The organism is Corynebacterium sp. TUM25020 (assembly GCF_056388495.1).
This window is the reverse complement of record NZ_JBWJFG010000003.1, coordinates 1-57053: the sequence shown is the minus strand read 5'-3', so window position 1 is coordinate 57053 and position 57053 is coordinate 1. Positions and strand designations below refer to the sequence as shown.

The following is a 57053-nucleotide window of genomic DNA, read 5'->3' as shown; positions in this document are numbered from 1 at the left end:
TGGGCGTGGGCCTACTACCGGCCTACCTGATGATCCTGTCGCTCTCCGCGGTGAGGGTCAGCGGCACCCGAGGGCACAATCTGCACGCGCAATCCTTCCTGGTGATCCCCGCGCGTTGGCAGCAGCTCTTTGCGCAGATGTTCGTCAATGCCGCCCTGGCGGTGGTGACCATGGTTGTGGCGGTGGGCGTATCGCTGGCGATGGTGGCCACCCTCCCGCAGAAGATGAACACCGAGCAGCTGCCTCTACTCGGGTGGACGGTTCTATTCGCCGGGCTTGTCAGTTTGATGGCCTCGGCGATCGGCGTGCTGATTCCCTCCCCAGCCGGTGCGGTGGCGCTGCCACTTGTGTGGGCGACGGCAGTGGAGCTGATCTCCCAGCAGCTCAGCGAATGGATTGCCGAGCACATCGCGCCATACTTGCCGTTTAACAACATCTGGATGGTGCTGGGCGGCAACGTTTCCGTGGGCGGGCACGATACCCCAGTCAGTATTGCTATCGTGGCTGCCTGGACAGTGGTGCTGGTGGCCTGGGCTTTCCTCGTCCACCAGCGCAGAGACGTTAAATAATCGCGTTCTCAGCCGCTGCGATCTCGGCTGTCGGCTCGGTGGCCATCACTACCGACCCGCCGTCTCGCAGCGGCTTTAGTGTATTCAGCATCGACTGGGTATCGGTCCATGCCGGAACTAGCACGCGTGGACCCGCCGGGGCGGGGGCGGCCACCGGGCCGGAGTAAGCATCGGGCTGCACGCGCAACTCGGGGGAGAAATCATTTACACCGAAGGGCAATTCGCCACCGGACTCTTCTACGCCACGGCCGAAAGGATCGTCGGAGAGCACGAAAACCTCGCCCGAGTGGGCCTCCGCTAGGCTGAGGTCGTCGGTGAAAAGCACGTCGCAAGAGTCGGCGTCAACAATAGGAACGTCGGTCCGCCAACATCCCAGAACAACCATGAGTGGCTGCCAGCCCGGGGCGCAGGCAATACCGACGGAGGTTGGGGCGAGAGAATCCAGCAGGTTGGCGGCCTTTGACTGCCAATTGTGCAGGGTCTGCGCGGATAGCTCCATGCGGCCTGACGGGGTGTAAGTGGTCAGGCGCGGGGAGGCGGGATCCTGGGCTACGAGGGGAGCAATAATATCCATTAGTTCACGCACATCGGACCGTCGCCGCTGGCGTCGATCGGATCCTTTCGGTCGATACCCTCGCCGGAGCCCGGGGTGCCGACGGTGGAGGACTTCTTATCGGAGGAGCCTGTACTGTCAGTGCCGGTCGAGGACGTGCTCTCGTCATCGGGAATGCCGTCGCCATCGAGGTCCTTGATGCCTTCGGTCAAGGTGCCGACTGTGGGATCATCCGGCTTGGTCAGGGGAGCGGATTGCTCCAGGATGCCCGGGCCGGAGTAGGTGCCGGATAGGGTGACGGAGAGCTCGTGCTCATCCAGCGAGGAATCCTTCACCACATGCAGCCCACCGAGCTGCTTGGCCAGCGCGCGGGCTGCAGGATCATCGGGATTCTTGGCGTTTACCTGCGACTCGGATACGCCAGTCTCCGGGTGATTTCCCACCTTGCCGGACTTGTAGCCGTACTGCTTAGTCAGATCCGCCACGCGGCCGGCCAGTCCCGTCTGCTCGGAGGCGTTGAAAACGTTGACCTTGTAATCCTTGGCCTTGTAGTCGGTGATATCAGCTGGCTTATCGGAGGTGGTCTTGTCCTCGCCAGGCTTGTCGCCCAACAGCTCTTCAAAGAAGCCGTGAACCTGCTCGGTATCGACCGTAACGACTGATTCGCCATAGTCTCCCGTGCCGTCGATACTGGTCACGGGGATGGTTTGGAAGCTAACGTCGCCGCCAGCCATGTTTTGCATCTGGGTGGCCAGACCCATGACATCCCAGCCACTATCCAGCACGACGGAACGCTGCACCGCATCGTTGAGCTTGGACATGCTGCCCGGATCCGTCAGCGTCTTAGAGGAAAGTACCTTGCTGGCCAGGCTGGCCATATAGGCCTGCTGGCGGGTGATGCGGTCCAAGTCGCCGCGTGGCAGCTCGTGGCGTTGGCGGACAAAGCTGAGCGCATTCTGTCCGTTGAGGGTCTGGCGCCCGGCCTTGAACTTCGCGCCAGAAAGTGGCTCGTCGACCTTATTTTTAAGGCAAACATCCACCCCGCCGACTGCGTCTGTCAGGAGCACGAAGCCCAACAGGCCAACCTCGGCGTAGCGATCCACAGTAATGCCGGTGAGATCCGCAACCGAACTGATCAAAGCCTGACGTCCGGCTTCGGTTGATTTCTTCTCGATTTCGGGCTTCTTGCTATCGGCATCCTTGTCGGAGCTGTCCTTGGTGAGCTCTTGAGTCTTTTCGAACTTCGCCGTGCCGTAGACACCATTGAGTTTCATGTTGCCGTAATCGCGGGTGCTCACGTACGTATCTCGCGGCAACGAGACCGCGGTGGCTGAGGAACCGTCATTCGGGATGCGAATCAGGATCATGGTGTCGGTATTCGTGACATCTTCCTCACCCGCGCGCAGCATGTCGATCTCCTTCTGGGAGAGCGGGTTACCCTTAGCGTCCGTGCGGGAGTCCACGCCGACCAGCAAAATATCGGTCGCACCGTCCGCCTGGTTGCCGAGGTTAAGGTTATCTGCCTGAGCCAGCCCATCGTTCAGGTTGCCGACGGTCATGTAACCAATGCCCATTACGGCCAGCGCGAGCGCCGAGACCGCAGCCAGCACGCCACGGGAGATTCCGGAGCCAATCTGCTTGGCTTCCGCCTCGCCGGGAGCTGCCTGGATGCGCCGGGAGTGCCGGCTTCTCTCATGCTCTGTCATTGTTCACACTTTAGCGGCTAATTAGCCACTGGTGTAGTACTGATTTTATGAGTGTTTTGGTTTTCGGAGCTTCCGGACAAGTAGGCCGCGCCCTGCTGCGCCTCCGCCCCGACTTCGTGCCGGTCGGTCGCACACAGGCGGATCTAGCGGTGGCAGGGTCTGTGGATTCTTTCCTTTTGACGCCACCATCTCCGGTGCAAGCCATCGTCAATCTCGCTGCATTCACAGCGGTTGATGCGGCTGAAAAGCCCGAAAATGCGGAACAGGTGCGCCGAATCAATGCAGTGGCTCCGGGGCGAATCGCCTCGTGGGCGCAGGTACACGGGGTGCCGATGTGGCATGTCTCCACCGATTATGTGTTTGCGGGAGACCTTCCGGTGGGCTGGGAGAATCCCGTCGATGGTCAACCCGGTCCGCTGAACGCCTATGGTCGCAGCAAATTGGAAGGGGAGCGGCGTGTGCTAAACCTTGGCGGGCATGTAGTGCGCACGGGCTGGGTGTATGACGCGCAGAGCCCAAACTTCTTCACTACGATGGTTCGCCTCGCGCGCTCCGGAGTGAATCCGTCGGTTGTTGATGATCAATATGGCAGGCCCACCCATGCCGATGTGTTAGCGGCCGAGCTCATTGCGATGGTGGAAGGGCGACAAACCCCGGCCATTAGCCATGTAACTGGCTCAGGTCCAGTGACCACCTGGTGTGGTTTCGCGCGCGAGATCTTCGCCACACTTGGCCACGACTCGCGCCGGGTCAAGGCCATTCCGAGCAGCGATTACCCGACTCCGGCCAGGCGCCCGCAGAATAGTACGCTGCAGATTCCAGCGAACGGACTGCCCGCGTGGCGGGACAGTTTGCGAGCCACCCTGGGGTAACCTCAACGGCCATGACAGAGGCACCCATCGCGATCATCACCGTGACTTATTCACCGGGGGAGTACCTGACCAAATTCCTCGATTCGGTACCAGCCAACTCTCGGGTAGTCATGGTCGACAATGGATCTACAGACGGGGCGCCCGAGGCTGCAGCGGAGGCTGGGAAAGCCGAGCTGCTCTACAGTGGCGGAAATATTGGATATGGGGCGGGTATGAATCTCGGCGCTCGACACCTCCGCGCCGCCCGCGAGGCTGGAAAGATCAACCCAGACTACCTTGTGATTTCCAACCCGGATGTGGTGTTTAGCGACGGTGCCATCGATGAGCTTTTGGAGGCGGCGCGGCGTCATCCTCGAGCAGGCTCTTTGGGGCCCCGCATTGTAGAGGCAGACGGCAGTGCCTACCCATCAGCGCGTGCGGTGCCACAACTCGGTTCCGGTATCGGCCATGCACTCCTGGGCAAGGTGTGGCCGACAAACCCGTGGACGAAGCGCTACCTGGACGACGAAGACATGGAAAGTGAGAGAACCGCAGGTTGGCTGAGTGGTTCGTGCCTGCTGTTGCGTTGGGATGCATTTGAGGCGCTGGGAGGGTTCGACGAGCGCTACTTCATGTATATGGAAGACGTCGACTTGGGGGATCGACTCGGACGTGCTGGCTGGTTGAATGTCTTTGTCCCCAGCGCGGAGATTCGTCACGCCAAAGGACACGCAGCGGGCAAGCACCCAGATGTAGTGCTCAAGGCGCACCATGACAGTGCCTATCGATTTCAAGCCGACCGTCTGCCGGGGTGGCGCAATATGCCCGTGCGGTTAGTCCTTAAAGCGGGGCTGAAAATCCGCGAGAAGATTGCAATTGCGGCGGCGCACGGCGTGGGCTGACTTGCAGAGCGCAAACAGTGACTAGTGTGTGAAAACCAGTAGCAAAAAGCAGCAAGGAATAGAAAGGCCATAGAAGTGGTAGATCTCGCAGCCACCACCGACGCAGTGATCCTGGTCGGCGGCAAGGGGACCCGACTACGCCCCCTGACTAACTCCATCCCGAAGCCGATGCTGCCGGTGGCGGGCGCGCCGTTCCTGGAGCACCTGCTGGCCCGCATCAAGGAGGCCGGTATGACTCACGTCGTGCTGGGAACCTCCTTTAAAGCCGAGGTTTTTGAGGAGCACTTCGGCGACGGAAGCCACTTGGGACTCGAGATCGAATACGTAGTGGAGGAAGAACCGCTGGGAACCGGTGGCGGCATCCGCAACGTGCTGGATCACCTGCGCTACGACCGGGCAATGGTCTTTAATGGCGACGTTCTTGGAGGAACCGACCTGCAGGCCGTTTTGAAGACCCACGTGGAGCAGGAAGCTGATGTAACTCTGCATCTGTTGCGAGTGTCTGATCCCCGAGCCTTCGGATGTGTGCCAACCGACGCTGACGGCCGTGTCAGTGCTTTCCTGGAGAAGACAGAGGATCCGCCGACGGATCAGATCAACGCTGGTAGCTACGTCTTCAACCGCTCCGTGATCGAGAAGATCCCCGCTGGCCGCCCGGTGAGTGTGGAGCGTGAAGTATTCCCGGGCCTGTTGGAAGCTGGTGCCCGCGTATTTGGTCACGTTGACCAGGCCTACTGGCGCGACATGGGTACGCCCGCCGACTTCGTGCGCGGTTCCTCTGATCTCGTGCGCGGTATTGCCCCCTCGCCGCTGCTAGATGGACGCCACGGCGAAAGTCTAGTGGACGAGTCCAGCGCCATCGCTGGTGGTGCCCTGCTGCTGGGTGGAACCGTGATTGGCCGTGGGGTCGAAGTCGGAGGCGGCGCGCGCGTGGAAGAGTCCGTGATCTTCGATGGAGTACAGATCGAAGCGGGCGCGACGGTGGAGCGCTGTGTGATCGGGGCGGGCGTGCGCATTGGCGCGCGAGCTCACCTGGTGGACTGCGTGATCGGCGAAGGAGCCGTGATCGGTGCTCGTTGTGAGCTGCGTGATGGACTGCGCGTGTGGCCGGGAGTGACCCTGCCGGATGGCGGTGTGCGCTTTAGTTCTGACATCTAAAACGCGATTTACGGGCGTTTTTGCGCCCAAAGAAAAAATTTAGAGAAAATTCACTACATCTAGTGCGTCCTGAACTAAAGGTTCAAGAAAATGTACACATGTTGTGGTTTTCACTGGTTGCCCGTGCATACATTGTGGTTGCGCGCGGGCGCCTTTTCTTAGGGGAACGGGATTATTGGGGACGTTGTGACTGGTGGGGTTGGTGTGACTAGTGGGATTTCCCTAAAGCTTGACGCGATGTAATTACCAGTGTGTAATCTTCAGTAGACCGACAAAGAAGACGCCGCACTCAGGCGCACAGCAAATCCCACTAGAAGAGGAGAAACTCCGTGGACAAGTCAGTAGACATCGCCCTTCGTGGCCACTTTGCTGACGGCTCCTCGGCGGTAGAGCAGGAGGCGAACGTGGACAACGAAGCGCGCCAGAAGAACCTCTTCGATCTAACGCAGGACTTCGACCTGCTTTTCGATGCGGTGGAGCAGGACTGGCAGGAGCAGGCTCTGTGTGCCCAGACTGATCCGGAAGCTTTCTTTCCGGAAAAGGGTGGATCCACCCGCGAGGCTAAGCGTATTTGCCAGGCCTGCGGTGTGCGTGACGAATGCCTTGAATACGCTCTTGAACACGATGAGCGATTCGGTATCTGGGGTGGGCTCTCCGAGCGTGAGCGCCGTCGCTTGAAGAAGCGTATCGGCTAAGACATTACATTCGGGGATCGATCTGGTCGGGGGTTACATTGAGGTAGCACGCGACCAGGCGCACAATAATCATCCGTAGGAGATCCTGCAGGTCCTGTGCGGACGACGCCCGCGACTCCACGGGACGGCGGAATACAATGATCCGTGGACGGGTAGGAGTGCCTTTGTTATCCACTCCCGCAGCGACTAGCCGCCCCAGTGGAACCTGCCCGTCTGCGACGACATCCTCCGGCCACTGGCGGTAGCCCGTATTAAGACGCATGCGCGGTACGACATCGACGGCGATATCAAGGCTGGAAAGTTCGGCGTCGAAACGCTCAAGAATTGGCTCGAACGCATCGATGACCGCATCGTCGAAGCGCTGCGAACGGGACTTGTTGCGCGGCACCTCCGGTAGCAAGATCCCCCGAATTCCCCGTCCTCGGGGATCCTGCCTCATGCGCGCATCCTGCTTCATAGGAACACATCTTAACGACGCCACAGCGACATGCCACGAGGGCACGCTCGAAAGCAGAAGAAAAGGGGTTAGACTAATGCGCGTGACTCTTATCCGACAATGCTCTCGGCCCGGTTGCGGCAAGCCCGCCGTAGCCACGCTGGAGTTCAACTATGCAGAGCAGCGAGCCATCGTAGGGCCGCTGAGCGTTTGCGGAAACCCTCACCGGTGGGATCTGTGTGAGAATCACGCCCGCCGAACAACCGTCCCGCAGGGCTGGACGCTAGAATTTGTCGATGAAGCGGTGGAAGACACCGCAGCCGAGGCTGACGAGGAAGATCTGATGGCACTCGCTGAGGCGGTGCAACAAGCTACCGAGCGCGACAAGGAAGAGGATCTGCAGCCTGCCCCTCGGCTCTATAGGCGATCCGAGATTCCAGAATCCACGCCGCATCACCCCTCTATGAAGAACCTGCCCCGGTCTACGCCGCGCCGACACCTGCGCGCGGTTCGAGACCAGCACTAGAAAGGAAACCACTATGGCTACTCATTCCCCGAAAGACGTGGCGGCAGCTATCAAGGCCTACGATGTCCGCGGTGTGGTCGGCGAAGGAGCCGGCTTCCTGAACGAGGAATTCGTACGCGACGTAGCGGGCTCCTTCGCCCGCCTTATGCGCGAAGAAGGAGCGGAAACCATCGTCGTCGGCCACGATATGCGCGACAGCTCCCCGGCTCTAGCGGCAGCATTCGCCGAAGGTGTGAACGCGCAGGGGCTGAACACTATCTCCCTTGGGCTTACCAGCACCGACGAGCTCTACTACGCCAGTGGTGTGAAGCAGTGTCCGGGAGCCATGTTCACCGCCTCCCACAACCCCGCTAAGTACAACGGCATCAAACTCTGCCGCGCTGGGGCTCGCCCGGTGGGACAGGATTCCGGCCTGGATCGCATCTCCGCAGAACTGGTCGACGGCGTGCCCACGTTTGACGGCGCGCCTGGTACTAACTCCACCGAAGATGTTCTGGCAGGATACGCCGAGTATCTCAACAAGCTGGTGCCGCTGGACATCCGACCGCTGAAGGTCGCGGTGGACGCCGGCAACGGCATGGGCGGACTGACCGTCCCCGCTGTACTGCAGCAGAGCTCGCTGGAAATCTTTGACCTGTACTTCGAACTCGACGGTAACTTCCCGAACCACGAGGCCAACCCGTTGGATCCGAAGAACCTGGTGGATCTGCAGAAGTTCACCGTGGACAAGGGTGCGGATCTGGGAATCGCCTTCGACGGGGACGCGGATCGTTGCTTCATCGTGGACGAGAAGGGCGAGGCCGTTTCTCCCTCCACGATCTGCGCCATGATTGCCGAGCGCTACCTGGATGAGCAGCCGGGCGCCACAATCATCCATAACCTCATTACTTCCAAGTCCGTCCGCGAACTGGTGGAAGCCAAGGGAGGAAAGCCAGTGCGGACCCGCGTTGGCCACTCCTTCATTAAGGCGCAGATGGCAAAGGAAGGTGCCGTCTTCGGTGGTGAGCACTCCGCGCACTACTACTTCAGCGACTTCTTCAACGCCGATTCCGGCATGCTTGCTGCGCTCCACGTGCTGGCTACCTTGGGCGAGCAGGACAAGCCCCTGTCCGAGCTAAAGCGCGCCTATGAGACCTACCGCGCCTCCGGCGAGATCAACTCCGAGGTGGCCGACCAGGCGGGACGCACCGAGGCTGTAGTGGAAGCGTTTGCCGACCGCACTGCATCCGTCGACCGCCTCGATGGCGTGACTATCGAATTGCAGGACGGTTCCTGGCTGAACGTGAGGGCGTCGAACACCGAACCGCTGCTGCGCCTCAACGTCGAGGCGCGCGACGACGAGGGAGTAAAAGCCATCGTCGACGAAGCGTTGTCCGTCATCCGGGCTTAGGAGGAAAGCTGATGCAGCGTATCGAAGGTGCTGTTCAGAACTATGCCTGGGGGTCACATGAATCCCTCGCCAAGCTGCAGGGGCGTGCTACACCGACCTCAGAGCCGGAGGCCGAGCTGTGGTTCGGAGCTCACCCGGGAGCGCCGGGCCCACTCTTGGACCTCATTGAGGCCGATCCGGAAGGCCAGTTGGGCGCCGAGCATAAGCACCTGCCCTTTTTGCTCAAACTTCTGGCTGCAGAGCGTGCACTGAGCATCCAGGTGCACCCCACGAAGGCTCAAGCCGAAGCCGGTTTTGCGGCGGAGGACGCCGCCGGGATTCCCCGTGATGCCTTCGAACGCAACTACAAGGATGACAATCACAAGCCTGAGCTTCTGGTAGCGCTGGGCGAGTTTGAGGCTATGGCGGGCTTTCGGCCAGTTGCACGCACCCGTGAACTGCTGGACTGGCTGGCATTGCCGGAGCTTGATTTCCTGCGTGACGACCTGCACGCTGCGGTCGAGCGCGCACTGCACCTTCCGGACGAGGAAGTATCTGCGGTTCTTGACGCCCTCACGCGGCGCTGCCGAGAGCTGGTAACTACCGCTGACGGCTGGATGGGTGACGTGGCGGATCTGGTTCTGCGATTGGAGGAGCAGTACCCCGCGGATCGTGGTGTGCTGTTCGCGCTGCTGCTGAACCGAGTGGAGTTACAGGCGGGGGAGGCCTTGTACCTCGATGCCGGACAGCTGCATGCCTATGTGCGCGGAACAGGGGTGGAGATCATGGCAAACTCCGACAACGTGCTGCGCTGCGGGCTCACGCCAAAGCATATCGATATCAATGAGTTGATGAAGGTCGTGCGCTGGGAGGAACTCTCCGACCCGCGACTGCGTGCCGACGAAACCGGCGTGTACCACACCCCGGCGAAGGAGTTTAGCTTGCGCCGGTTGGCGGGCGAGGGGGCTGTTGAAGGCCCGGCGATCGTGCTGGCGGTCGGTGGAGACGTGGACTGCGAAGGAGCACATGTCGACAGTGGCTCCGCCGTTTGGGTGCCTTTTGGCGAGTCGGCCAGCGTACGCGGCCAGGCTTTTATCGCTCGGCCTGGGGTGTAGTAGCCGGTCCCAGCGTGGTATCGGTGGGCTCGTCAGGCTTACCGTTGTGCTTGGGGGCAGGAGCAGGCTGGGGTTTGTCGTCCCCGGCGGCTTCGGTGGGCTCGGTAGCCTTGGATGGAGACGGAGATGGGATGAAGTCCGGCGGCACGGTGGCGTTTGCGTCGGTACCCTTTTCCGTTTCGGCAGGCTTACTCGGCCCGTCGGAACCACCAGGTAGCGCAGGTTTAGTCGGTAGCGTCGGGATCGTCGGAAGGACAGGGCCAGCATTCTGCTCTGGCTTGGGAGCCTGAGTCTGCGGCTGTGCCTGAGTCTGCGGCTGTGCCGGCTGCTGACTCGGTTGCGCTTGTTGCTGGGGCTGGACAGCATCGCGTGAGTTCAGGCCTTCCGCGATGATCGTCTTTGAAGGCTGGGAGTTATACGAACGGTAGCCATCCCAGGAGTTGGGGGGCAAGTAGGGGTCTTGCCCTAATGGCGCCACGTTGCTGAACTCTCCCATTTCGCTACCATTCGGGCTATTGGTGGAGTAGGCCGGGGGCGCCTGCTGCTCGGGTTCGTCGGTACCACCATTGCCAGGGACAACGTCATGCTTTTGCGAAGCCGCGCCGGTGCTGATGGCGATCGTAGATTCGTCCGCATTGTTTCGCTTCGGAGCCGTCGCTTCGGAGCCTGCTTGCCACGTCCAAACCCCGATGACACCTGCGAGTACCAAACCGATAATCGCGATCCCGCTAATTACCCGAGGCACGGAGGAGTGCTCTTCGGTGGAGTGCTGTTCGGTTTCTTCTGCTGCCACCTGGCTCACCTCCCTGTTTTGATCTGTGCCCCTCGAAGGTCACAATTTGATTAAGCTCAAAACGAGCCTATCAGGAATTGCGATCCTTGACCAGAGTTGTCGCCCGTGTAAACGCGCTACAGTCGGTAATTGAGCGATAGAAAGGCCGGCACGATGAGCAACTGGGACGAATTCATTTTCTCGCAGGAAGACAATGTGGACTTCCTGGACGAACTGGCAGAGCTGGAGGACCCCGAGGTAGTTGGAGCCCTGGTGGACGCCGTAAATTTGGCGCTGCGGGATGGACAGCCGGACTCCGTGGACTATTCCATCGGGCTGTGCGCCGCCACTGTGGCCGCCATTTGGGGCGGTGCTCCCTTCAGTACAGCCAGCGTGGCAGATGAACACCCTTATATTCGCGCCCATATCGGCGAGTGCCCGGCGAACTTGCAGGAGGTGTCCCTGCAGCTGCTCGATGGGGAGATGGAGCGGCGCGCGGCCAGTGCCAACGACGGCGATGACACCGAAGATGGCGACGAAGCCGACGGCCTGGAGACCTTCGTCGAGGCACTCAGTTAGACATTTCGAGGCATCTCAAACGCCGTTCAATGCCCGTCTAATACACTGTCCATAGAAAATAGACCTGTCATCATTTGAGGAGTCACCCCACCCATGGAGTTTAAAGTCAAGGATCTCTCGCTGGCAGAGGCCGGCCGCCACCAGATCCGCCTGGCGGAATACGAGATGCCCGGGCTCATGCAGCTGCGTCGCGACTACGCCGACGAACAGCCCCTGAAGGGCGCCCGTATCGCTGGCTCCATTCACATGACCGTGCAGACAGCTGTGCTGATCGAAACTCTGGTGGCCCTCGGCGCTGAGGTTCGTTGGGCCTCCTGCAATATCTTTTCCACCCAGGACGAAGCCGCGGCCGCCATTGTCGTTGGTGAGGGAACCCCGGACGCACCCGCCGGCGTGCCAGTGTTCGCTTGGAAGGGCGAGACCCTGGACGAGTACTGGTGGTGCCTGAAGCAGATCTTCACCTGGGGAGAAGGCGTAGAAGCCAACATGATCCTGGACGACGGTGGCGATGCGACCATGGCTGTCATCAAGGGTATGGAATTTGAAAACGCAGGCCTCGTTCCGGACGTCGAGGATCATGACTCCGATGAGTACAAGGCCTTCCTCGGGATGCTGCGTGAAGCCTTGGCGGAGGACGATAAGTTCTGGAACCGGGCGTCACAAAGCATCAAGGGTGTCACCGAAGAAACAACGACGGGCGTGCACCGCCTCTACCACTTCGCCGAGCAAGGCGTGCTGCCATTCCCGGCGATGAACGTCAACGATGCCGTGACGAAGTCCAAGTTCGACAACCGCTACGGCACCCGCCACTCGCTGATCGATGGCATCAACCGCGCTACCGACATGCTGATCGGCGGCAAGTCCGTCCTGCTGTGCGGCTACGGTGACGTAGGTAAGGGCTGCGGCGAAGCGCTGGCGGGCCAGGGTGCGATCGTTAAGGTCACCGAGGTCGATCCGATCAACGCCCTGCAGGCGCTCATGGACGGCTTTGAGGTAGTGCAGGTAGAGGACTTTATTGGTGACGCCGACATTGTCATCACCGCGACGGGGAACCTCGGGATTATCACGTTTGAGCACATGCAGATGATGAAGAACCACGCGGTGCTGGGCAACATCGGCCACTTCGATAACGAGATCGACATGGCCAGCCTGCTGCACCGCGAGGATGTTAGCCGCGTGACCATTAAGCCGCAGGTTGACGAGTTCACCTTCCCCGGCGCCGACGGCGAGCCGGTATCCATCGTGGTATTGAGTGAAGGTCGCCTGCTGAACCTGGGTAATGCTACGGGTCACCCATCGTTCGTGATGTCCAACTCCTTTGCCGATCAGACGATTGCACAGATCGAATTGTTTACGAAGTCGGATCAGTATGGCAACGACGTTTATCGCCTGCCGAAGATCTTGGACGAGATGGTCGCCCGCATTCACGTTGAGGCGCTCGGCGGTAAGCTGACGACATTGACCAAGGAGCAGGCGGAGTACATCGGCGTGGATGTCGCCGGGCCGTTCAAGCCGGAGCACTACCGATACTAAAAATGATCGTTAGCTTTGAAGGAGTCGACGGCGCGGGGAAAAATACCCTGGTCACTGCCGTTGAAAAAGAGTTGGTAGCGCGCGAGGTGCCAGTGGCACGCATCGCATTTCCGCGCTATGAGGAATCGAATCCGGCGATGCTGGCGCGCGAGGCGCTGCATGAGAAGCTGGGCGATCTGATTGACTCAGTGCATGGCATGGCCACGCTTTTCGCACTAGATCGCAGCGAGATCGCAGCGGACCTAGCGGACTTCGATGAGGATGGTTACGTCATTCTGATCGACCGCTACACCGCGTCGAACGTGGCCTACTCAACCGCCCGGTTGGGCAGCAATGTGGCTGAGGTTGGCGACTGGGTGACGCAGCTAGAACAGGAGACCCTGGGGATTCCGGCACCGCATTTGCAGATCCTTGTGGACGTGGAGGCTGAGGTTGCCGGGCAGCGCGCCGAAGCGCGGGAAGCCGTGGACGAGACTCGGGCGCGCGATGCCTATGAGCGCGATAGCAGTTTGCAGGAGCGAACCGTCCAGGCTTATCGAGCGTTGGCGGAGCAGCAGTGGCTGAGCCCATGGGTGACGGTCGATAGCACCGGGGATGACTACGAAGGTCGCGCGGTGAAGGTCGCGGATCTATTGGAAGAAATGAGAGGATGACAACCGTGGACACGAAAATTCTGGTGGTCGACGACGACCCGGCTATTGCTGAAATGCTCACCATCGTCCTGCAGGGCGAGGGGTTCCGCACCATCGTCGTGGGTGACGGCGTGGAGGCCGTAAAGGCCGCCGAGGAGCACAACCCGGATCTCATCCTGCTCGACGTGATGCTGCCTGGCATGAATGGCATCGACGTGTGCAAGGCCATTCGAGAGAGTTCCACGGTACCGATCGTGATGCTGACCGCACGTACCGACACCGTGGACGTGGTCTTGGGGCTGGAATCCGGTGCCGACGACTACGTGCACAAGCCCTTCAAACCGAAGGAACTGGTCGCACGTGTGAGGGCTCGCCTGCGCCGCACCCCGGAAGAAACACAGGTCGATTCCATCGAAGTTGCCGACCTGACGATCGACGTGCCCGGTCACCAGGTCATCCGGGACGGCCAGGAGATCGCACTGACCCCCATTGAGTTTGATCTGCTCGTGACGCTTGCTTCCCGTCCGCGCCAGGTGTTCTCCCGCGAGGAGCTTCTGGAGCAGGTGTGGGGCTACCGCAAATCCAGCGATACCCGCCTGGTAAATGTGCATGTCCAGCGCTTGCGAGCAAAGGTGGAGAAGGATCCGGATGATCCGAAGATCATCCAGACCGTTCGCGGAATCGGATACAAGACGGGCGAATAAGTTTTCCACGTGGATCAGGAGCATCAAGAAAACGCCCCCGTCCGGCGGGGCAAAAAGCTGCAGGAAGCCACACAGGCTAACCCCCGCCCGTCGCGCTGGCGATCCCCAAATGGCAAGAAATTCCCTTTAAGGAAACGGGAAAAGACCCTTGCCGCGGGTTCGACGTTTTGGTCTGTGCTGCGGGATTTCTTCCGACGGCCGAAGGATACCTGGGTGCGGGCGATCAATTCGCTGAGTCTGCGATGGCGCCAGTCCATTCAGCTGCGCGTTATCGGCAGCGTGCTGGCCTCCAGCACCTTTGCATTCCTGCTAATGGGATTTCTGCTGACGGGTTTCCTTAGCCAGCAACTGCTGGCTACCAAATTCTCCGAAGGCGTCGACAGCATGGATCGAGCGCGTGCTGCAGTGGAGGAGCAGATAGCCTCCACGGACTCCTCTAATCCCGTCTCAGTGAGGCTGACATCTGCCAGAGCCGTGCTCTCGAATCGCTCAACGGGAATGGATCAATCGAGCGCTCCGGTCTATGACTCGGTGCTTATTGCTTCTGACGCCAGCGATTCCGAAACCCGTATTCCCGCGAACATTGACATTCCCGAGAATCTACGCGAGTTTGTGCGTCAGGGGCAGGTCTCGTACCAATACGCCCGCGTCAACGGAGAAAACGGTAGTTACAAAGCACTCATCATCGGCAGTCCCGTCTACTCCGACATTCCCGGGTTAGAGTTCTACTTGCTGGTGCCTTTGACTTCGGAGGAAGTCACGCTGAACCTGATGCGTGGCCTTTTGATGGCCGGTGGAATCGTCCTCATTATCTTGCTTATGGTGATCAGCTGGGTGTTCTCACAACAGATCATTGGGCCAGTGCGTGCCGCGTCCAAAATCGCTGAGAAGCTGGCTGCTGGGCACCTCCACGAGCGTATGGTCGTCGATGGTCAGGATGAGGTGGCCAAGCTTGCATATAGCTTTAATGACATGGCAGAGAAGCTGTCCACCCAGATTCGCAATCTGGAGGAGTTCGGTTCCCTGCAGCGCCAGTTCACCTCGGACGTCTCCCACGAACTACGTACTCCTCTGACGACGGTTCGCATGGCCGCGGACATGATCGAGGACAATGCGGATGAACTTGACCCCCTGACTGCTCGCGCAGCGCACTTGATGACCAAGGAGCTAGATCGCTTCGAGACTCTGCTAGGTGACCTGCTGGAGATCTCTCGTCACGACGCGGGTGTGGCGAACCTATCGGCTGAAAAAGTCGACGTGCGCGGTGTCGTGCGCTCCGCTTTGCAGCAGGTGCGCGCCATTGCCGAGGACATCGGCACGGAGTTTATCGTGGATCTTCCGGAGGAACCGGTGGTTGTTGCCGTCGATTCGCGACGGGTGGAGAGGATCCTTCGCAACCTGCTTGCCAATGCTGTCGATCATTCCGAAGGCAATCCAGTTGAGGTGAAGATGGCGGTAGGTGCGGATGCTTTGGCTGTCACTGTCACCGACCACGGTGTGGGACTTAAGCCCGGCGAAGAAGAGATGGTGTTCAACCGTTTTTGGCGCTCCGACCCCTCCCGAGAGCGCCGTACCGGCGGCACTGGCCTGGGACTCGCCATTGCTAAGGAGGACGCAAACCTCCACGGTGGTCGCCTCGAAGCAGCCGGTGAACCTGGCGTGGGAGCCTGCTTCCGGTTGACCCTCCCGCTACAACAAGGGCGCACCGTGCACTCTTCGCCATTACCGATGGCGGTGGAGGATAAGGGCGTCACTACCGAGGAACAGGAAGGTAGCCACGATGAGTAACAAGAGCACAAAGGTACTGGCCGCAGTGGCTGGGCTGGGTCTGCTGGCCGCGTGCTCTACGCTTCCGGACAGCACCAAACCCGAAGCGATCTCTAGCTATGCGCCGGCTCCTAGTGGACAGGAGGCTCCGACGCCTTCTGATGGGCAGCCGTCTGATCTACTTCTGCGTGATTTCTTTACCGCCAGTGCCCACCCGCTACGGGAGCATCAAGCGGCGAAGAAGTTCCTTACCAGTGGTATGCAGGGACGATGGCAATCCGATGCACCGACGATGGTGCTCGACCGCATCGATATTGCCTCTGAGGGGCAGGGAAGTGACACGAAGATCACCTATCGTGTGCGCGGCAACGTCGTCGGAACCCTTGGCGTGGGTGGTGTGTTCGATCCGCAGTTCACGGCTTTTGAAACCACCTATGAAATGCAGAACATCGATGGGCAATGGCGTATCAGTAATCTGCCGAACGTGGTGGTGCTAGATCGCCAAGATTTTGTGAGCACCTACCGTGCGCGCAATATCTACTTCCCGGATCGCAATGGCAGGGCACTAGTGCCGGATCGCCGTTGGATCTACACCGGTCAGCAGTCCACCGCAGCCTCTCTGGTGTCTTTGCTGGTCGCAGGGCCCCAGGAACGATTAAAAAAGGCCGTGAGGAATCTTCTTCCCGATGGCGCCACCGCCCAGGTGTCTAACGACCGGGAGGGCGATCCTTCCGTTAGCTTTACCGGTCTGCAAGGTCTGTCCGCCGATGGACGACGATTGCTTGCCGCGCAGGTTGTATGGACTTTGGCGGGCTCGGAAGTGCGTGGCCCCTATGAGCTCACTGCCGATGGCACCCCAATGAGCGATGACATGCAGGGGAAATGGTTGGTTCAGGACCTGTCGCAGTACGACCCGAATGTGCGAGTTCAAGTGCCATTGCGGGCAGTTTCTGGCGGAGATATTTATCAACCGGATGGCACGCGGGCGCAGAAGCTCGATGGGTGGCTAACCCAGCGCTATATCGAATCAGCATCGCTGAGTTCCCGCGATGAGGTCTATGCCGCAGTGACCGGGCGGGGCGATGAGCCACGTCAGCTGATGATTGGAGCCAAGGAGGACCAGCCGGTGAGCTCCGTGGAAGCGGATTCTCTGACCCGCCCAAGCTGGGGACTCGATGCGACCTCGGTGTACGTCGTCGCCAACGGTGAGAAGATCATTGAGGTTACACGCAATCCCGAGACCGGAAACGTGGGAGAGCAGAAGGTCGATGGATCCACGCTGAGGATGATCCACGGGGACAAAAAGCGCATTAGCGTATTCCGTGTTTCTCATGACGGCACGCGAGCTGTGATGGTGGTCAATGGGCGCGTGTATGTTGCGGTGCTGGAGACGACAGACGAGGGCACGAAGCGACTCGGAGCCCCAGTGGAGATCGGTAACGCAGTAGGCGATACGGCGGTAAGCGCCGAGTGGGCGGAAGATGGATCCGTGCTGGTCGGCACACGTGCTAACGACGCCCCAGTGTGGGATATCGAGGTGGACGGATCCTATTCGCAGCAAATTACGGGTCGGAACCTATCCGCACCGGTGGTGTCGGTGGCAACGGATGGCAACAAGATCTACGTCACCGATGCCAATGCGTTGATGCAGTTCGACGTGACTTCAGAGGAGTCGCGGTTCTGGCGTGAAGTTCCCACGATGCAGGGAAAGCGGGCAACACCTTTGTTGGCCGACTAGGCTTTTGCCTGTGGGGATATTGGGGGATTTAAACGCGCTTGCCGGATTGGTGTGGCGCGCGGATTGTGTGTGCTGTGGTCGGATGCAGGCGCACCCGGCCGGCGTGGCCGTGGGAGAACAGCTGTGCGAGGAGTGCGGGTTACAGCTGATGCACCCGTGGCAGCGCTGGCAGCCACGGGTAGCTGCCGTACCGGTTTTTGTTTCTGGCACGTATGGCGGTGCGCGACGCATGCTGATCCTGAGCGCAAAGGAACGACTGCGCCCGGCGGCGATTGGTGTAGCTGGTCGTCTGTTGGCCGCCGGGATTTTGCACGTCAGCGGCTTAGGTTTGGTGCCGGACCCGAGGTGGGGGCGGGTCAGGCTGGTGCCCGCTCCAACTCGCAGGTCGGCAGCGCGACACCGCGGAGGGGACATTGTCACGAGGTTCTGCCAAGCAGCCGCTGAACTATATCCCAGGGTGGAGGTTTGTCCGGTGGCATGGCTCGATGAATCGAGCGTGGACTCAGTGGGGTTGGACCGTCACCAGCGGCGAGAAAATGTTGCAAGGAACATTCTCTTCGATCCCGTAGCAGTGGGGAGGTTACGCGGGGCAGACGAGGTAGTGATTGTGGATGATGTGTGCACCACCGGTGCTACAACTGCCCAATTCGCATTTGCGCTGTCGGCGCACGGGGTCCGTCCCCGGTTGGCTTTGGTGCTGGCAGGTGCTTAAAACACATTGGTAACGGAGACAAGTAGCAGAACTAGTATCAATCAGGGGGTTATGTGCAAATGTCGTCTTGTCGATCGGTAGAATAATAGGTGGAACGATCACCGTTGGAAGGTGGGTAATCCGGCCTGATTCTGGCGGTGAATGACCTTGGAGGTTGAGCAATGTCGACCGGCAAAAACTCGTCCAACTTTGGCAACGAGGAACTGTCTGCACCAGAGGCAGGCGTGGAAATCACCGGCCGCAATGTCGAGGTGCCAGAGCACTTCGCAGAGCGAGTCAAGGGCAAGCTGGCAAAGATTGAACGCCTGGATCCTACCCTCACCTTTTTCCACGTAGAGCTGCAGCACGAGCCTAACCCGCGCCGTGGTGACCAGCAGGATCGTCTGCAAATCACCGCAACCGGCAAGGGGCACATCGCTCGCGCGGAGGCCAAGGAAGATTCCTTCTACGCTGCTCTCGAGGTCGCAATCGGACGCATGGAACGCTCCTTGCGCAAGGTGAAGGCTCGCCGCAAGATCGCCCGCTCCGGACACCGCACCCCTATGTCTGTGGGCGAAGCTACTGCCAACCTGGTTGAGGAAGCCCAGCCGAAGGCTGAGACGAAGCCGGAAGAGGTTGGACCTTACGACGTTGATCCTTACGAGGACCAGTTCAAGCCCGGTCAGGTTGTGCGCAAGAAGGTTCACAAGGCCGCCCCGATCAGCGTTGACCAGGCGCTAAGCGAGATGGAACTCGTTGGCCACGACTTCTTCCTATTCATCAACGAAGAAAACGGCCAGCCGTCCGTGGTTTACCGTCGCCACGCTTTCGATTACGGCCTGATCACTCTGGAAGAGAAAGAAGCCTAAGTAGCTTAAAAAGCTTTCCAACTTCCTCCCCACCGACCTTCCGCCCTTAAACCGCGGAAGGTCGGTTTTCTTGGTTTTGTTGTGGGGTGTAGTTGCCCGTGACCTTGGGGGTGGGGGTAGGATTGTCCGAAGCCGACAAGTTAGCTAACAAGTTTTAAAACCGAGAAAAGGACAGCATCAGCGTGCTAGGACTTTCGAAAATTCTCCGAATGGGCGAAGGCCGTGCGGTCAAGCGTCTCGCGAAGATCGCCGACCAAGTGATGGACCTCGAAGAGGAATACTCCGCGCTCAGCGACGAGGAACTGCAGGCCAAGACCGAAGAGTTCAAAAAGCGAGTCCAAGACGACGGCGAGAGCTTGGATGACATCCTGCTCGAAGCTTTTGCCACCGCGCGTGAGGCATCCTGGCGCGTGCTGGGGCAGAAGCACTACAAGGTGCAGATCATGGGCGGCGCCGGACTGCACTTTGGCTATGTCTCCGAGATGAAGACCGGTGAGGGTAAGACCCTTACTTGTGTTCTTCCCGCATATCTCAACGCACTGTCCGGTAAAGGCGTCCACGTCGTTACCGTTAACGACTACCTGGCTAAGCGTGACTCGGAGTGGATGGGTCGCGTGCACCGCTTCCTGGGCCTAACTACTGACGTGATCCTCAGCGGCAAAAACCCAGCTGAACGCCGCGAGGCTTATAACGCGGACATCACTTATGGCACGAACAACGAGTTCGGTTTCGACTACCTGCGCGATAACATGGCGCACTCCCTGAACGACTTGGTGCAGCGCGGCCACAACTACGCGATTGTCGATGAGGTTGACTCCATCCTTATCGACGAGGCACGTACCCCGCTGATCATCTCCGGTCCCGTAGAGGGTTCCAGCAAGTGGTTCACCGCCTTCGCAGCTATTGCCCCGAAGCTGACCCGCGACATCCACTACGAAATTGACGAGCGGAAGAAGACCGTGGGCGTCAAGGAAGAAGGTGTGGAGTTCGTCGAGGATCAGCTGGGCATCGAGAACCTTTACGCACCTGAGCACTCGCAGCTTGTTAGCTACCTGAACAACTCCATCAAGGCCAAGGAGCTGTTCACCCGCGATAAGGATTACATCGTCCGCAACGGCGAGGTCGTCATCGTCGACGAGTTCACAGGCCGCATCCTGGACGGACGCCGTTACAACGAGGGCATCCACCAGGCGATTGAGGCGAAGGAACACGTCGAGATCAAGAACGAGAACCAGACACTGGCCACCGTCACGCTGCAGAACTACTTCCGTCTGTACGACAAGCTGGCGGGTATGACGGGTACGGCAGAGACCGAGGCCGCCGAGCTGAAGTCCACCTACAAGCTGGATGTTGCTCCGATCCCGACGAACAAGGAAAATCAGCGCAAGGACCACGTCGACTTGATCTACAAGACTCAGGAAGCGAAGTTCGAAGCCGTGGCTGAGGACATCGCCGAGCGCGTGGAGGCCGGCCAGCCCGTGCTGGTGGGTACCACCTCCGTCGAGCGTTCCGAGTACCTGTCCAAGCTGCTGCAGCGTCGTGGAATCAAGCACAACGTGCTCAATGCGAAGTACCACGAGAAAGAGGCCGAGATCGTTGCCCAGGCAGGCCGTCTGGGCGCCGTCACTGTGGCTACGAACATGGCTGGCCGTGGTACTGACATCGTGCTGGGTGGTAACCCGGATATCCTCGCCGACATTAACCTGCGTGAGCGTGGCCTGGATCCCGTCGAAAACCCGGAGGCCTACGAGGAAGCCTGGGACGACGAGATTGAAAAGGTACGCGCCGAGTCCAAGGAAGAAGCGGAGAAAGTCCGCGAGGTTGGTGGCCTGTACGTGCTGGGCACGGAGCGTCACGAGTCCCGCCGTATCGATAACCAGCTGCGCGGTCGTTCGGCGCGTCAGGGTGACCCGGGCGAGACCCGTTTCTACCTGTCCATGCGTGACGACCTGATGGTGCGCTTCGTTGGCCAGACAATGGAAACCCTGATGACTCGCCTGAATATCCCGGATGACGAGGCCATCGACTCGAAGATGGTCACCAACGCCATCAAGGGCGCACAGTCGCAGGTGGAGTCCGCTAACTTCGAGATGCGCAAGAACGTGCTGAAGTATGACGAAGTCATGAACGAGCAGCGCAAGGTGATCTACAGTGAGCGCCGCCAGATCCTCGAGGGCGAGGATGTGGAATCCCAGATCCGCAGCATGCTGAAGGACACCGTCGAGGCATACGTGGATGGTGCAACCGCTGAGGGCTATGTCGAAGACTGGGACCTGGATACCCTGTGGAACGCCCTGGATTCCCTCTACGGCCCGACCTTCACCCACGAGTCCCTCGTCGAGGGAGACGAGTACGGTCGCTCGGGCGAGCTGAGCTCTTCCCAGCTGTTGGACGCCCTACTCGAGGATGCAAACCACGAGTACGACGAGCTGGAAGAGAATGTCACCGAAATCGCCGGCGAAGAGCAGATGCGTGGCATGGAGCGCGCAGCCTTGCTGAACGTCGTGGATCAGAAGTGGCGCGAGCACCTCTACGAGATGGATTACCTCAAGGAGGGCATTGGCCTGCGCGCGATGGCACAGCGCGATCCTCTGGTGGAATACCAGCGCGAGGGTGGCGACATGTTTAACCGTATGAAGGACGGCATTAAGGAAGAAACCGTTCGCCAAATGTTCCTAGTTCGCAACCAGCTGAAGCAGGCCAACACCGTGCATGTCGAGGATCCGGCAGCGGGTAACGAGGGCGTGGCCGTGGATCGCGCCACCCAGACCACCATGGGCGGCTAGTTTCAGATCAGGCTGAGGCTATCGATAGCCCAGACTTTCTTCCCGCGCCGTGCGGAGCTACGCAGTTGATGTAGCCCCGCGCGGCGCTTTTGCGTGTGTTGCGACATGGCACCCGCCAGCGCTCGCACCCTGTCACCCATCTGTACCGACGCACAAAAGCGCACGCAGTCGCCTGCGCTCGGTTGTATGTGCAGGCTTATTATCGACGCCCCCTGTTCCGCGCGCCCGATTGTCGGGGTCGGTCGCACGGTTCGGCGGACACGCAATTGCTCTAGCACTCGCTCGCTAAAGGGCGCGCGACGCAGATGCTCGATGGGGCGGCGGCCTTCCAATGCCTCCAGCCACAACTTGACGATCTGCGCAATGCGTTGGGGTGGAGGCGTGTGGGCGTCAAGAAAAGAATCGGTAGCTTCGGCCGTTGTTGGCTGTACAGCAATAGCCGGGGTGGGCGGGCGTAGAAATACGAACTTTGACAGTGGACGTGTAGAAGCAGATGTGGTCACGAAGAATTCCCCCTAGAAAATGTACCGCTGGCGCGTTCCCCCGAAGGCGCCATACGGCCATAACTATAGCGAAGTGTGCGCCCCTGAGGGGCGGCGGGAGCAGAAAAGATGGCAGAATGTAGGGCATGCGTGGACTAGTAGTTGATTATTGCGGAGTATTGGACGGCGCCGAGGAAGATCGTCGCCGGTGGAGGAAGCTACTCGCAGCGGCGCGGGCGGAGGGCATCGCTACGGCGATCTTGTCCAATGATCCAGGTGGGGCTGGAGCCGCGCCGATTCGAACTTGGCTAGAGGGCGGCTACGTGGATGCCGTGATCCTGTCCGGTGAAGTGGGGGCGGAGAAGCCTTCCGAGGAGATTTTCCGCATTACCGCTGAGCGTCTGGAACTGCCGAAGGAGGATCTGGTGCTGGTGGATGACAATATTCTGAACATCCGCGGTGCCGTCGGTGCCGGCCTGATCGGTATTTACTACCAGCAGTTCGACCGTGCGGTCGTGGAGATCACGGGTGTATTCGAGCTCGAGGGGGAGTTCTAAACCATGTTGGTGTACATTCCCGCGACTTTTGACATGCTGGGCACCCTCGCGGAACAGGGCGAGCACCCTGTGCGCTCTGGGGTGGGCTTTGCCCTGACCCCCGCGGTGCGGGAGTTCTACACCGGCGGTGACGAAGAGGAACTTGCATACACTGCGTTCCTCGACGCCGCCCGTGCTTCTCTGCGCCTGTTGAGCGCAGGTGGGGAGGAACGCTTCCCACACCGCCGCGTGGTGATCAGTGCAGAATTCGACGACTCGGCGGTGACGCTGGTGCCAGAAGATGGCGAGTCAGTGGTGCGGCTGGATCCAGCTGTCGTTCAGGTAAAGCAGTTGCTGGCGATCCATGTTGATGACGCCGACGCGGAAGCTGCCACAGCCAAGGCAATTGAGTGCATCGACGCGGCTGACCTCGGGGATGAGGACGCAGAGTTCGCGTTGGGGGATTGTGAAGACAACCTGATGAGCTGGTACGACGGCAAAGAGCTGCCGTTCTTGGTGGACCTGATGTAGCTTGCGGCTACATCTCCCACTCGTTATTACTGCGCAACGCCTCTAGCAGGCGCCGGATTGCGGTGACGCGCCGAGCGGATGGGCCGGTAAGAGAATCCAGTGCGCACTCTGGGTCCGCAGGTGGGCCCATATGAGTGCAGCCGCGGGGGCAGTCATCGATCACCTCGCGTAGATCCTCGAAGACTTCTACGACGGTGTCCGGATCTACATGTGCCAAACCAAGGCTGCGGATACCGGGAGTATCAATGATCCAACCGCCCTGCGGGAGCTTGAGGGCGACCGATTGGGTGGAAGTATGGCGCCCCTTGCCCACGCCACTGACCTCGCCGGTGGCGCGTTCTGCGTCGGGAATAAGGCGGTTGACCAGGGTGGATTTTCCAACGCCTGAGTGGCCGACAAGGGCGCTGACGTTGCCTGTGATGTGCTTTGTGAGCGCATCCAGAGAGTCGTCTACACCGGTGGTGAGCACCTCGACGTCAAGGTCGCGGAACTCGGCAGCGAAGGCGCTGGGATCGGCGAGGTCGGACTTGGTGAGGCACACCAACGGAGTCAGCCCGCCGACAAAGGCGGCGATAAGTGCCCGCTCCACAAAGCCAGTACGCGGAGGTGGGTCGGCGACGGCGCTGACGATAAGGAGATAATCCGCATTGGCGACGACGATGCGCTCATAGGAATCCGTATCGTCTGCCGTTCGACGCAGGACGGACGTGCGGTCTTCAAGACGCACGATGCGCGCCAGTGTGTCCTTTTTGCCAGAAGTGTCGCCGACCACCCCAACGTGGTCGCCGACCACGACATTGGTGCGTCCCATCTCGCGGGCCCGCATGCACGTGACTAGGGTGCCGTCCTCGTCTAACACCACGCCCCAGCGGCCACGGTCTTTGGAGACGACCATGCCACGCTTCGCGTTTTTGTGGCTGGGGCGATCCTTGGTGCGCGGGCGGGAGCCTTTGCCTGGGCGGACACGTACATCGGACTCATCCCAGTGGCGGGCGCTGCTGTGACTCCGCGCCATTTAGCGTTCCTGCCCCAGAAGCTGCGCCCAGCGGCGACGGAATCCGGGAAGGGTCTTGGCGGTTGTGTCTACATCCGAAACTTCGATGCCCTCGACGCGCAGACCGAGAATAGCTCCCGCGGTGGCCATCCGGTGGTCGGCATAAGATTCCCACCGGCCTCCTTCCAAAGCTGCCGGATGGATGATGAGACCATCGGCGGTCTGCTCCACATTTCCGCCCAGGGCATTGATATTGTCCGCCAGTGCCTGTAGCCGGTCCGTTTCGTGGCCGCGTAGGTGTGCGATGCCATAAAGGTGGCTGCGGGTTTCCGCGAGCGCAGCGAGGGCTGCGACGGTGGGGGTGAGCTCGCCGATATCGTGCATGTCCCAGGTGATGCCGTTGATGCGGCCAGTACCAGTGACTACAAGCTCGTCATTGTGGACATCCAATTCTGCTTCCGCGCCCATGTCCAACAGAATCTGGCGGAATTGGTCACCCGGTTGATTAGTGGTTGCGGGCCAATTCTGGATGCGAACAGTGCCCCCGGTCAGCACGCCGGCGGCCATAAAAGGGGTGGCGTTTGATAGGTCGGGTTCTACCGTCCAACGGCGCCCCTGAATCGGACCCGGATGTACCGTCCAGCGGTTGAAGGACGTCTCCACGGTCACGCCCGACTCACGCAGCATCTGGACCGTCATTTCTACGTGCGGCTGGCTAGGCAGGGAATTGCCCTCGTGGATAACGGTAACGCCCTCGGTGAAACGCGCGCCGGCCAGCAGTAAGCCACTGACAAATTGGGAGGACTGCGAGGCATCGATCGTGATCTCTCCGCCCTTGACCTCACCGGTGCCCTCGACGAAGAAGGGAAGTCCCTCCGGATTGCACTCTGTGCTGGTATTCACCGTGGCGCCGAGGGCGCGCAGGGAACTGAGAGTGGTGGACATCGGGCGGCGGCGGGCTTCCACGTCTCCGTCGAAGGCGACTGTGCCAGTGGCCAGAGCGGCGATTGGGGGGACGAAACGCATGACAGTGCCAGCCAGGCCGCAGTCCACCTGTCCGCCGTGGAGCTCCTCGGCAGGTGTGACGTGCATCTGGTCGTTCTTTACCAAGATCTGGGTGCCCATGGATCGCAGTGCTGCCATCATCAGCTCCGTGTCCCGGCTGATGAGCCCACCGGTGATGGTGGATGGCTCATCCGCCAGCGCGGCGAGGATGAGCGCGCGATTTGTGATCGACTTCGACCCCGGGATGGCCACGGTGGCCTGTACCGGCTCGGTGGCGACGGGGGCGGGCCAGAGTTCTTTAGACATACCAGCAGACATATTCGTATTGTCTCACTTTTTCCCAGGAAAAGAAGTGCGGGGTAGGCATAATGGGCAGGTATGTGTGGCCGATACGTTCTTTTTAGTTCCCTCGAACAGCTTGCGGATAATCTGCGCAGTCGGCTGGGTGCATCCCGCATCCTGCGCGCTGGGGAGGGAGACTGGCCGGCCAACTTTAACGTGGCCCCAACGACCGAGGTGCCGATTGTGCGGGAGTTTAGAAACGAGACTGCAATCGGACCCGCGCGGTGGGGATATCCTCCTAAGACGGTGTTTAATGCCAGGGGAGAAACGGCATTCTCCAAGCCATTGTTTGCAGGATCGGTGCCCTGTGCGTTCCCCATGGACGGTTGGTACGAGTGGACGGTCGAAGCAGATGGCAAGAAGCAGCCCTGGTTCAGTACTGCTGCAGACAATCATCCGATGTATGCGGCAGGGCTATGCAAGGCAGTGGAGGGGCAGCTGTACGGCACGATTATTACCGTCGCAGCTCTACCGGAACTCGAGTGGCTACACAGTCGCATGCCCCGGATCCTGGTCGGCGATGAACTCGGTGCGTGGTTGAAAGGCGAGGAGACGGACACAGTGGCGTCACCAAATAGAGAAACAGTTGTCGACAGCCGCAAGGCCGATAGGAAGGTCGGTTCCGTGGCCAATAACTATCCGGAACTGGTGGGAATGAGTGAGGGATAGAATTGCGTTGGAAGAAAGGTGAGAGGTGAGCGAATGAAACGCAGCAACGACAGCGCTGATGAGCTGCTGCACAGGTTCGAGGCCGAAGCATTGCCTCTGCTGGATCAGCTTTATGGAGCGGCATTGCGGATGACACGTAACCCAGCTGATGCGCAGGACCTCGTGCAGGACGCGTATATGAAGGCCTATCAGGCTTTTGGCTCCTTTAAGGAAGGCACCAACCTGAAAGCGTGGATGTATCGAATCCTGACGAATACGTACATCAACAACTACCGCAAGGCACAGCGCAGACCTACGGAATCCAGCGCCGAGGATATGACCGATTGGCAGCTGGCGGAGACGGCAAAGCACGACTCCGTGGGATTGGAATCTGCTGAGGTTGAGGCGCTGAAGAACATTCCGGACAAGCGCATTCAGGATGCGTTGATGAGCTTGGGCGACGACTACCGCATGGTCGTGTATTACGCGGACGTGGAAGGCCTGGCCTATAAGGAAATCGCGGAGATCATGGATACTCCGATAGGAACCGTGATGTCCAGGTTGCACCGCGGGCGCAAGCAGCTGCGCAGCAAGCTTAAAGACGTGGCGGCAGAGCACGGGATTGTGACTGGCGAGGCTCAGAAGAAACTCACGGAAGCGAAGGGATAGGGCATATGTTCGGAGAGAATTCGCGAAAGACCGATTGCGACGACCTGCTGGATGCGCTCTATGAGGTTGCCGATGGTGACGCCGACTGGGAGAGCCGTGAGCGGTTGCGTGCTCATGCGGATGCGTGCCCGGAATGCCTGCGGCAGCTGGGTATTGAGCAACAGGTTCGTGATCTGCTGCGCAGTTGTTGTAGCCAGCCGGCACCGGTGGAGTTGCGCGCGCGGATTTGTACGCAGCTGCGGGTGATTAGCTACCGCGTGGAGGAGTAGATCCAAGTATCGTTGCTTTCTACCGGTTAGTTTTTGGAAGACAATCCAAGTTAAAAGTAGAAGGAGAGAAAGATGGAAGCTGCTCAGATCGCGGAATGGACATTTATCGAAGAAGTCGCGATCCCACAGGACGTAATGGCACTACTAGTGCCCGGCGAACAGGCGGTTGTGGCGTTCAAGACTTTTAGGGATAGCGCGGTTTTTACGACCAAGCGTTTGATCATGCGTGACGCACAGGGGCTGCGCGGTAAGAAGGTTGAGGTCTACTCTTTGCCCTATTCGTCAATTAATATGTGGTCCACCGAGAATGCTGGAACGCTGGACTTCAATGCTGAGATTGAACTATGGACGCGCGCCGGGAAGATCAAGGTGAAGATCGGGCGGGATCTGGATGTTCGCCGTTTAGACTCGTTGATTGCGCACAGCGTTCTTGGAGCACTATAGCTTTTGGTAGCGCAGTAGCGTTGGTCGAGGAGTAGGAAAAGCAAAAGGCCGGTGGGCAAACCGTGTAATACGGTACCCACCGGCCTTTGATTACGGCTTAGCTGTTTGGACGCTTACCGTGGTTAGCCTTCTTCTTGCGACGATCCTTGCGCTTGCGGCCACGCTTGCTCATTGTGCAGCTCCTTGGTGTTTACAGGGGATTGTTTCCAACCAGTTCAGCTTAGCGGGGGTGCGAAGCTGGGCAAAATGTCGGTCTTAAACGGTGATGCGCTTGCGGGTGCGGGTGCGTCCACGGTTGGTGCGGCGCTTCAGGGCGCGACGCTCATCCTCGGCCATGCCGCCCCATACACCGGCATCCTGTCCGGACTCGATGGCCCAGTTCAGGCACTGGGAAGCGACGGGGCAGCGGTTGCAGACCAGCTTGGCCTTGGCGATCTGTGCCAGGGCAGGGCCGGAGTTTCCTACAGGGAAGAACAGTTCGGGGTCTTCTTCACGGCAAACGGCTTTGTGGCGCCAATCCATTGTTGTGTTTCCCTTCTATTTTTTCGGGCAACAAATGCCCGGGTGCGTCGTCTTGGTTGCTTGCGTTGTGGGTGGGTGCACTTAAGCCGGAGATCGAAGTTGGGCTCGACGAATTAACCTAGAGAATCTCTAGGCGAATTCAGGCAAAAGTGTTTGTGGCGAAGTGGCGTGCAGGCCCGTGTGTGAAGTGGCCGCGGCGGCTTCTCGCCAGACGATTAAGACCTTGTTGGCTTACTGTTAACCTCTTGGTCTTTTCTCGGTTACTTGGAGAATTTTGGCACGTTTTTGACAGCTTGGCTAGAGTTTAGATTCAAAATGTGAGAAACATCACAAGAAAACGATTTGCTGTAGCGGAAGTGAAGCGATTATTCGGTTGCGCCATCTTCGGCGGAGCCTAGTGCCACCACAGTCTCGCCACGCTTTTCAACCAACACATCGCCCGTCTGCTTCAGCGTCACCATGCCCTCGTAGCCCTTACGGTCTACAGGGATCGTCCGCAAAACCTTGCCATTATCCCAATCGACCACGTCAATTCCCTTGTACGTCGGCACTAACAGCCGCCCACCGAGAGGAACCGCAGGACCTATGGCCCCCTCAACCGTGAACTTTGGTTCCAGTGTCGACGGTCCGAAGGTAACCACCCGTGCGCCGTCGAACCAGCTCATCAAGTGCGCCGAGTCTGCCGTCTGGGGGCTGAAGAGTTCTCCGTTGCGTTGCTGCGGATTCAGCAGGGGAGCAGGGTCTGCCGGGTACTGCTGAAAGTTACCTTCCTTGTCGAGCACCTGGAAGCGCGAACCCTCGTTGTCTTTTCCGTCTTTCGCACGCTTGCCATTACCCGGTACGTAAATCGCCGCTCGATCTATGCCAATGGCCACTAGCTCACTGCCTGCTGGAACCTCGTACTCGTGATATTTCTCCGGCGCGTCCGAGTCCTCCGGCTTTGTCTTCAACAGCCGAATCAGCTTCTTCTCATCGTCCGGGCAGGTCTGTGCGGTAGCCAAGAGTTCCTTGCGGGTCAGCGCGGAGGTAAAACTGCACTCTACGTATTTCTGCCTGCCAGGCTTTACTTCGGTCAGCTTCTCACCGACCTCCACGAGTCGCACGAGATCGGTACGTAGGAGCTCTGTGCGAGCGGGAGCCAACATCCCGATTGCATCGCGGCTCTGGAAAAACCTCACATTATTGGCGGCCAGCATGTCGCGGGTGTGCCGGTATTTTCCGGTGCTGCTGTCTAGGGACACAACCTGCCCACAGCCCTTCGGCCCTTGCAAGAACAGGCTCGTCTTCTGCCAGTTCGCCGCCACCCCACACAGGTCCTCTGGTGCGCTGTAGTGCCACACCTCCGAGCCGTCCTGCCCGCGCACCATCTTTGCATTGTTGCCGTCGGTCAGTACCACGCCGCCCTGATCCACCACGAGGTCGGTGGAATCGGTTTCTGCGGACCATAAATCCTTCAGCCGCTGAGGAGCCTTTGGAGTTTTGGCATCCTTGCCGGCGTCGAGTGTTCGATCGTCAGCGGTGATTGGATCGCTGGCAACTTGGTGATCCACCTTGCGCGCATCGGATCCCAGCCACGTGACGCCACCGAGAGCTAAAACGCTGCAGGCAAGCGCTGCGGCAATGACGTGATCGCTGCGGCGCGCGCGTTCCGGGGAAGGTAGACGACGGCTCATCGACGAGGCCTCCTACTGGACTTCTTTACCTTCAATGCCGCACCTTTCACTCCACGTGCCGGCCCAATCCGGTCGCTGATGCTCTCTGGCAGGCCAAACTCTGCCAGAAACTCTTTACTTGACGAGAACCACTGGGGTGGATCCGACAAACCCAGCCCCAGCGCTTCGTTGATCGCGTTCCACCGTGTGACTTCATCCCAGCCGATGAGGCTGACGGCAGTGCCCGTATTGCCGGCTCGACCAGTGCGGCCAATGCGGTGTACGTATGTGCGTTCGTCGTCGGGCACCTGATAATTGATGACGTGCGTGACATCCTCGATGTCGATGCCGCGTGCGGCGACGTCGGTAGCGACCATAACGTCGGTTTCGTTGCGGCGGAACTCGCTTAGTGATTCTTCCCGGTCTTTTTGTCGCATGTCACCGTGCACCGCGCCCACGCGAAAGCCCAGCTCGGCCAGCTCTTGCGCCACATTCGCGGCCTGCCGCTTCGTACGTGCGAAAATGATGCTGCGCCCCCGTCCCGGTGACTGCAGGATTCTAGCTAGTGCGGAGAGTCGATCCAGTTTGTGGGACTGAAAAACTACCTGCTTCGTCGTTTCGTGGGTGGCCTCCGTCGCCGCGCTATCAGCCTGAATGAGTATGGGGTGGTGCATTAGCGTCCTGGTCAGTGCAGCAATCGGCCCCGGCATGGTGGCAGAAAACAGCATCGTCTGCCGCTTCGGACTGGTCTGCGTGATGATGTCGCGCACATCATCCAGGAACCCCTGATCCAGCATTTCGTCGGCCTCGTCCAACACCACGATTTCAACTGTCTCCAGTTGCAAGTGCCCTTGCCGGGAAAGATCCAACAATCTGCCCGGCGTGCCCACAATGACGTCCGCTCCACGGGTCAGCGCGGCGGTTTGCTTCTCGAAGCCCACGCCGCCATACACCGCCTGTACCTGCAGAGCACGGGTCTTGCTCTTCCCTGGTGATGCCCCTTCGGCCCCCACCGGCACCCGTAGATTCTTGGCAGCTGCAGTGAGATCGTCGGTGACTTGCAAACACAACTCTCGGGTAGGCACCACGATCAAGGCGCGTGGGGTGCCGTCGGGGGCGGTGACGGCGGCGTCATCAAAAACCCGATCGAGAACAGGAATGCCGAAACCTAACGTTTTACCCATGCCCGTGCGCGCCTGTCCGATGACGTCCGAACCTTTGAGGGCGATCGGGAGGGTGTATTCCTGGATTGCGAAGGCATGGGTGATACCGGTCTCTGCCAGGGCTTCCGTGATTTCCGCGGCTACTCCGAGGGCGTTAAAAGAGGGGCGGGAACCGGTATTCATGGGGCTCCCACCTTCCTTCCAAACCTTTTGGGAAATGCGCTTGCAGAATCTTGCGTCGCGTTTGCGATAGCTATGATGGTCACAATACTGCACGTGAGTATAAAACGAATATGAAGGAAAGGTTTCCTATGCAGATCAAGGTCGGATTCGTACACAACGCCCGCGAGCTGGCGATCACCGTCGATACTTCTAACGAGCAGAGCAAGTCGCAGGATGAGTATGTGACGGAAATTCAGAATTTCCTGGCCTCCGGTGGCAGCGAGACCCTGACCATCGAGGGCGCCAAGGGAACTCGCTACGTGCTTGTGCGTGAGCAGGTTGCCTACGTTGAGGTAGGCGCAGAGGCTAAGAACTCCGTCGGCTTCGTAAGCTAGGAGCGACGACGAGTTTTGAGTAGCGGCAGCAGTTTTCAGCGCCACCCAATTCCACCGGCTCGGAAGTCAACATCGGTGGAAGGGGGACAGCAGACACGCGGCGAAAACCTTAGCTTTCGCCGTGTGCTACTGGTCATTGCCGCATTTGTGCTGGTGTCGCTCCTGATCATGTACAGCGTACTCACCGGCTTGGGGAGTCACGATAGCGCGCAGGGGGGCGGTGGCGTGGCGTCGAAAGGCAACCCTGGACAGTCAGCTAAGTCCACGAACGACGAAAGCTCCATTGATGGGGAAGGTAGCTACGATGACCTAGAGCTGGGCGAGTTGCCCCCTGGCGGAAACTACGCGAAGAAGGGCAGCGGAGAGTTCCGCACCGTCGGCAAGCCCGGCAAGAAAGTCGGAAAGGGAAAGAAGAAGTTCACCTATGTGGTGGAGGTAGAAAGCACCGTTAAATCAGCCGACTACGGTGGCGACGATGCCTTCGCCGCGATGGTGGACGCCACCCTTTCCAACCCGAAATCGTGGGTTGGCGATCCGCAGTACTCCTTCCAACACGTAGATGAAGACAAACTGCCAAAGGGGGAAAAGCCGGATATGCGCATCCAGCTAACCTCAACCAAAACTACCGCCAAGACCTGCGGTAATAGCTATGGGATTGAGACCAGCTGCAATTATTCAGGCGAACGGCGTGTGGTGTTGAACGAAGCACGCTGGGTGCGCGGAGCTATCCCCTTTGAAGGCGACCTGGGTGCTTATCGGCAGTACATGATCAACCACGAAGTTGGCCACGCAGTAGGCCATAGCGCCCATGAGCCATGCACTGGTGATGGCAAACTAGCGCCGATCATGATGCAACAGACGATCAGCTTGAATAACGCCGAAATCTATAAGATCAACCCGGAAGAGCCCTTCGGGCACGACTCAAACACCTGCAAGGTCAACCCGTGGGTATTCCCCTTCGGGTACAAGAAGAGTAAGTAAACGAGAACATGATCAACGACGATTCTCACAGCGACTTTCAATCCCCGCCACCGGCGCATATTTTGGCCAGCTTCCAGGTGCCCTCGGCACATCCGGTGCTTTTGGAGCAGGAATGGAGCCAAGGATGGCGCTGCGATAGGGCAGTGATTTCCCGCGCGGACGAACCGGCTAGGGCAGCGTGGATCGCGAAGATCATGTCCAAGGTGCGCCCCGCGGGCGTGTCAATGTCGCGCCCCATCTTTTCTTCCGACGGGCGGTTTAGCGTATCCGGATGGCGTGCGCGGACGTTTATGTCCGGCCACCAGTCGCCACGCTTCGATGAGATGGTTGCAGCCGCTCTGCGACTCAACGAAGCCCTGCGAGGCGAGCGGAAGCCGACGTTCCTGGCACCCCCGGTGGCTGGCAAGAAGTGGTATGAATACGACCTCTACGCTGCGGCCGACCAGGCAGCCTTTGCCGAGGATCCGGCAGAGTGGATTACGCCGGTGCTGGCCCCCGAAACTGTGCCGCGTGAAGACGTCGCTGAAGCGTTGGTGAAGGCCGCGAGCTTGGCGGAACTGCGCGGGCCGATCAACGAGGAAGACCAATTGGTGCACGGGGACATTGCCGGCTGCACTATTTTCGACGGCACCGCTGACCCCATCGTGACGGATCTATACCCAGCCTGGCACCCGGCTGCCTGGACTGTCGCGCTGTTGATCGTGGACACGATGGCCTGGGGGAATGCTCCGGATGCGTTGTTGGATCGGTGGGCGCACCTGCCTGACTTTGAACAGCTGGTGCTGCGCGCAGTGATGTATCGACTTTTCCTGCACGCGATGCTGCCGAACGCTAGGCCGGATTCGTGGGCGGGGCTAGCGCGCGTCGCGGATGTAGTGGCGGCCTGGGTCGCACAACGCCGAGACGAACAACGCCGAGACGAACAACGCCGAGACGAACAATAATCGAACACAAAAAGAAGTTCAGCGGGAGGTTGTCCTGTGTGCGTGACAAACTTAAAGACATGGAGCAGGTCAACACTCGAGACATCAACCGCGACCTAGAAAAGCGGCTCGGAGCCAGCGGGAAGCCGCGCGTACGGCTGGGCCAGCCGTCGGCGACGACCGAACCTCAGGAACACTTCGAAGGCCTTGCTGGAGCGCTGGTCGAAGGATCCACACAGGTGGATTATGCGAAGCCGTATGCGATTCTCGGCGGACCGGGTACGGGCAAAACGTCACTGTTGATCGCTGCTGCGCGGGAATTCCTTCTGCGCGGGGGATCGGCGTCAGAAATAATGTTCTTCGCACCGTCGAAACAGGCGGCGACGGCCGTGCGCGCCGCACTGTATCAGCGCATGGCGGGCGAGGGGGACTATGCAGCTTCCGGTACTTTTGTGCGCTCGGTGCATTCGTGGGCCTTCGCGTTTTATCGCAGTGTGCAGACGCTGCGCGGTAAAAAGCAGCCACGGCTGATAACGGGTGCGGAGCATGACATGCAGATCCGCGAAATCCTGCGTGGCACTGTGGAGGACGGCAACCGTTATTGGCCCGCCAATGTGGTACCGGCCTTGGGGTATGCCGGCTTTGCCCAACAGCTGCGTGACCTGCTGCTGCGCGCTACAGAACGGGGAGTATCGGCGGAGCAGCTGCAACAATTAGGCGTGGAGCACGGGCGACCTATGTGGGAGGCCGCGGGGCAATTCCAGGCTGAATATGAGCAGGTGCAGCGCCTGGGCCAGTCCGAGAGCCTGAACGCTTCAGAGTTGTTGCACGCCACTCTTGCTACTTTCGACCAGCCCGAGGGGGAGCAGTTGGTCGAAAGGCAGCGGACGAAGACCAAACTGGTGCTGGTTGACGACGCACACAATTTGGATCCGGCGTCTGCGAGGTTGATCGAGAGCTTCCTGGTCCCCGGAACCCACACTCTTATCGCAGGCGATCCGGATCAGTGCGTGTTCCACTTCCGTGGGGCCGACGAGGCTTTTTTGGACTCCTACTCGCAGGATCCAGACCACCGGGTTGTGCTTAGTGCTTCCTATCGTTTGACGCCCCTTGCGGTTCAGGCAGTGAACGATATCCGCAGTCACTTGAGTTTTCAGCCAAGTCGCGTGGAACTGCGTTCCGCCGCGGCGCGCGAGGGGAACGTGGACGTGACAATCGCTCCGACAGAAACCGCGGAACGCTTGAGGATTGTCGATGTAGTGCGGCGCGCGCATGTCGAGCAGGACGTTGCGTGGGATGACATGGCGGTAATCGTGCGCGGCACGGGCAGTATCGCGCGGGTGCGTAGATCGCTCATGGCCTATGGCGTGCCTGTGAAGGTGGATCCGACATCCATGGTGCTGGCGGAACAACCGCTGGTGCGCATGCTGCTCCTAGCTGCGGAGGCCAGCTACCGCGATCTCACGGTGGCGGAGATGCATGAGCTGTTGGAAGGAAGCGTGGGCGGAGCGGATCCGGTGATGGTGCGCCGCGTACACCGCGCGGTGGCGCTGGCAATTCGTTCTGCACAGGTTGCCGGCCAACAGTTGCGACAGCATGAAAATGCTAAGCCATTCCAGGCTGCGGATTATGTGACGGAGTTTCTAAACCACCCGGGTGTCCCGGCGAATCAGTGGATCATTAGCTACTGCGGGCCGCGCGAGCTAGAAGTCATCCAGCGCGTATCCAAGGTTTTGGATGCAGGGCGTAGCGCACTGGCGGAACACCAGAGTACAGAGATGGTGCTTTGGAAGATTTGGCAGGCCACACAGCTGGATATGCATCTGCGGTCGCAGGCGTTGAAGGGTGGATCCCTAGGCGCCCAGGCTGATGCGGACCTGGATGCGGTGATGAGTTTGTTCGACATGGTGGGTGACTTTGCAGAGCGAAATCCGCACGCAAAGGTGAAGAGCTTTGTCGACAGTATTCGTGCCCAGAAGGTGCCAACCGGAGGGCGCGATCAGCGCGGAGTGCGCTCCGGCGCGGTAGAGATTCTGCCAGCCCACGCTGCGGCGGGTAGGCAGTGGCAAGTCGTGGTAGTGGCCGGTGTACAGGAAGGAGAGTGGCCGACCGGCCCGACCGTCGGCGGACTCTTCGGCCAGTTGGAGCTGGTGGATCTGCTGGATCGGGGTATCGACCCGAGCGTGCCCGTGGCACGTATCAACGATGCGATTGAGGAGGAGCGCCGACTATTCCTGCTAGCTGTGAGCCGGGCGACGGAAAGCGTGCACGTGACGTGCGTAGAGAACTCGGGTGACGAAGCGATGGTGCCCTCGCGCTTTATCGCCGAAATGGGCGTGGAGCCCACCACACTGGCGACCTTGGCGGAGTTAGACGGGGCTGTTGGCCATATGGTTTCAGGCTCCGGTGCGGGCACGCTGCCGCGCGTGCTGGCAATTGAATCCTTGCTGGCGGAGCTGCGCGATGCTGCGACTGACCCGCAACGCCCTGGTCACGAACGCCAGGCGGCCATGCGGAACCTGGCGAAGATGGCACGTGCCGGGGTGCATGGCGCAGCGCCCGAGGAATGGTGGGGCATGGTGGAACCGTCCACGAGCGCACGTGTGTTGGCCGGGGACAAGATCCGCCTGAGCCCATCCAAGCTAGAGAGCTGGAGCACTTGCGCCCTGCGTACTTTCTTGGAGTCGAATGGTGGTGTGAGCGAATCCACCGAGCCGATGCGTGTGGGCATTGTCATCCACGCAATCGCCGAGCAGATTGCGCACGGGATGGATCTATACGAAGCGAAGCTGGCAATTCGAGAGATTCTGCCGCATGTGCTTGACGGACCAGAGTGGAAGAATGACCAGACTCTAGAGGACTGGGAAAAGGGCGTCGAAAGGCTCTTTAATTACATCGACGGCCTGCGACAACAAGGCAATGAGCTAGAGACGGAGCGCACGCTCAGGGCCACAGTCGGACAGACACCCGATGGGGTAGAGGTAACGCTGAGTGGTCGTGCCGACTTGCTGGTGACGAACCCGGAGAGTGGCCTGACGAAGGTGATCGACTTCAAGACCGGCAAAAGTGCGGTGACTAAGAAGGTTGCGGAGGAGAGTCCGCAATTGAGCACGTATCAATTCCTGTTGCCTCTCAACGAACGCTCCGGTCAGGCGGGGAGGACGTACCGCCCCGGAGGTGCATCGCTGGTGTACCCGAGGGTGACCAACAAGACAATCGCCGAAAGGCCCCAGGCGGAGTTGACGGAAGAACAACTAGCTGGAGCGCACGACAAGTTGATGGAGATAGCGCCAGTGACGGCAGGGCCGACATACCTGGCCACGCCCAACGATCGCTGCAGAAACTGTGGTTTCAAGGCGATCTGCCCCGCACAGGCCACAGGAAAGCAGGTGGTGTAAATGGATAACAACCGACACATCTACAGCCCTCAGGAGCTGTCAAGGCTGATGGGGCAGAGATTCGAGCCCACCGATGAACAAGCTGACGTGATCCAGGCGGGGCCGTTCGGTAACTTCCTGGTGGTCGCCGGCGCCGGCGCAGGTAAGACCGAAACGATGGCTGCACGTGCCGTTTGGATGGTGGCGAACGGTTACGCTAGGCCTGAACAGATCTTGGGTCTGACCTTCACCCGTAAAGCTGCCGCCGAGCTGGGAGAACGCATTCGCCAACGGCTGCAGACCCTCGCGGAAAGTGCCTTTATGGATGAGCTGGCGCCAGACGATCCACGCCGCGAGGTGCTGAAGAATATCGCACCGGCAGTGGCGACCTACGATTCCTATGCCGGAGACATCGTCCGTGAATATGGCTTGCTCATCCCATCTGAACCTGCCGCACGGCTAATTACCGACGCCGAACGGTGGATGGTGGCGCGGGACGTGATTCTCAACTCGGGTGGCTCAGTGACCGCCGACAAGTCCATAGCGACCGTTATTGATGACGTGTGCACCCTTTCAGATGAAATGGATAACCACCTGGCCGAATTAGGTGAGGTTCAGAGCGAGAGCCTGAAAGCTAAGGACTTGCTGGAAGAGCTGCCCAAGAAAGCGAATGCAAAGAGTGAGTTCACCGGGGATAACCAGAAGTTTCTTGATGCCCAGCAGTATCGCATTGAGCTGCTGAGCTTCGTGCAGAAATACCGCGAAGCACTGCAGGAACGCGATCTGTTGACCTTTGGACAACAGATGAACAAAGCCGCGCAGCTCGTACGCGACCACGACATCGTGGGACAGGAACAGCGGCGACGCTTCCGCGTGGTCATGCTGGATGAATACCAGGACACCGGCCATGCTCAGCGCATCATGCTGCGATCCTTGTTCGGTGAAGGGCGTGCGAGCGGCAGTGAGTTTTCTGCGATGGCGGTGGGCGACCCAATGCAATCGATCTACCAGTTCCGCGGAGCTACGGCCTCCAACCTGGAGAAGTTCCGCACAGACTTCCCCGATGCTTCTGGCGAACCGGCGCAGAAACTGCAGTTGCTGACGTCCTGGCGTAACCCCATCAGGGTGTTGGACATGGCCAATAAGGTTTCTACCTGGTCCATGGAACGGAGCACTGAGAGCACCGGGCGCCTAGTCTCGGAACTGCGCCCGCGCTCCGGAGCCGCGGAAGGCGAGACGGCTGTGGCCTTTTTTGAGGAGCGCGAGCAGGAACTCGACTGGCTGGCCGAGAAGCTTCAGACCCAGTGGGAGGCCTACCAGCAGAAGCTGGAGGCAGCGGAAAACCCGGCGAAGGTTAAGCCCTTCTCCGCCGCAGTGCTGGTGACTGTAAACAAGGATGCGGTGCCGATCTATGAAAAATTGGTGGAACGCGGGGTACCAGCGGACATGACCGCCGGACCGGGACTTTTGGATATTCCCGAGGTCGCTGACGTGTTCTCTACGTTGCGCGTGCTAGTGGATCCCACGGATGACGTAGCACTTTTACGCCTGCTGACCGGACCACGGTGGAACATTGGAGCCGCAGACCTTGCTGTGCTTACTCGCCGCGCAGAGCAGATCGTCAATCGTGGAGCCGCGCAGCCTGGTGAAATGGATGAGACCGCAGCGCAGCTACAGGCCGAGAAGATCGACGCTTTCCGAAGCGCCGGGGTGCGGGAGGAGCTTATCGACAAGGTACTGGAGGCCATCCCCGACCCCACTGAGTTTTCCGTGGGGCTGACCGACGCGCTTGCAGACATGACTGATGCGGAGGAAATGGGCATGTCGGCTAAGGGAGCTAGGCGGCTTGCACAGCTCGGGCGAGAGCTCGGATACCTGCGCCGTCATAGCCTGCAAAAGAATCTGCCGGATCTGGTGGCGGATATCGAGAAGATGCTGGGAGTGCGCACGGAAGTTCTGATGCGTTGGCACCGTCAGCCGGAGCAGGCAATCGGTACCAGCCACCTCGACAAGTTCGCGCAGATTGTACGCGAATTCTCCCGCGTTGTTACTGCCAGCCCCCAGGCATTGGTCGAATACCTGCTGGCAGCTCATGCGAAGGAAGACGGCCTGGACCCGGGCGAGGTTCAGCGCAAGGACAACACCGTACAGATCCTCACGGTTCACAAGGCAAAGGGGCTGGAGTGGGACATCGTCGCCGTTCCACATGCCTCCCGCGAACGCTACGGCGATTATTCCCAGCCTAGGAGTGAATCTTCGTGGACGACCAATGCAAAGGTGATGCCCAGCAGTCTGCGTGGCGATGCCGGCGACCAGCCGGGAGCATACCCAGTGCTCTCGCTGGCCGAAGCGGACGATCGGAGTGCACACACCGGCGAATACAAGGCGTTCAACAAGCAAGTCAGTCGATTCCGTGCAAAGGAGAACGACCGACTGTTCTACGTGGCAATCACCCGTTCCGAGCGGGTGCTTTATGTCAGCGGATCTGCTTTTAAAGGATCGACAGCGAAGGGCAACGACCCATCCATCTGCCTTTCCCAGCTGCGCGAGTATATGCAGGAAAATGGCATTGATAGCCAGGTGGAATACTGGTCTGATTTGGGGAAGTACTACAAGGACCTGGATCAATTGCTGGAAGACTCAGACGGGCCACTTGAGGACAAACTCTTTTTGCCAACCCCTGAGATCAACGCACAGCGTTTGGACTACGAAGAGGAACGCAAGAACCGTGAATCCGAGGGCACCGTTGGTGCTTCTTGGCCCCGTACCGACCTGGTCGGGAATCGCCCCGAGGTCGCTGAAGCCGCAGCTCAGCTGAGGGCGGAAATCACAGCGCTAGAGGAGAAGACCAATGCAGGTACGGCAGGCGACGCCGACACTCCCGGCGCTGACCGCTCCGCACCCTCGACACTTGTCGAGGCTTGGGATCTGGAGACAGATCTGCTGCTTGAAGAGCTCGCCGAGATGGATAATACCGAACTATTGGTTCCCATGAACGTACGGATGACAGCCACCGAGGCTGTAAGTCTGCGCAAGGACGAGGAAGAGTTTGCTCTCCGCGCCCGCCGACCGATCCCACTGGAGCCGAAGCCCTACGCCAAGCGCGGCACCGCCTTTCACAACTGGGTGGAGCAACGCTACAAGCAGGTTTCGCTGCTGGACGAGGATCAACTCCCCGGAGCCTCCGATGCAACCTTGGAAGACCCCTATCTCGATACCCTCAAGGAGGCCTTCCTCCGTTCCGAGTGGGCACACCGACAGCCCACCAGTGTGGAAGGCGCTTACTCCGTCACCATTGGCGGCCATGTGTTCGAAGGGCGAATCGACGCGGTGTTCCACGAAGGGGACGACCCCGCCAACGGCTGGTTCGTCGTCGACTGGAAAACCGGGCGTAAACCCACCGGTGCGGACATGGATGCCGCCGCTATGCAGCTTGCCGTCTACAGGCTGGCATGGGCGAAGCTGCTTAGCGCAAAACTGGGGGTGGAGGTGCCCGCCGACAACGTTCGCGCTGCGTTCCACTACGTCGTGGCCAATGAAACATATGAACCGCGTACACTACTTTCTGCAGACGAGCTCGAAGGGATGCTTGGGGGCGTCACCAAAGGCAACGAGCAATGACGAGAGGATGTAGATGAAGTACCGGTTGCGCGAACGCTTTAGCGCCGACGATGAGGTCGATGAGCTACCGCCGCATGCGCTACTCAATATCGTCCACATTCCAACGTCGGTGGCGCAAAGCCCCTGGTGGCTCATCATTCGGCGTATGTTCTACGCCTTCTTGCTCGTGTTCTTCGTTGCTGGACTGGCTTATGTCGACCGTGATGCCTACGAAGGTATGGAAACCTTCATAGACGCGCTGTATTACTCCTCGGTGTCTCTGTCGACAACCGGCTACGGCGATGTATCACCGCAGACCCAAAACGCTCGTCTCGTCAACACACTGATCGTTACCCCGGCTCGCCTGGTGTTCCTGGTGTTGTTGGTCGGCACCACGTTGTCAGTGCTCACCGAAGAGTCTCGTAAAACGCTTGTCATCCGCCGTTGGAGGAAGAAAATGCGCAACCACACCATCGTCATTGGCTACGGCACCAAGGGGCGCTCCGCCATTGCAGCGCTCTTGGCTGACGGCGTATCGCCATCGCAGATCGTTGTCGTGGATACGGATCGGGAGGTACTGGACCAGGCCTCGGCACAGGGGTTGGTCACCGTGCAGGGCTCGGCGACCCGCTCCGACGTGTTGAAGCTCGCAGGTGTGAACCGTGCCCGTGCCGTTGTCGTCGCGCCCAACCAGGACGATACGGCTGTGCTGATTACCTTGTCCGTGCGTGAGATTGCACCTTCGGCCACCATTGTGGCCAGTGTCCGTGAATCGGATAACTCGCACCTGTTGCGCCAATCCGGTGCGGATTCCGTGGTGGTTTCCTCCGAGACTGCTGGCCGCCTGATGGGACTGGCTACCGTTACACCGTCCGTGACGGAAATGATGGAGGATCTGCTGTCACCGGATGAAGGATTCTCCATTGCCGAGCGTCTCGTCAGCGAGGAAGAAGTCGGCGGTAATCCCCGCGTACTGGAAGACGTCGTGCTGGGTGTAGTGCGCTCCGGCGAGCTATACCGCATTGATTCCTCCGAGGCAGAGACCATCGAGCCTGGAGACCGCGTACTTTATGTGCGTTCCAACCCGGGTGCCGACGAGATCCCAGGCGCAAAGTAGGGATATTTGTGAGCTCCCTGCTGGACGGACTGGATCCGGAACAGGCTAAGGCTGCCTCCGCCCCGCGCGGCCCCGTGAGCATCATTGCCGGCGCCGGAACCGGTAAAACCCGCACCATTACCCACCGCATTGCGCACCTAGTCGACGGCGGTTTTGTTAACCCCGACCATGTTCTGGCCGTCACCTTCACCGCCCGCGCCGCTGCAGAATTACGCGAGCGCCTAGCGCTGATGAACATCCCCAAAGTGCAGGCCAAGACTTTCCACGCTGCGGCACTGCGACAGTTGAAGTACTTCTGGCCCGCCTATGCGGGTGATCTGCCATGGGCATTGTTGGATAACAAGTTCCGCGTTGTCTCCCGTGCCGCCCGCGCGGTTGGCGTCGAGACCAGCACCGCCATGCTCGCGGACCTCATCGGGGAAATCGAGTGGGCAAAGTCCTCCCTGGTCAGTGCGGAGGACTATCCGGATTATGTAGAGCCGCGTCGCCGCGATTGCCCGGTAGATCCGCAGACCTTCGTCAAAGTGTTTCAGGGGTACGAAAGACTCAAGACCACGCCCGAGGGTATGCTGCTGGACTTCGACGACCTGTTGCTACATATGGCAGCGGCCATTGAGTCGAATGTCGGCATCGCAGATGAGTTCCGCTCTCGCTACCGGACTTTTGTCGTCGACGAGTATCAGGACGTCACGCCGTTGCAACAGCGCGTTCTCGACGCTTGGGTCGGTGACCGCGATGACCTCACAGTGGTGGGGGATGCCAACCAGACGATCTACAGCTTCAACGGCGCAACCCCGGAATATCTGCTGGACTTCACCACCAAATACCCAGAATCCACCACTGTCCGCCTGCATCGCGACTACCGCTCTACCCCGCAGGTTGTAGATCTTGCCAATAGCGTGATTGGCAAAGCGAAGGGGCGCGTGGCGGGCACTCGGCTGAAGCTGGAAGGCCAACGCCCCGCTGGACCTGTCCCGGAGTTCCACGAATACCCGGACGAGCCTGCGGAAGCAGCGGCGGTGGTCAAGGAAATTCAGACCCTCATCAAAAAGGGCGTGGAACCGGCGAACATTGCGATTCTGTACCGCATCAATTCGCAATCTGCGAACTACGAATACGAGCTTGAGCAGGCCGGAATTGGTTACCAAGTCAAGGGCGGTGAAGGCTTCTTTAAGCGTGCGGAAATCCGCGAGGGTATGAATGCGATCATCGCCGCGGCCAAGAAATACGACCCAGACCCCGAAGATGTGCCAGATGCTATCCGCGCCGCTTTGGTACCCGTCGGCCTGACGTCCACGGAGCCCGCGGGTTCCCAGGAGCGTGCTCGATGGCAATCCCTGCAAGCACTTTTTGATCTGGTCAAGGAGATCACCTCCACTGCCGCGGAACCTTTAAGCATGCAGGGAGTGGTTGCGCTGCTTAAGGAGCGCATGAGTGCTAAGAACCCGCCGAAGTTCCAGGGCGTGACCCTCGCCAGCATTCACGCCGCAAAGGGTTTGGAGTGGGATGCGGTGTTCCTCGTTGGCCTTAATGAAGGCACATTGCCGATTCGCCACGCCCTGAAAGGGGCGGGCTCGGAAGAGGCAATCGAGGAGGAGCGTCGCCTGTTCTACGTCGGTATCACTCGTGCGCGTGAGCACCTGCACCTCGGTTGGGCGCTGGCCAGGCAGGAAGGCTCTACATCGAACCGACGCCGCACGCGCTTCCTTGACGGGTTGGTACCACAGGAGGAGGCCATGGAGGCGCAGCGCCGCGAGGGCAACCGAACCCGGGAGCGCCTCGGCGCGCCCAAGAATGCCTGTGTTATCTGCGGCACTCGTTTGGGAAGCCCGGAGCTGAAGATTCTTGGCCGTTGCGGCGAGCACGCCCCGGAAACCGACCACCTCCTGCTCACCGAACTGCGGGAATGGCGCACTACTCAGGCTAAGGAAAAGGCTGTGCCGGCGTATGTCATTTTTACCGACGCCACGTTGCGTGCCATCGCCGAACAACTTCCCACTACGGCCGACCAATTGGTGGCGGTGCCGGGCATTGGTCCGGTGAAGGTCAAGGAATTTGGCGAGGACGTGCTGGCGATCGTCAGCAACTACGCCTGACCCGCCTGAACTAGCCATACCCTAATAGAAAACGTTCGGCGCAAGGTCGCTCTGTCTCGCACCGAATAGCGGCTTACTTTGATGATGCCTATTTCCAGACAGAGGCGTACCCCACTGTTCAAGAGGCAGCGGCAGAGTTCGGCGTATCGAACCGGACAGTCCAGTGCGCGTTAGCCAAGACTGGTATCCAGCTCCCAACTGGCCCCTTAGGGCAGTTAGCTTTTAGATAAACCACTCAACTAAAGGAATCCATGGAATGCTGACTTCAGAGACTAAGCGAGATCTTGCTTTCCGGCTTGGGTTGACTCTTGGGGAGGTTCGTTGGGTTAGCTTATGCTCGGAAAGAGGTACACCCCAAGCGAACAGTTCGTAACTCACAAGAACTCCTGTTCGGCAGGGTAGGTTGATGTATAAACGAGCAGATGTGTCGCTTCCTCTAGACATTGTCGAACAGCCCGAGGCGATAGTCGGCGAGAAAGTTGGCTATGCGCGCGTCAGCTCCAAGGATCAAAACCTAGAGCGGCAGACCGAACTGTTGCGCAAAGAGAGAATCTTCTCTCTTTATGAAGACCGCATGACTGGTTCGACGCGGCATCGCCCAAGACTCGAAGAAGCTCTGCGGTATGTGCGCAAGGGTGATCAGTTGATTGTGTCATCCATGGATCGCCTTGCCCTCTCTCTGACCTGTATTCCATTGTTGGTGACCTCACCGCACGCGGTGTCTCGGTGAAGTTTCTCAAAGAGGGGCAGTTCTACTCGAAGGAATCGACGCCTGTAGCCAAGCTCTTGCTTGGTTTGCTTGGCTCAGTGGCCGAGTTTGAACGTTTCATTATTCGCGAGCACCAGGCCGAGGGCATTGCCCGGGCTAAAAAGCGCGGCGTCTATAAGGGACGAGCGAAAGCACTGACGGCGGAGCAGGTTGAACAGGCGAAAAAGGTGGATTGATGAGGGGATGCCGAATAAAAAGTGGCTGAACGTCTCGGGGTGGGGCGTACGACATTGTATGAATACATTAAGCTTGGCAATCCTTGATTCCGTGGTGGAGGGAAATCCAAAGGAAAGGGAAGTATCCTCCAAGTCGTATCTCTATTTTCTTTTTGTCGAGGATGATGATTCCTTGCTTTCGATTCTTCCGATCAAAAACGCTACCGCAAGTAGAACGAGAGACGCCTCAGGAAAAGATATCTTTGCGATCGCTAATACAATAGAAGCGATCGCAAAGATGCTGCTCAAATAGACTGGCAGGCTCTTCATTTTTGGCACTCTAACACTTCTCGACAGCAAGGCCGATTCCGCTTAGCTCGCTCGCTAGGCTGAGTAATCCATCCCTGATATCGGTTGCCTTGATCGAGCCACCCTTAGTAGCCAAGATCTTCTTGATTCCGCCTGCTTCTTCAATTGCAGCAGCTGCCTTCTTGGCTCCACCTAGGCTCTTTACTAGGCGAACGACATTGACTACCTTAGCGATGGGAACCACCGTACCTGCGAGGATAAGGGCGATTGCACCAGCACATTCCCAAGCGTTACGCGTCTGAACGCCCGTATTGTTCTGCAGATATGCGGCTAGCTGTTCATCCGTACTGTTCTCAACCACATCGTCCGGAATCGTGTCGATGTAGGCTAGCAGTTCGTCGATTTCCTGTTCATCCTCTGCGGTAAGTTCTTGTGCTTGCGCAGAAGGGCTTTCTGGGGATTGTTCGAGGTTTGTGGTTGCGCCTGCAGCGTGTGCCGTTCCGACTGGAATAGTGATGGCAAGACCTAGGGCAACTAGGCGAGAAAGAGTCTTTTCTTTCATCTCAAGCTCCTGTTCTGGTGAGTTTTAGGTTGAGCGATTCTAAACCTAGAAGATTGTTCACTCTTTCTAAACAGGTGTGCGGCTTTTATATCGCATGCGATACTCCTTAAAGGGGGCAATCAATAGATTGAGACTGCCTCGTGTCAGGGAGAGGAGAGAATATTTGCTTGAGGTTGACGTTAAAATGAGTGTTTGATCGACAGGTATTTGATGGCGAGGTCTAAACGGTTCTTCGCGGAGAAGCGAAGAAAGAGCTGCGAGATTATTTTCCTGATGGTGACCTCTGCTAGGCGCATTGATTCGCCAATTTCTACATTTGTTTTACCCTCGCAGATCAGGGATAAGACAATCTGCTCACGATTAGTGATTTTTGGCATATGAAGCTCACTACTAGCGGCTTTGGCGTCAAGAAGTCGGCTGAGGCAGTCGGGAGAGAGAACTGTTCCTCCGTGCGTGGCGTCGCGTAGAGAATGAATGATTGATTCTGGGGCTTGTCCTTTGATGATGTAGCCCACCGCGCCCAGGCTAAGACACTTGAGCATCGTGTCATCGGTGTCGAAGGCGGTCATGGCGACGAATAGGGGCGGGTGTTCAAGGTCTTGGATGTGTTGGAGTAGTTCAATGCCGTCGATATCCGGCATACGAACGTCAGAGAGGACGAGATCACAGGTGTTGGTGTCTATCCAGGCTAGTGCTTGCCTACCAGTTCTGGCCGTACCGGAGACCTCTAGGTCGTCGGTGGTGGAGAAGTATACGGGGAAAGTATCGAGGATGGTAGGGTCATCGTCGACTAGCAGGATGTGCGTGGTCATTTGTTGCACCACGGCAAGTGAGGCTTCTTGGAGCAGCTTAACCAGTCAGTGACGCTGAAGGGTGCTAACACGTTGACTTCATGTGTCAGCGGGTCAGTGATAGCGGGAGCCAGCGGTAGGAGCACACCAAGGGCTGCATATGTGATGGCTTTGGGCATGTATCTAGTTGTAGCCCACGGCTATCTTCACAGGAAGGGAAAATGGGCGACTGTGACCCATTCTTGATCATTGGAGCGAGTTGTCAGTGTGCCGCCGAGTGCGTGCAGTGTCTGGGACATGCTGGTTAAACCCAGATGGGTTGAGTCGGTGGGCGTTGCCTGTGTGGGGGTGTGATGGTTGGTGACAGTAATGGTTACACCCTCATCATCGGATGTTGTGTCGATAGCCACAGTGCTGTGGGGTGTGGCGTGCTTGATGATGTTGGTGGCTGTCTCGCTTAAGACACGTTCAAGAGCGGTGTTGTGTAGGGCCATGGTCACAGGAGTGTCCAGCCGGGTGGTGGTTGTGACGGTAAAGCCGTGGTCACGCAGCCGCTTTGTCGTGGTGTCCAGTGTGATCGGCAGACTGGTCGTTGGTTCGGAGTTGGGGTGGGTGTTGAGTGTGGTGAGCAGTTGCCGGGTGCGGTCAAGGGCGTTACGAGCGGTGCGTGCGATGTCTTTTAGTTCGTCGTGGCGCTGTGGGGTGGTGATGGCGAGTTTTTCTACCTGGACGATGACGGAGGTGAGATCTGCGGCGATGGAGTCATGCAGCAGGCTGGTGAGTTGTTGGCGACGGGCTTGTTGGGTGCGTTGGGTGTTGAGGTGTTGTTGGTGGTTGCGGTGGATCCATAAGCCAAGGAGGTAGGCCAGGGTAACGATGATACAAAAGATCATCAGCGCGATGGCCTCGAAATTGAAGTGTGCTTCGGCTGGTGAGTAGAAGCCGCCGAGGGTGATGGTGACTGCAATTAATAGGGCTAGCAGGTGGTGTCCGGTGGCAGTGATGGCGGTGATGAGGAAGACGCCGAGGAAGAGTTCCATACCTGTGGAATGGCCTGCTAGGAGTGCGCCGAAGAATGCCGTGATATAGATGCCTGTGCTGATGTGCGGGTGACGGGGTGCGACGATGAGGCTGAGGGCCTGGGTGATGATCAAAAAGGTAATCAGCGGCGTGATGGAGTGTTCGTTGAGGATGCTCGCGCCGCTGAAGATCAGTGCGAGAGTGGCCAGGATCACGGTGGTGGGCAGACGCTCGACAAGCATGAGCTTCAGGCTACCGGCCGTGGTAGTGCCTGTTATCTGCATGGGGCTCATCATACTGAATGCTCTTTACTCGTTGTCGCTGCCATGGGCAAAGAATCTTGCCCGGGGCGTGGAGACCGTACTCGAAGCGTCTTTGTGTTGAGTTTTCTCGTTGCTGTGTACCGCACTACGGTGACCTGGTTTGTTCGCTACCGCTGTATGAAAATGTCTCATCACTCAAACGAGAGGCCGCGATGTGCCCCTAAAGCCACTGAGGCGCGCACTGCGATGTTCGCAGAAAAATGCAATAGCGGAACAGATGTCTCGACGATCGTGACATGCTCAACTGCCACACACCTCTTGCATCTTTACCCATATCGTTTTGTCGGTACGGAATCGGGATGGTGTTACGCCTCTGCTTGGTGGGCGTGGTCGGGGTTTTCTCGGATCCAGCGGCGGGCCTGTTGCCGGGTCCACTGGGAAGGAACACGGAAGTCTTTTTCCGTTCATTGACACGGTCTTGCAGCCCCACAGACGGTCTGATCCGTCTGTGCGTTGCGTAGACCGCAGCGTAATCCGTCTAGTTGTTCTGCCCTCCCAGCGTGACCGTCAGACCATGGCACGCCGTGTCCGCGGCTACGTGCTGTCCGGCAGCCGTAGAGCCGGGACATCGACGTTCTCCGGAGACACCGGGAGGCGTCGGCATGCGCGAGCGTAAGGCTCTCTCCACGATGGATCGTATGGGTGGCCAGAAGGCCGCAGAGCGCTGGAAAGACCGCGTCAGTGAATACGCGCAAGCCGAGATCTCGAAGCTGTCAAAGGTTGCCTGATTAGCTCCGTACCGCTCGACAAGACAGACAGTTGTCGTTGAAAGGCACTTGATAGGTGCGCACTGCGCCACTGGCGAAATCCACGAGGCGCCGCTGGCTAAGGACCTCTGGGATCTCCGGGGCCGCGGGAATTTCCTCCTGCTGCAGTCGCGCCATTCGCCGCTCGCGTACGTACGCCCGGTGCGCGCGCCACCAGGGCAATACGTGTTCGTTGAGCATCATCGCTAGCTGTGTAGAGGCCGCTTGGACCAAGTGCCGTTCCGTACTTCCGGGACGCCCTGTTGCCTGCAGACGCACCCCACGCCAACCGTCGTCGATCTGCCCGTAGTAGCTATCCATACAAGCCAGGCAGGGAGTAACTCCTGGCACCACTAATGGTCCCAACACATTCCGACCATCCACGATCCCGGCTGGGTAGTGGGCTACGCGGTTGACCATAAGCGCATGCTGCACGTCCGGGGTGGGGAACACTGCTCCGGGGAGGACGATGAGTGACCGTCGTGCTTCGCTGGGTGCGGAGGTAATGCGAAAACTCAAACCCAGCGCTTCTAAAACGGGCTCTAATCTCTCGCTGGACACGCCGGACGCGAGCACGTGGAAGTCCACGTCCGCCTGCGATGGGCGCAGTATCTCTGCCCGCACCATCTCGGAGAGAATCAGCCGGGCATCTTCCTCGTCTACTCCGCAGTAGCCCAGTTTCTGGTGCAGCTCGTCGAAACCGATTCCGCTACGGGCTAGGGCAAAAACGTGCGCAACCTGGCTCGGATTCACGCTTTTCGGCAGCGGCAGGATCATAGATTCGTGCGGCAGCACGCCGAATTGCAGGCCGATCGTGGGCCTTGCCAGGATGGCTGTACTCGCCGGCAGGTTAAGCTTTAGCATGATTGCGTTCCCCAAAATCCCCTCTACAACCCCTCTGTAAAGACCCCTCGCACCGCGTACTCCCCACGCGCTGTGATTCGCCTCTCACCCTAGCAGGGAGGCATAGTCCTCGCAGGTGGAAAGGATAATCCGTGGTTTCCTCCTACCGCCACCGGGCGCTTGACCCGCAGCAGCTGGCTCGTGATGTGGAGGCAGAGCTCGCCCGCCAGCTCCAGGCAGGCGCCGAACCAAACCGAGTGCCGCCTGTCACCTTCCGGCTATCCGCTAGGCGCAAGAAAACCGTTGCAGTGCGGGAAGAAGGCAATGGGTTTTTGGTCATGGCTCCCGCGGCCATCGGAGAAGCCGAACTGCGCAGCATTAGCGTGGAGCTGCTCGGAAAGGCGCTGAAGAGTAGGCGTCATGCCCTAGGCAACGACGATCTTGCCGACCGCGCGCGGGAGCTAAACCGCAAGTACCTCGGTGGGCGGGCAACGATCGGCGAGATCAAGTTCGTAGCGAACATGAACACGCGCTGGGGCAGCTGTTCGGTGCAGTCCAAGCGCATCCGGATTTCGCATTACCTGCAGGACGTGCCGGGCTATGTGCTGGATGCGGTGATTATCCACGAGCTGATTCATACTTTTGTGCCGAATCACGGCCCGGAGTTTCACCGCTGGGAGGCGCACACCCCGCAGCTGGAGAAAGCACAGGGGTACTTGGAGGCTTTCAAGCGCTGGGGGATGCGCGATTAGCTAGTCCTCGGGGGTATCGGTGGTGTCGTCACCGTTGTCGCGCTTTTCATTGAGCTCCCGCTCGAGTTTTTCGATCTCGCTAATGGGGTTGAAATCCTCCATCTCGTCCTCGTCGAACGCGATGTTGCTGATGAAAGCTGCCGGGTTGTCGAGGTCGGACGCGACCGGAAGGAAGTCCGGGTGGTCCCACACGCCGTCGCGCTTTTTGACGCCCACCGCATCATCCAGCTTGCGCCACAGCTCGACTGCCTCGTTTGCCTTCGGAGCGGTGAAGCTAATTCCGAGGGCCTTAGTCAGATTGTCCATGGCAGGGGAGCCGTTGTTGCGGAACTCCGACCACGCGGCGTTGATCATGGCTGCGGCAGGGATGCGGGAGTCCAAGGCAACACCCGTCACATAATCCACCCACCCTTCGATCAGCGACAGGCTCGTCTCCAGGCGCTCACGGGCATGGACATTGGACGAAACGACTTGTGGGGAAAGATCCTGACCCTGCATGCGTTCCATCATTTCCTGCATCTTCGCCGGGTCGTTAAGGGATTCTGGGGTGAACTCGCCGGTGGCTTCCTCGATGGCGGAGTAGTCCAGCGATAGCCCGGCCGCGAACTCTTCGACATCCAGGATCAGACGTTCCACCAGCCACGGGACGTGCTTGAACAGACGTAGGTGCGCGGCTTCGCGCGCGGCCAGATAGATCAGCGCTTCGCGGGGCTCGCAGCCCAGCTTCTTGGCCATGACGTCGAGGTGTTCGGTGGCGATGGCTGCCGTCTCGCCCTGCGCCAGGGGTACGCCCCACTGGGTGGAAAGCACCACGTCGGTGGCCATCTCGCCGAGGGTATTACCCAGCTGCACGCCGAAATTCATGGCGTTGATCTGCTTCATCATGCCGGCGAGTGGGCCAAGCTGGCTGCGCATCTCCTCCGGCACACCGCCGAGTGCAGCATCGCCCAGCTTGTCGGCCAGTGGGGTAACCACACGCTTCCATGTTTCGAAGGTCTCATCCAGCCATTGCGCCGGGCCGAAGGCCACAGAGCCGGACGCGCCTGCGGGCAGGATAGTGGCTTCGTCTAGCCACAATTCAGCAAGGCGTACCGAATCTGCCACGGCTTGAGAATCGTTGTGGGTCGGACGAGTGTCCTTCCGGGTGGCTGCAATGCGCTGGCGGGCGGTGCGCTTGGCCATAGCATAGTTCACCGGCCCTTTGCCTTCGGAACTGTTCATGTCCGAGCCGAAACCGGAGAGCATGGAACCGAACTGGTTCAGGATGTCCCCCAGATTGCCCGCGCCAGCTCCGGGACCCATGCCGCCTGCACCCGTGCCACTGGTGCCGCCGCCCATCGGGCCGCCAAAAAAGAAGCCGAACGGGTTGTTTTCGTTCCCGTTGTTCTCGTTATTACGGTCCTGATCACGATCCCGGTCGTGATCCTTGTCGCGGTCCTTGTCGCCATCGTCATCGGAGTTGTGCGGGCCGTGGAAGCCAAAGCCGAATTTACTCATGTACCCCACCGTACCGACTCTCTCAGTGCGGAAACGACCCCGAAAGCCCGTTATGGTGCTATTTCCCGTGTGCTGATAGCGAACAGAGCGGTCGGGGTGCTTCGGCGGTGGTGGCCAACCTCGTCGGGGGATGCATGTAAAGTTAGGCGGGTGAAATTCTGGAACAGGCGAAATCGCACTATCGTCGTGGGCGCAGTGCCCGTCGTGGCGGTGCTTTCCCTCATCGGTCTGCCCTCGATTCCCGGCACCAACATCAACATCACCGTTCCCTATGCCGCCGAGGGCAACGGGCCGACGTTTAACACGCTGGGGCAGGTCGACGGTCGCGACGTTGTGGACATTACGGGCGCAAAAACCCATCCGACGAGCGGGAACCTGAACATGACTACCGTGTCGGTGCGGACAAATATGACGCTCCCGCAGGCTCTTAAACGATGGGCCACGACCGACGACACCCTGGTTCCAATCGAGCACGTTTTCCCCTCCGGAAAGTCCTCGGAGGAAGTACAGCGCCAAAATGCCGCAGCGTTCTCCAGCTCGGAATCCAATGCCACCATTTCGGCTATGAATCATTTGCATAAGCCGCTGGAAACCATGGTGATGGAGGTGACCGAAGATTCTCCGGCGCAGGGGAAGATCGAAGTCAACGACATCGTCACCAAGGTCAACGGGGAAGAAGTCAAGCTCCCCAATGAGCTGTCGGACAAGGTCAAGGACCAAAAGCCAGGCGATGAGGTGACGATCACCGTCAAGCGTCAGGGCAATGAAAAGGACGTGAAGGTCACTCTCGGTGAGCTGCCGAAGGAAATGCGCGCCGAGCACCCGGAAGGCACCGCGTTTCTCGGAGTGGCAACTGCGGCCCAGCCGGGCGGTGACATCAAGGTGCAATACAACCTCACCGATATTGGCGGCCCTTCCGCCGGTCTGATGTTCTCTTTGGCGGTGGTAGACAAGCTATCGCCCGAGGAAATCACAGACGGTAAGTTCGTCGCTGGTACTGGCACTATCGACGCCGCAGGCAAGGTTGGCCCGATCGGCGGCATCACTCACAAGATCGCCGCCGCCAAGGAGGCCGGCGCAGAGGTGTTCCTCGTACCGGAAAAGAACTGTGCAGAGGCGGTCCACGAGCCGCCGGAGGGAATCACCCTGCTTAAGGTCGACACGTTGGACGACGCCATCAGCGATCTCAAGGATTACAACGAAGGCAAGCAGGCCGATACCTGCAAGTAGCCCGTATCGTGTGCGGGGGTTTACTCGTCTGCCTCGAAAGTCGCGCGAAGTGTGTGGATCACGCCGGGGGCGATGTCATCGCCGCCGAGTAGCTGCACCTTGTCCTGGCCGAAAGGATCGGCCTCCAGCTCTTCTTCGCTGGGGCGTAGCTGGATAAGGGAACGCTCGGAGCCGGAAAAGTCGGCGTCACAAAGAACTCCGCTAAACAGGCGAGCCTGACGCGGGGCAGGGTCGGCGCCGGGGGCGGCGTTGGAGAAAGTGATTTCCTGCGCCAGGATCGCACCGACGACCGGGGCAGGCCAGCGGATAGTGGCGAGGAATTGGCCGAGCTCTTCACTACCGGGGCGAATGTGCTCCGGAATATCCTCCTGAACGACGAGTGCGAGGGGGTTGGATGGAGCCTCGTCATCGAATGCCTGCGGGGCCGCGTCGGCGATCAACGTGGCAGGGACTAATGCAAAAAGAGTGGCAGGCCGATCCCATCCCTCTGCCTGTACAAAGTCCACGGCCTCGCGCAGAGCAGCGTTGAGCACGCGCTCATCCTGCAGGTCGACGGAGTGGGAGGGATTGGAAGAGGTCATGCGGACAGCCTTTCTCAAAGTTACGTTGTGGGTAGGGGACGGAACTGGGATTTGTTATGACGCTGTAAGAATTGTACGTATCCTTGTGGAAACATCGCGATCAGCGACAGATACAGGCGCGATTAGCAGGAGAGTAACAAAGCCTTGAGCACGCCCATGCCACCGTCTTCGGGGCGACCGAAGCAGCAGTTCCCATCCGGTCCAGTGTCGAGCAGGCGCTCGAAGATACTGGGCATTGCGGTGGCGATTATCGCCATCGCCGTGTTCATCATCCCGGTGGTGGTGAGCGTCTACACGGACTTTGCCTGGTTCCGCAGCGTGGAGTATCAGGGTGTGTTCCAGAACGTGATTGTCACGCGTGCAGCGCTGTTTGTGATCTTCGGCCTGATTGGTGCGCTGATCTCTTGGCTGGCTGCGTTCTTGGCCTATAGGGCGCGGCCGGACGAGATCGACTCGCTGGGAACGTCTTCGCCCCTGGCGGAGTACCGTCCGCTGATCCGGCGCAATATGCGGCCATTCCTGGTGGGTATTCCACTGTTCGTCGGCGTGATCACCGGCATAATCGTGCAATCGAATTGGCGCTCTGTGCTGTTGTTCTTGAATGGCTCTAACTTCGGCGTGCGCGATCCGCAGTTCAATATGGATCTCGGTTTCTACGCATTTAACCTGCCCTTCCTGCAGCTGCTGATCTCTACCTTTAGTGTGCTGCTGATCCTGGCTTTCGTTCTTAACGGCGTTGGCCACTACCTGCTGGGTTCCATCACTACGGGCAATCCGCGGGTGGGGGAGAAGGCCTCTATTTCTGTCCACGCCCGTCGCCAGCTGGCCATCATCGCGGGTGCGTGGATGTTGCTGAAGGCTGTGGGGTACTGGTTTGACCGCTATAGCCTGCTGACCCGCTCGCACGATACTTTCACCGGTGCGTCGTACACGGATATCAACGCGGTGCTGCCGGCACAGATCGTGCTGCTGGTGATCTCCATCTTCGTGGCTGCCATGTTCTTCATCACCATTGTGCTGCGGGATCTACGAATCCCGGCGCTGGCTGTGGCGCTGATGGTGGGTTCGTCGCTGACCGTGGGCTTCGCCTGGCCCGCGCTACTAGAGCAGTTCTCCGTGAACCCGAACCGTGCGGAAAAAGAGCGCGAGTACATTGCCCGCAATATCGAGGCCACCCGTTTCGCCTATGGCATCGGTGACGACAAGGTGACCTACGACCGCGACTGGGGTTCGTCAGGCGATGCAGCGTCTAAGGAGCAGAAGAAGGCCGTCGCCGACGATTCCGCCACTTTGTCCAACGTGCGTCTGCTGGATCCGGAGGTACTGACTCCGACGTTTACCCAGCAACAGCAGCTGCGTAACTTCTATGGTTTCCCGGATGAGCTGGCCATTGACCGCTACAAGGTCGATGGCAAGATGCGCGATTTCGTGGTTGCTGCCCGCGAGTTGAACCCGAATACCCTGGATGGCAACCAAAACGACTGGATTAACCGCCACACGGTGTACACACACGGCAATGGCTTTGTGGCGGCGCCGGCCCGCAAGGTGGATGAGGTCGCTCGCGATGTCGGCTCGGCCCGCGGTGGCTACCCGGTGTACACGGTCGCGGATCTGCAGTCCATGGAGTCCGGTAAGCAGGGCGGCGAGCTGAAGCTGGATGTAAAGCAGCCGCGTATCTACTTCGGTCCGGTCATTGCCTCGTCGAAGCAGAGCAATGCTGACTATGCGATCGTCGGTAACACCGAGGGTGAGCCGCTGGAGTACGATACCGACGCATCAAACTACTCCTACACCGGCACCGGTGGTGTGGACGTGTCGAACTACTTCAACCGCCTGATGTTCTCGGCTCACTTCGAGTCGATGAACATGCTGCTGACTGACCGCATCGGCAAGGGGTCGAAGATCCTCTATGAGCGCGATCCGCGCGAGCGTGTGCACAAGGTGGCGCCGTGGTTGACCACCGATTCCAAGACCTACCCGGTTGTGATTGACGGCCGTGTGAAGTGGGTTGTAGACGGGTACACCACGCTGAATAATCTTCCCTACTCCGAGCGCATTGGGCTCACTGATTCTACTGCTGACGCCATTAATCCCGATGGCGTGAGCGAGTCCCAGGTGGTCGACAACGAGGTTGGCTACATTCGCAATTCTGTGAAGGCTGTGGTGGATGCCTATGACGGCAGCGTGGACCTGTACGCCTTCGATGAATCGGATCCGGTGCTGAAGGCGTGGCGGGGCGCGTTCCCGGGTGTGGTGAAGCCGCGTTCGGAGATCAGTAAGGAGCTGGAGGATCACCTGCGCTACCCGGAGGATATGTTCAAGGTGCAGCGCGAGCTGATCGCTAAGTACCACGTTTCCGACCCAGGCGTGTTCTTCCAAAACGACTCGTTCTGGTCGGTGCCGACGGATCCGACGGCACCGCAGGATCGACAGGACAATGCGCAGCCTCCGTACTACGTAGTGGCGGCGGATCCGAAGACGAATAAGCCTTCTTTCCAGCTGATTACTCCGTTCCGTGGTCTGCGTCGTGAGTTCCTGGCTGCACACATGTCGGTGAGCTCCGATCCGGATAACTACGGCAAGATCAGCGTGCGGGTGCTGCCGACGGGCACTCAGACGCTGGGCCCGAACCAGGCGCAGGACACCATGATGTCCTCCGACGAGATCGCCCGCGAACGCACCCTGCTGAAGGGTACGAATGACCTGACCAACGGCAACCTGTTGACACTGCCGGTGGGCGACGGGCAGATTCTGTACGTCGAGCCGGTCTACTCGCAGCGCAGTGGGCAGGATTCCGCTTTCCCGAAGTTGTTGCGCGTGCTGGTGAGCTACAACGGTCAGGTGGGTTACGCGCCGACTATTGCCGAGGCGCTGAGCCAGGTGGGCATTAACACGTCCTCCACTACGGATATCCGCGAGATCGACGGTTCTGTGGTTGACCCGGGCAAGGATAAGGACAAGAAAAAGTCCAAGGACGAAGACAAGAGCAACGCTGACGGCAAGGACAGCGGCAGCAACGACGACAAGGATTCCAACGCGAAGGGTGCAGCGGGTAAGACGGACAAGACCGACGGCAAGGGCACTGATACGTCTCCGGAGCAGCGTGTGCGCGATGCTATGGACAAGGTGAACAAGACTCGCGAGTCCGGTTCCTTCGAGGAGTTCGGTAAGGCGCTGGACGAACTGGATAAGGCGGTTCAGGATCTGCAGTCGGATCGTTAAAGCGAAAGTGAAACCGTCTGTGACCAGGCGATTTCACTTTATCCACGGTCTGCGTTACAGTAGTGGAGTCGCTGACGCGGTAGCGTTAAGCACTCGTCGCGGGGTGGAGCAGCTCGGTAGCTCGCTGGGCTCATAACCCAGAGGTCGTAGGTTCGAATCCTGCCCCCGCTACCAATAGCGCCCTTCCTCTAGCTTTCACGTTAGAGGAGGGCGCTTCTTTTTGTCTCCTGGATATATGCGGGGGTTAGCAGCTTCCCTTACAGTTGTGGGTTAAGTAAAGAAAAGTGTGTCTTTTCCGGGCGTGTTGCGGTTATTTGATCCAGCCTTTTTGGATGCCGAGGTTGTGTTGGTAGCTGGTGTCGATGGCGGTGTCGTATTCTGCTGGTGCACCGAT

General features: G+C 59.2%; 53 protein-coding genes and 1 tRNA gene (1 of these 54 running past the window's edge). 37 read left to right on the top strand and 17 right to left on the bottom strand.

Annotated elements, in window-relative coordinates:
- Positions 1-569: the 3' portion of an ABC transporter permease gene (locus tag AC05K6_RS04715; RefSeq protein WP_476727916.1), read on the top strand. It extends 166 nt beyond the left edge of the window; 569 of the gene's 735 nt are visible here — the last part of the coding sequence; its start codon lies off the left edge, out of view; its stop codon occupies positions 567-569.
- Here AC05K6_RS04715 and AC05K6_RS04710 read toward each other — a convergent pair.
- Entirely contained in the window at positions 562-1143 is a 582-nt protein-coding gene (locus AC05K6_RS04710) for a TIGR03089 family protein (RefSeq protein WP_476727915.1), read from the bottom strand. The genes AC05K6_RS04715 and AC05K6_RS04710 overlap by 8 nt on opposite strands.
- The gene (locus tag AC05K6_RS04705; RefSeq protein WP_293790776.1) at positions 1143-2828 is read right to left on the bottom strand and encodes an LCP family protein; all 1686 of its coding nucleotides are present in this window, start codon (positions 2826-2828) and stop codon (positions 1143-1145) included. The genes AC05K6_RS04710 and AC05K6_RS04705 overlap by 1 nt, the downstream gene beginning before the upstream one ends.
- Before the next feature lie 47 nt (positions 2829-2875).
- On the opposite strand from AC05K6_RS04705, the gene AC05K6_RS04700 reads away from it, so the two are divergent.
- The 4 genes from AC05K6_RS04700 to AC05K6_RS04685 all read left to right on the top strand — a co-directional run bounded on the left by AC05K6_RS04700 (position 2876) and on the right by AC05K6_RS04685 (position 6434).
- Positions 2876-3700 (top strand): SDR family oxidoreductase, encoded by an 825-nt coding sequence (locus AC05K6_RS04700; RefSeq protein ID WP_473963583.1) that lies wholly within the window; start codon positions 2876-2878, stop codon positions 3698-3700.
- Between the two features lie 11 nt (positions 3701-3711).
- Positions 3712-4581: a glycosyltransferase family 2 protein gene (locus AC05K6_RS04695; protein WP_473963582.1), complete on the top strand. Its 870-nt coding sequence runs from the start codon at positions 3712-3714 to the stop codon at positions 4579-4581.
- Between the two features lie 75 nt (positions 4582-4656).
- Positions 4657-5739: a mannose-1-phosphate guanylyltransferase gene (manB, locus tag AC05K6_RS04690; RefSeq protein ID WP_293790779.1), complete on the top strand. Its 1083-nt coding sequence runs from the start codon at positions 4657-4659 to the stop codon at positions 5737-5739.
- Positions 5740-6068: 329 nt separating this feature from the next.
- On the top strand, positions 6069-6434 hold the full coding sequence (locus AC05K6_RS04685) for a WhiB family transcriptional regulator (RefSeq protein ID WP_293790780.1): 366 nt from the start codon (positions 6069-6071) through the stop codon (positions 6432-6434).
- 4 nt (positions 6435-6438) lie between these two features.
- Here the strand turns inward: AC05K6_RS04685 and AC05K6_RS04680 are convergent, their stop codons facing one another.
- Positions 6439-6891 (bottom strand): metallopeptidase family protein, encoded by a 453-nt coding sequence (locus AC05K6_RS04680; RefSeq protein WP_293790781.1) that lies wholly within the window; start codon positions 6889-6891, stop codon positions 6439-6441.
- Positions 6892-6967: 76 nt separating this feature from the next.
- Here AC05K6_RS04680 and AC05K6_RS04675 point away from each other — a divergent pair, with 76 nt between their 5' ends.
- The 3 genes from AC05K6_RS04675 to manA are packed head-to-tail and all read left to right on the top strand — an operon-like array spanning position 6968 to position 9880.
- Entirely contained in the window at positions 6968-7396 is a 429-nt protein-coding gene (locus AC05K6_RS04675) for a DUF3499 domain-containing protein (protein WP_448308302.1), read from the top strand.
- A 13-nt stretch (positions 7397-7409) separates the two neighbouring features.
- Complete coding sequence (locus AC05K6_RS04670) at positions 7410-8786, top strand: phosphomannomutase/phosphoglucomutase (protein WP_476727914.1); 1377 nt, start codon at positions 7410-7412, stop codon at positions 8784-8786.
- Between the two features lie 11 nt (positions 8787-8797).
- Complete coding sequence (gene manA / locus AC05K6_RS04665) at positions 8798-9880, top strand: mannose-6-phosphate isomerase, class I (protein ID WP_476727913.1); 1083 nt, start codon at positions 8798-8800, stop codon at positions 9878-9880.
- Here manA and AC05K6_RS04660 read toward each other — a convergent pair.
- The gene (locus AC05K6_RS04660) at positions 9858-10673 is read right to left on the bottom strand and encodes a hypothetical protein (RefSeq protein ID WP_476727912.1); all 816 of its coding nucleotides are present in this window, start codon (positions 10671-10673) and stop codon (positions 9858-9860) included. The two genes, manA and AC05K6_RS04660, sit on opposite strands and share 23 nt — an antisense overlap.
- Before the next feature lie 153 nt (positions 10674-10826).
- On the opposite strand from AC05K6_RS04660, the gene AC05K6_RS04655 reads away from it, so the two are divergent.
- The 9 genes from AC05K6_RS04655 to secA all read left to right on the top strand — a co-directional run bounded on the left by AC05K6_RS04655 (position 10827) and on the right by secA (position 21951).
- On the top strand, positions 10827-11231 hold the full coding sequence (locus AC05K6_RS04655) for a DUF4259 domain-containing protein (RefSeq protein ID WP_448308326.1): 405 nt from the start codon (positions 10827-10829) through the stop codon (positions 11229-11231).
- A 93-nt stretch (positions 11232-11324) separates the two neighbouring features.
- Positions 11325-12764 (top strand): adenosylhomocysteinase, encoded by a 1440-nt coding sequence (gene ahcY, locus AC05K6_RS04650; RefSeq protein ID WP_476727911.1) that lies wholly within the window; start codon positions 11325-11327, stop codon positions 12762-12764.
- Between the two features lie 2 nt (positions 12765-12766).
- Positions 12767-13417 carry a dTMP kinase gene (locus tag AC05K6_RS04645; RefSeq protein WP_293790787.1) on the top strand — a complete coding sequence of 217 codons (651 nt, stop codon included), beginning with the start codon at positions 12767-12769 and terminating at the stop codon, positions 13415-13417.
- A 5-nt stretch (positions 13418-13422) separates the two neighbouring features.
- The gene (gene mtrA, locus AC05K6_RS04640; protein ID WP_293790788.1) at positions 13423-14100 is read left to right on the top strand and encodes an MtrAB system response regulator MtrA; all 678 of its coding nucleotides are present in this window, start codon (positions 13423-13425) and stop codon (positions 14098-14100) included.
- Positions 14101-14109: 9 nt separating this feature from the next.
- On the top strand, positions 14110-15888 hold the full coding sequence (mtrB, locus tag AC05K6_RS04635; protein WP_476727910.1) for an MtrAB system histidine kinase MtrB: 1779 nt from the start codon (positions 14110-14112) through the stop codon (positions 15886-15888).
- Positions 15881-17605 (top strand): MtrAB system accessory lipoprotein LpqB, encoded by a 1725-nt coding sequence (gene lpqB, locus AC05K6_RS04630; protein WP_476727909.1) that lies wholly within the window; start codon positions 15881-15883, stop codon positions 17603-17605. The genes mtrB and lpqB overlap by 8 nt, the downstream gene beginning before the upstream one ends.
- A gap of 82 nt (positions 17606-17687) precedes the next feature.
- On the top strand, positions 17688-18317 hold the full coding sequence (locus AC05K6_RS04625; RefSeq protein WP_476727908.1) for a ComF family protein: 630 nt from the start codon (positions 17688-17690) through the stop codon (positions 18315-18317).
- Positions 18318-18478: 161 nt separating this feature from the next.
- Positions 18479-19165 carry a ribosome hibernation-promoting factor, HPF/YfiA family gene (gene hpf / locus AC05K6_RS04620; RefSeq protein ID WP_293790791.1) on the top strand — a complete coding sequence of 229 codons (687 nt, stop codon included), beginning with the start codon at positions 18479-18481 and terminating at the stop codon, positions 19163-19165.
- Between the two features lie 182 nt (positions 19166-19347).
- Positions 19348-21951 carry a preprotein translocase subunit SecA gene (gene secA / locus AC05K6_RS04615; protein ID WP_476727907.1) on the top strand — a complete coding sequence of 868 codons (2604 nt, stop codon included), beginning with the start codon at positions 19348-19350 and terminating at the stop codon, positions 21949-21951.
- Positions 21952-21953: 2 nt separating this feature from the next.
- Here the strand turns inward: secA and AC05K6_RS04610 are convergent, their stop codons facing one another.
- Positions 21954-22454, bottom strand: a complete 501-nt coding sequence (locus AC05K6_RS04610; RefSeq protein WP_293790793.1) for an Rv3235 family protein — start codon at positions 22452-22454, stop codon at positions 21954-21956.
- 125 nt (positions 22455-22579) lie between these two features.
- On the opposite strand from AC05K6_RS04610, the gene AC05K6_RS04605 reads away from it, so the two are divergent.
- Both AC05K6_RS04605 and AC05K6_RS04600 read left to right on the top strand, forming a co-directional pair.
- Positions 22580-22990 carry an HAD family hydrolase gene (locus tag AC05K6_RS04605; protein WP_293790794.1) on the top strand — a complete coding sequence of 137 codons (411 nt, stop codon included), beginning with the start codon at positions 22580-22582 and terminating at the stop codon, positions 22988-22990.
- Positions 22991-22993: 3 nt separating this feature from the next.
- Positions 22994-23500, top strand: a complete 507-nt coding sequence (locus AC05K6_RS04600) for a DUF6912 family protein (protein ID WP_476727906.1) — start codon at positions 22994-22996, stop codon at positions 23498-23500.
- A 7-nt stretch (positions 23501-23507) separates the two neighbouring features.
- Here the strand turns inward: AC05K6_RS04600 and rsgA are convergent, their stop codons facing one another.
- Positions 23508-24515 (bottom strand): ribosome small subunit-dependent GTPase A, encoded by a 1008-nt coding sequence (gene rsgA / locus AC05K6_RS04595; protein WP_476727905.1) that lies wholly within the window; start codon positions 24513-24515, stop codon positions 23508-23510.
- Positions 24516-25805, bottom strand: coding sequence for a 3-phosphoshikimate 1-carboxyvinyltransferase (aroA, locus tag AC05K6_RS04590; RefSeq protein ID WP_476727904.1), 1290 nt, complete (start codon positions 25803-25805; stop codon positions 24516-24518). It abuts the gene before it with no gap.
- 72 nt (positions 25806-25877) lie between these two features.
- Here aroA and AC05K6_RS04585 point away from each other — a divergent pair, with 72 nt between their 5' ends.
- From AC05K6_RS04585 to AC05K6_RS04570, 4 genes are all read left to right on the top strand, one after another.
- Positions 25878-26510: an SOS response-associated peptidase gene (locus tag AC05K6_RS04585; protein WP_293790798.1), complete on the top strand. Its 633-nt coding sequence runs from the start codon at positions 25878-25880 to the stop codon at positions 26508-26510.
- Positions 26511-26543: 33 nt separating this feature from the next.
- Positions 26544-27158, top strand: coding sequence for a sigma-70 family RNA polymerase sigma factor (locus AC05K6_RS04580; RefSeq protein ID WP_293790799.1), 615 nt, complete (start codon positions 26544-26546; stop codon positions 27156-27158).
- Between the two features lie 5 nt (positions 27159-27163).
- The gene (gene rsrA, locus AC05K6_RS04575) at positions 27164-27427 is read left to right on the top strand and encodes a mycothiol system anti-sigma-R factor (protein WP_293790800.1); all 264 of its coding nucleotides are present in this window, start codon (positions 27164-27166) and stop codon (positions 27425-27427) included.
- Positions 27428-27499: 72 nt separating this feature from the next.
- Positions 27500-27871, top strand: coding sequence for a PH domain-containing protein (locus tag AC05K6_RS04570; protein WP_293790801.1), 372 nt, complete (start codon positions 27500-27502; stop codon positions 27869-27871).
- A gap of 97 nt (positions 27872-27968) precedes the next feature.
- On the opposite strand, the gene AC05K6_RS04565 is transcribed toward AC05K6_RS04570, so the two are convergent.
- From AC05K6_RS04565 to AC05K6_RS04550, 4 genes are all read right to left on the bottom strand, one after another.
- Positions 27969-28043, bottom strand: coding sequence for a 50S ribosomal protein bL37 (locus AC05K6_RS04565; protein ID WP_011274008.1), 75 nt, complete (start codon positions 28041-28043; stop codon positions 27969-27971).
- A gap of 83 nt (positions 28044-28126) precedes the next feature.
- Positions 28127-28393: a WhiB family transcriptional regulator gene (locus tag AC05K6_RS04560; protein WP_005293852.1), complete on the bottom strand. Its 267-nt coding sequence runs from the start codon at positions 28391-28393 to the stop codon at positions 28127-28129.
- 365 nt (positions 28394-28758) lie between these two features.
- On the bottom strand, positions 28759-30066 hold the full coding sequence (locus AC05K6_RS04555; protein ID WP_476727903.1) for an Rv3212 family protein: 1308 nt from the start codon (positions 30064-30066) through the stop codon (positions 28759-28761).
- Positions 30063-31391, bottom strand: a complete 1329-nt coding sequence (locus tag AC05K6_RS04550) for a DEAD/DEAH box helicase (RefSeq protein ID WP_476727902.1) — start codon at positions 31389-31391, stop codon at positions 30063-30065. The genes AC05K6_RS04555 and AC05K6_RS04550 overlap by 4 nt, the downstream gene beginning before the upstream one ends.
- Before the next feature lie 110 nt (positions 31392-31501).
- Between AC05K6_RS04550 and AC05K6_RS04545 the strand changes: the two genes are divergently transcribed.
- The 9 genes from AC05K6_RS04545 (at position 31502) to AC05K6_RS04505 (ending at position 44804) form a co-directional block, all read left to right on the top strand.
- A complete protein-coding gene (locus AC05K6_RS04545; RefSeq protein ID WP_293790804.1) occupies positions 31502-31765 on the top strand; it encodes a DUF3107 domain-containing protein in 264 nt (87 codons plus the stop codon).
- Positions 31766-31888: 123 nt separating this feature from the next.
- On the top strand, positions 31889-32746 hold the full coding sequence (locus AC05K6_RS04540) for a DUF3152 domain-containing protein (protein ID WP_476727901.1): 858 nt from the start codon (positions 31889-31891) through the stop codon (positions 32744-32746).
- An 8-nt stretch (positions 32747-32754) separates the two neighbouring features.
- Positions 32755-33690 carry a TIGR02569 family protein gene (locus AC05K6_RS04535; protein WP_476727900.1) on the top strand — a complete coding sequence of 312 codons (936 nt, stop codon included), beginning with the start codon at positions 32755-32757 and terminating at the stop codon, positions 33688-33690.
- A 38-nt stretch (positions 33691-33728) separates the two neighbouring features.
- Complete coding sequence (locus AC05K6_RS04530) at positions 33729-37067, top strand: PD-(D/E)XK nuclease family protein (protein WP_476727899.1); 3339 nt, start codon at positions 33729-33731, stop codon at positions 37065-37067.
- On the top strand, positions 37068-40667 hold the full coding sequence (locus AC05K6_RS04525; RefSeq protein ID WP_476727898.1) for a UvrD-helicase domain-containing protein: 3600 nt from the start codon (positions 37068-37070) through the stop codon (positions 40665-40667).
- 13 nt (positions 40668-40680) lie between these two features.
- Positions 40681-41763 (top strand): potassium channel family protein, encoded by a 1083-nt coding sequence (locus AC05K6_RS04520; protein ID WP_293790809.1) that lies wholly within the window; start codon positions 40681-40683, stop codon positions 41761-41763.
- 8 nt (positions 41764-41771) lie between these two features.
- Complete coding sequence (locus tag AC05K6_RS04515; protein ID WP_476727897.1) at positions 41772-43859, top strand: ATP-dependent DNA helicase UvrD2; 2088 nt, start codon at positions 41772-41774, stop codon at positions 43857-43859.
- A 406-nt stretch (positions 43860-44265) separates the two neighbouring features.
- Positions 44266-44589, top strand: a complete 324-nt coding sequence (locus AC05K6_RS04510) for a recombinase family protein (RefSeq protein WP_034977663.1) — start codon at positions 44266-44268, stop codon at positions 44587-44589.
- Positions 44586-44804, top strand: a complete 219-nt coding sequence (locus AC05K6_RS04505) for a recombinase family protein (RefSeq protein WP_476727896.1) — start codon at positions 44586-44588, stop codon at positions 44802-44804. Before AC05K6_RS04510 ends, AC05K6_RS04505 begins: the two co-directional genes overlap by 4 nt.
- Positions 44805-45123: 319 nt before the next feature.
- On the opposite strand, the gene AC05K6_RS04500 is transcribed toward AC05K6_RS04505, so the two are convergent.
- The 3 genes from AC05K6_RS04500 to AC05K6_RS04490 all read right to left on the bottom strand — a co-directional run bounded on the left by AC05K6_RS04500 (position 45124) and on the right by AC05K6_RS04490 (position 47761).
- Complete coding sequence (locus AC05K6_RS04500; RefSeq protein WP_034977660.1) at positions 45124-45654, bottom strand: hypothetical protein; 531 nt, start codon at positions 45652-45654, stop codon at positions 45124-45126.
- Between the two features lie 179 nt (positions 45655-45833).
- Positions 45834-46466: a response regulator transcription factor gene (locus tag AC05K6_RS04495; RefSeq protein ID WP_051894330.1), complete on the bottom strand. Its 633-nt coding sequence runs from the start codon at positions 46464-46466 to the stop codon at positions 45834-45836.
- 185 nt (positions 46467-46651) lie between these two features.
- Positions 46652-47761 (bottom strand): sensor histidine kinase, encoded by a 1110-nt coding sequence (locus tag AC05K6_RS04490; RefSeq protein WP_476727895.1) that lies wholly within the window; start codon positions 47759-47761, stop codon positions 46652-46654.
- 527 nt (positions 47762-48288) lie between these two features.
- Between AC05K6_RS04490 and AC05K6_RS04485 the strand changes: the two genes are divergently transcribed.
- The gene (locus AC05K6_RS04485) at positions 48289-48516 is read left to right on the top strand and encodes a hypothetical protein (protein WP_293790928.1); all 228 of its coding nucleotides are present in this window, start codon (positions 48289-48291) and stop codon (positions 48514-48516) included.
- On the opposite strand, the gene AC05K6_RS04480 is transcribed toward AC05K6_RS04485, so the two are convergent.
- Positions 48517-49398 (bottom strand): hypothetical protein, encoded by an 882-nt coding sequence (locus AC05K6_RS04480; RefSeq protein ID WP_434825088.1) that lies wholly within the window; start codon positions 49396-49398, stop codon positions 48517-48519.
- A 131-nt stretch (positions 49399-49529) separates the two neighbouring features.
- Between AC05K6_RS04480 and AC05K6_RS04475 the strand changes: the two genes are divergently transcribed.
- Positions 49530-50129 (top strand): M48 metallopeptidase family protein, encoded by a 600-nt coding sequence (locus tag AC05K6_RS04475; RefSeq protein WP_434825089.1) that lies wholly within the window; start codon positions 49530-49532, stop codon positions 50127-50129.
- Here AC05K6_RS04475 and AC05K6_RS04470 read toward each other — a convergent pair whose 3' ends face one another.
- Entirely contained in the window at positions 50130-51626 is a 1497-nt protein-coding gene (locus tag AC05K6_RS04470) for a zinc-dependent metalloprotease (RefSeq protein WP_434815586.1), read from the bottom strand. It lies immediately after the preceding gene.
- 150 nt (positions 51627-51776) lie between these two features.
- Between AC05K6_RS04470 and AC05K6_RS04465 the strand changes: the two genes are divergently transcribed.
- Positions 51777-52856: a YlbL family protein gene (locus AC05K6_RS04465; RefSeq protein ID WP_476727894.1), complete on the top strand. Its 1080-nt coding sequence runs from the start codon at positions 51777-51779 to the stop codon at positions 52854-52856.
- Positions 52857-52876: 20 nt separating this feature from the next.
- On the opposite strand, the gene AC05K6_RS04460 is transcribed toward AC05K6_RS04465, so the two are convergent.
- Positions 52877-53437 (bottom strand): PPA1309 family protein, encoded by a 561-nt coding sequence (locus AC05K6_RS04460; protein WP_476727893.1) that lies wholly within the window; start codon positions 53435-53437, stop codon positions 52877-52879.
- A 156-nt stretch (positions 53438-53593) separates the two neighbouring features.
- Here AC05K6_RS04460 and AC05K6_RS04455 point away from each other — a divergent pair, with 156 nt between their 5' ends.
- A complete protein-coding gene (locus AC05K6_RS04455; RefSeq protein WP_476727892.1) occupies positions 53594-56659 on the top strand; it encodes a UPF0182 family protein in 3066 nt (1021 codons plus the stop codon).
- Between the two features lie 97 nt (positions 56660-56756).
- Positions 56757-56833 (top strand) — tRNA-Met (locus tag AC05K6_RS04450).
- Positions 56834-57053: the final 220 nt, after the last annotated feature.

What these genes read in the sequence shown, in the direction of transcription:
- AC05K6_RS04710 (WP_476727915.1), bottom strand. Translation starts at nt 1,143, where the DNA reads ATGGATATTATTGCTCCCCTCGTAGCCCAGGATCCCGCCTCCCCGCGC.
- AC05K6_RS04705 (WP_293790776.1), bottom strand. Translation starts at nt 2,828, where the DNA reads ATGACAGAGCATGAGAGAAGCCGGCACTCCCGGCGCATCCAGGCAGCT.
- AC05K6_RS04700 (WP_473963583.1), top strand. Translation starts at nt 2,876, where the DNA reads ATGAGTGTTTTGGTTTTCGGAGCTTCCGGACAAGTAGGCCGCGCCCTG.
- AC05K6_RS04695 (WP_473963582.1), top strand. Translation starts at nt 3,712, where the DNA reads ATGACAGAGGCACCCATCGCGATCATCACCGTGACTTATTCACCGGGG.
- AC05K6_RS04680 (WP_293790781.1), bottom strand. Translation starts at nt 6,891, where the DNA reads ATGAAGCAGGATGCGCGCATGAGGCAGGATCCCCGAGGACGGGGAATT.
- AC05K6_RS04675 (WP_448308302.1), top strand. Translation starts at nt 6,968, where the DNA reads ATGCGCGTGACTCTTATCCGACAATGCTCTCGGCCCGGTTGCGGCAAG.
- AC05K6_RS04670 (WP_476727914.1), top strand. Translation starts at nt 7,410, where the DNA reads ATGGCTACTCATTCCCCGAAAGACGTGGCGGCAGCTATCAAGGCCTAC.
- manA (WP_476727913.1), top strand. Translation starts at nt 8,798, where the DNA reads ATGCAGCGTATCGAAGGTGCTGTTCAGAACTATGCCTGGGGGTCACAT.
- AC05K6_RS04655 (WP_448308326.1), top strand. Translation starts at nt 10,827, where the DNA reads ATGAGCAACTGGGACGAATTCATTTTCTCGCAGGAAGACAATGTGGAC.
- ahcY (WP_476727911.1), top strand. Translation starts at nt 11,325, where the DNA reads ATGGAGTTTAAAGTCAAGGATCTCTCGCTGGCAGAGGCCGGCCGCCAC.
- AC05K6_RS04645 (WP_293790787.1), top strand. Translation starts at nt 12,767, where the DNA reads ATGATCGTTAGCTTTGAAGGAGTCGACGGCGCGGGGAAAAATACCCTG.
- lpqB (WP_476727909.1), top strand. Translation starts at nt 15,881, where the DNA reads ATGAGTAACAAGAGCACAAAGGTACTGGCCGCAGTGGCTGGGCTGGGT.
- AC05K6_RS04625 (WP_476727908.1), top strand. Translation starts at nt 17,688, where the DNA reads ATGCAGGCGCACCCGGCCGGCGTGGCCGTGGGAGAACAGCTGTGCGAG.
- hpf (WP_293790791.1), top strand. Translation starts at nt 18,479, where the DNA reads ATGTCGACCGGCAAAAACTCGTCCAACTTTGGCAACGAGGAACTGTCT.
- AC05K6_RS04605 (WP_293790794.1), top strand. Translation starts at nt 22,580, where the DNA reads ATGCGTGGACTAGTAGTTGATTATTGCGGAGTATTGGACGGCGCCGAG.
- AC05K6_RS04600 (WP_476727906.1), top strand. Translation starts at nt 22,994, where the DNA reads ATGTTGGTGTACATTCCCGCGACTTTTGACATGCTGGGCACCCTCGCG.
- rsgA (WP_476727905.1), bottom strand. Translation starts at nt 24,515, where the DNA reads ATGGCGCGGAGTCACAGCAGCGCCCGCCACTGGGATGAGTCCGATGTA.
- aroA (WP_476727904.1), bottom strand. Translation starts at nt 25,805, where the DNA reads ATGTCTAAAGAACTCTGGCCCGCCCCCGTCGCCACCGAGCCGGTACAG.
- AC05K6_RS04585 (WP_293790798.1), top strand. Translation starts at nt 25,878, where the DNA reads ATGTGTGGCCGATACGTTCTTTTTAGTTCCCTCGAACAGCTTGCGGAT.
- AC05K6_RS04580 (WP_293790799.1), top strand. Translation starts at nt 26,544, where the DNA reads ATGAAACGCAGCAACGACAGCGCTGATGAGCTGCTGCACAGGTTCGAG.
- rsrA (WP_293790800.1), top strand. Translation starts at nt 27,164, where the DNA reads ATGTTCGGAGAGAATTCGCGAAAGACCGATTGCGACGACCTGCTGGAT.
- AC05K6_RS04570 (WP_293790801.1), top strand. Translation starts at nt 27,500, where the DNA reads ATGGAAGCTGCTCAGATCGCGGAATGGACATTTATCGAAGAAGTCGCG.
- AC05K6_RS04560 (WP_005293852.1), bottom strand. Translation starts at nt 28,393, where the DNA reads ATGGATTGGCGCCACAAAGCCGTTTGCCGTGAAGAAGACCCCGAACTG.
- AC05K6_RS04555 (WP_476727903.1), bottom strand. Translation starts at nt 30,066, where the DNA reads ATGAGCCGTCGTCTACCTTCCCCGGAACGCGCGCGCCGCAGCGATCAC.
- AC05K6_RS04550 (WP_476727902.1), bottom strand. Translation starts at nt 31,391, where the DNA reads ATGAATACCGGTTCCCGCCCCTCTTTTAACGCCCTCGGAGTAGCCGCG.
- AC05K6_RS04545 (WP_293790804.1), top strand. Translation starts at nt 31,502, where the DNA reads ATGAAGGAAAGGTTTCCTATGCAGATCAAGGTCGGATTCGTACACAAC.
- AC05K6_RS04535 (WP_476727900.1), top strand. Translation starts at nt 32,755, where the DNA reads ATGATCAACGACGATTCTCACAGCGACTTTCAATCCCCGCCACCGGCG.
- AC05K6_RS04525 (WP_476727898.1), top strand. Translation starts at nt 37,068, where the DNA reads ATGGATAACAACCGACACATCTACAGCCCTCAGGAGCTGTCAAGGCTG.
- AC05K6_RS04520 (WP_293790809.1), top strand. Translation starts at nt 40,681, where the DNA reads ATGAAGTACCGGTTGCGCGAACGCTTTAGCGCCGACGATGAGGTCGAT.
- AC05K6_RS04510 (WP_034977663.1), top strand. Translation starts at nt 44,266, where the DNA reads ATGTATAAACGAGCAGATGTGTCGCTTCCTCTAGACATTGTCGAACAG.
- AC05K6_RS04500 (WP_034977660.1), bottom strand. Translation starts at nt 45,654, where the DNA reads ATGAAAGAAAAGACTCTTTCTCGCCTAGTTGCCCTAGGTCTTGCCATC.
- AC05K6_RS04495 (WP_051894330.1), bottom strand. Translation starts at nt 46,466, where the DNA reads ATGACCACGCACATCCTGCTAGTCGACGATGACCCTACCATCCTCGAT.
- AC05K6_RS04490 (WP_476727895.1), bottom strand. Translation starts at nt 47,761, where the DNA reads ATGATGAGCCCCATGCAGATAACAGGCACTACCACGGCCGGTAGCCTG.
- AC05K6_RS04480 (WP_434825088.1), bottom strand. Translation starts at nt 49,398, where the DNA reads ATGCTAAAGCTTAACCTGCCGGCGAGTACAGCCATCCTGGCAAGGCCC.
- AC05K6_RS04470 (WP_434815586.1), bottom strand. Translation starts at nt 51,626, where the DNA reads ATGAGTAAATTCGGCTTTGGCTTCCACGGCCCGCACAACTCCGATGAC.
- AC05K6_RS04460 (WP_476727893.1), bottom strand. Translation starts at nt 53,437, where the DNA reads ATGACCTCTTCCAATCCCTCCCACTCCGTCGACCTGCAGGATGAGCGC.
- AC05K6_RS04455 (WP_476727892.1), top strand. Translation starts at nt 53,594, where the DNA reads ATGCCACCGTCTTCGGGGCGACCGAAGCAGCAGTTCCCATCCGGTCCA.